Source organism: Halanaerobium saccharolyticum, from assembly GCF_003259895.1.
Classification (GTDB): domain Bacteria; phylum Bacillota; class Halanaerobiia; order Halanaerobiales; family Halanaerobiaceae; genus Halanaerobium; species Halanaerobium saccharolyticum_A.
In genome coordinates, this window is sequence record NZ_QLME01000007.1 from 57672 (window position 1) to 115342 (window position 57671).

At 35.8% G+C, this 57671-nt stretch carries 53 protein-coding genes and 1 other annotated feature (1 of these 54 only partly in view); of the genes, 1 reads left to right on the top strand and 52 read right to left on the bottom strand.

All coding sequences use genetic code 11. The features are described from left to right. Positions 1–132: 132 nt before the first annotated feature. The 30 genes from C7958_RS06495 to C7958_RS06640 all read right to left on the bottom strand — a co-directional run bounded on the left by C7958_RS06495 (position 133) and on the right by C7958_RS06640 (position 28869). Positions 133–2031 (bottom strand): HD domain-containing phosphohydrolase, encoded by a 1899-nt coding sequence (locus tag C7958_RS06495; RefSeq protein ID WP_111571864.1) that lies wholly within the window; start codon positions 2029–2031, stop codon positions 133–135. Positions 2032–2081: 50 nt separating this feature from the next. Then, positions 2082–4019 carry a ribosomal protection-like ABC-F family protein gene (abc-f, locus tag C7958_RS06500; protein ID WP_111571935.1) on the bottom strand — a complete coding sequence of 646 codons (1938 nt, stop codon included), beginning with the start codon at positions 4017–4019 and terminating at the stop codon, positions 2082–2084. A gap of 72 nt (positions 4020–4091) precedes the next feature. Further along, the gene (locus C7958_RS06505; RefSeq protein ID WP_111571865.1) at positions 4092–4964 is read right to left on the bottom strand and encodes a DegV family protein; all 873 of its coding nucleotides are present in this window, start codon (positions 4962–4964) and stop codon (positions 4092–4094) included. A 44-nt stretch (positions 4965–5008) separates the two neighbouring features. Beyond that, positions 5009–5296: a ribosome assembly RNA-binding protein YhbY gene (gene yhbY / locus C7958_RS06510; protein WP_111571866.1), complete on the bottom strand. Its 288-nt coding sequence runs from the start codon at positions 5294–5296 to the stop codon at positions 5009–5011. Between the two features lie 71 nt (positions 5297–5367). After that, on the bottom strand, positions 5368–6639 hold the full coding sequence (gene obgE / locus C7958_RS06515) for a GTPase ObgE (protein ID WP_111571867.1): 1272 nt from the start codon (positions 6637–6639) through the stop codon (positions 5368–5370). Between the two features lie 148 nt (positions 6640–6787). Continuing rightward, a complete protein-coding gene (gene rpmA / locus C7958_RS06520) occupies positions 6788–7066 on the bottom strand; it encodes a 50S ribosomal protein L27 (RefSeq protein ID WP_111571868.1) in 279 nt (92 codons plus the stop codon). 98 nt (positions 7067–7164) lie between these two features. Beyond that, positions 7165–7476 (bottom strand): 50S ribosomal protein L21, encoded by a 312-nt coding sequence (gene rplU, locus C7958_RS06525; RefSeq protein ID WP_111571869.1) that lies wholly within the window; start codon positions 7474–7476, stop codon positions 7165–7167. Between the two features lie 252 nt (positions 7477–7728). After that, positions 7729–9411, bottom strand: coding sequence for an Rne/Rng family ribonuclease (locus tag C7958_RS06530; protein ID WP_111571870.1), 1683 nt, complete (start codon positions 9409–9411; stop codon positions 7729–7731). Between the two features lie 5 nt (positions 9412–9416). Next, positions 9417–10118, bottom strand: coding sequence for a TIGR03936 family radical SAM-associated protein (locus C7958_RS06535; RefSeq protein ID WP_111571871.1), 702 nt, complete (start codon positions 10116–10118; stop codon positions 9417–9419). Next, entirely contained in the window at positions 10108–11979 is a 1872-nt protein-coding gene (locus C7958_RS06540) for a TIGR03960 family B12-binding radical SAM protein (RefSeq protein WP_111571872.1), read from the bottom strand. Before C7958_RS06540 ends, C7958_RS06535 begins: the two co-directional genes overlap by 11 nt. Before the next feature lie 16 nt (positions 11980–11995). After that, positions 11996–13135 carry a rod shape-determining protein RodA gene (rodA, locus tag C7958_RS06545; RefSeq protein ID WP_111571873.1) on the bottom strand — a complete coding sequence of 380 codons (1140 nt, stop codon included), beginning with the start codon at positions 13133–13135 and terminating at the stop codon, positions 11996–11998. A 15-nt stretch (positions 13136–13150) separates the two neighbouring features. Further along, entirely contained in the window at positions 13151–13384 is a 234-nt protein-coding gene (gene minE / locus C7958_RS06550; RefSeq protein WP_243727787.1) for a cell division topological specificity factor MinE, read from the bottom strand. Between the two features lie 42 nt (positions 13385–13426). Beyond that, complete coding sequence (gene minD / locus C7958_RS06555; protein ID WP_111571875.1) at positions 13427–14221, bottom strand: septum site-determining protein MinD; 795 nt, start codon at positions 14219–14221, stop codon at positions 13427–13429. Positions 14222–14244: 23 nt separating this feature from the next. Then, positions 14245–14850, bottom strand: coding sequence for a septum site-determining protein MinC (gene minC, locus C7958_RS06560; RefSeq protein ID WP_111571876.1), 606 nt, complete (start codon positions 14848–14850; stop codon positions 14245–14247). A gap of 121 nt (positions 14851–14971) precedes the next feature. Beyond that, complete coding sequence (mrdA, locus tag C7958_RS06565; RefSeq protein ID WP_111571877.1) at positions 14972–16864, bottom strand: penicillin-binding protein 2; 1893 nt, start codon at positions 16862–16864, stop codon at positions 14972–14974. Further along, positions 16851–17348: a rod shape-determining protein MreD gene (gene mreD / locus C7958_RS06570; RefSeq protein ID WP_111571878.1), complete on the bottom strand. Its 498-nt coding sequence runs from the start codon at positions 17346–17348 to the stop codon at positions 16851–16853. The genes mrdA and mreD overlap by 14 nt, the downstream gene beginning before the upstream one ends. A gap of 30 nt (positions 17349–17378) precedes the next feature. Continuing rightward, positions 17379–18311: a rod shape-determining protein MreC gene (gene mreC, locus C7958_RS06575; protein ID WP_111571879.1), complete on the bottom strand. Its 933-nt coding sequence runs from the start codon at positions 18309–18311 to the stop codon at positions 17379–17381. 12 nt (positions 18312–18323) lie between these two features. Further along, a complete protein-coding gene (locus tag C7958_RS06580; RefSeq protein ID WP_111571880.1) occupies positions 18324–19364 on the bottom strand; it encodes a rod shape-determining protein in 1041 nt (346 codons plus the stop codon). A 44-nt stretch (positions 19365–19408) separates the two neighbouring features. Continuing rightward, positions 19409–20104, bottom strand: a complete 696-nt coding sequence (radC, locus tag C7958_RS06585) for a RadC family protein (RefSeq protein WP_111571881.1) — start codon at positions 20102–20104, stop codon at positions 19409–19411. Between the two features lie 20 nt (positions 20105–20124). After that, entirely contained in the window at positions 20125–20730 is a 606-nt protein-coding gene (locus C7958_RS06590; protein ID WP_111571882.1) for a Maf family protein, read from the bottom strand. Beyond that, entirely contained in the window at positions 20711–21250 is a 540-nt protein-coding gene (locus C7958_RS06595; protein WP_111571883.1) for a Gx transporter family protein, read from the bottom strand. Before C7958_RS06595 ends, C7958_RS06590 begins: the two co-directional genes overlap by 20 nt. Position 21251: 1 nt before the next feature. After that, on the bottom strand, positions 21252–21662 hold the full coding sequence (locus C7958_RS06600; protein WP_111571884.1) for a NusG domain II-containing protein: 411 nt from the start codon (positions 21660–21662) through the stop codon (positions 21252–21254). A 129-nt stretch (positions 21663–21791) separates the two neighbouring features. Continuing rightward, positions 21792–22787 carry an RnfABCDGE type electron transport complex subunit B gene (locus C7958_RS06605; RefSeq protein ID WP_111571885.1) on the bottom strand — a complete coding sequence of 332 codons (996 nt, stop codon included), beginning with the start codon at positions 22785–22787 and terminating at the stop codon, positions 21792–21794. A gap of 20 nt (positions 22788–22807) precedes the next feature. Then, on the bottom strand, positions 22808–23398 hold the full coding sequence (rsxA, locus tag C7958_RS06610) for an electron transport complex subunit RsxA (protein WP_111571886.1): 591 nt from the start codon (positions 23396–23398) through the stop codon (positions 22808–22810). Continuing rightward, positions 23398–24006, bottom strand: coding sequence for an electron transport complex subunit RsxE (gene rsxE, locus C7958_RS06615; RefSeq protein WP_111571887.1), 609 nt, complete (start codon positions 24004–24006; stop codon positions 23398–23400). The genes rsxA and rsxE overlap by 1 nt, the downstream gene beginning before the upstream one ends. Then, positions 24006–24566, bottom strand: coding sequence for an RnfABCDGE type electron transport complex subunit G (locus tag C7958_RS06620; RefSeq protein ID WP_111571888.1), 561 nt, complete (start codon positions 24564–24566; stop codon positions 24006–24008). The genes rsxE and C7958_RS06620 overlap by 1 nt, the downstream gene beginning before the upstream one ends. Next, positions 24567–25475, bottom strand: a complete 909-nt coding sequence (locus C7958_RS06625) for an RnfABCDGE type electron transport complex subunit D (RefSeq protein ID WP_111571889.1) — start codon at positions 25473–25475, stop codon at positions 24567–24569. 15 nt (positions 25476–25490) lie between these two features. Further along, entirely contained in the window at positions 25491–26816 is a 1326-nt protein-coding gene (rsxC, locus tag C7958_RS06630; protein WP_111571890.1) for an electron transport complex subunit RsxC, read from the bottom strand. A 138-nt stretch (positions 26817–26954) separates the two neighbouring features. Beyond that, positions 26955–27548, bottom strand: coding sequence for an SPOR domain-containing protein (locus C7958_RS06635; RefSeq protein ID WP_111571891.1), 594 nt, complete (start codon positions 27546–27548; stop codon positions 26955–26957). Beyond that, positions 27541–28869, bottom strand: a complete 1329-nt coding sequence (locus C7958_RS06640; RefSeq protein WP_111571892.1) for a bifunctional folylpolyglutamate synthase/dihydrofolate synthase — start codon at positions 28867–28869, stop codon at positions 27541–27543. Before C7958_RS06640 ends, C7958_RS06635 begins: the two co-directional genes overlap by 8 nt. A 128-nt stretch (positions 28870–28997) precedes the next feature. On the opposite strand from C7958_RS06640, the gene C7958_RS06645 reads away from it, so the two are divergent. After that, a complete protein-coding gene (locus tag C7958_RS06645; protein WP_111571893.1) occupies positions 28998–29426 on the top strand; it encodes a divergent PAP2 family protein in 429 nt (142 codons plus the stop codon). 174 nt (positions 29427–29600) lie between these two features. Here the strand turns inward: C7958_RS06645 and tkt are convergent, their stop codons facing one another. The 22 genes from tkt to C7958_RS15765 form a co-directional block, all read right to left on the bottom strand. Beyond that, positions 29601–31565 carry a transketolase gene (gene tkt / locus C7958_RS06650; RefSeq protein ID WP_111571894.1) on the bottom strand — a complete coding sequence of 655 codons (1965 nt, stop codon included), beginning with the start codon at positions 31563–31565 and terminating at the stop codon, positions 29601–29603. Positions 31566–31711: 146 nt separating this feature from the next. Continuing rightward, positions 31712–32611, bottom strand: a complete 900-nt coding sequence (locus C7958_RS06655) for a DMT family transporter (protein ID WP_111571895.1) — start codon at positions 32609–32611, stop codon at positions 31712–31714. A 16-nt stretch (positions 32612–32627) separates the two neighbouring features. After that, positions 32628–34961 (bottom strand): glycoside hydrolase family 65 protein, encoded by a 2334-nt coding sequence (locus C7958_RS06660; RefSeq protein WP_111571896.1) that lies wholly within the window; start codon positions 34959–34961, stop codon positions 32628–32630. A 21-nt stretch (positions 34962–34982) separates the two neighbouring features. After that, complete coding sequence (locus C7958_RS06665) at positions 34983–35795, bottom strand: Asp23/Gls24 family envelope stress response protein (RefSeq protein ID WP_111571897.1); 813 nt, start codon at positions 35793–35795, stop codon at positions 34983–34985. Positions 35796–35930: 135 nt separating this feature from the next. Continuing rightward, positions 35931–36869 (bottom strand): carbamate kinase, encoded by a 939-nt coding sequence (arcC, locus tag C7958_RS06670; RefSeq protein ID WP_111571898.1) that lies wholly within the window; start codon positions 36867–36869, stop codon positions 35931–35933. A gap of 237 nt (positions 36870–37106) precedes the next feature. Continuing rightward, entirely contained in the window at positions 37107–38345 is a 1239-nt protein-coding gene (gene fabF / locus C7958_RS06675; protein WP_111571899.1) for a beta-ketoacyl-ACP synthase II, read from the bottom strand. A gap of 52 nt (positions 38346–38397) precedes the next feature. Then, positions 38398–39327 carry an ACP S-malonyltransferase gene (gene fabD / locus C7958_RS06680; protein ID WP_111571900.1) on the bottom strand — a complete coding sequence of 310 codons (930 nt, stop codon included), beginning with the start codon at positions 39325–39327 and terminating at the stop codon, positions 38398–38400. A 53-nt stretch (positions 39328–39380) separates the two neighbouring features. Next, positions 39381–40370 (bottom strand): beta-ketoacyl-ACP synthase III, encoded by a 990-nt coding sequence (locus C7958_RS06685; protein ID WP_111571901.1) that lies wholly within the window; start codon positions 40368–40370, stop codon positions 39381–39383. Positions 40371–40531: 161 nt separating this feature from the next. Next, complete coding sequence (locus C7958_RS06690) at positions 40532–41137, bottom strand: hypothetical protein (protein WP_111571902.1); 606 nt, start codon at positions 41135–41137, stop codon at positions 40532–40534. A gap of 164 nt (positions 41138–41301) precedes the next feature. Further along, complete coding sequence (locus C7958_RS06695) at positions 41302–41745, bottom strand: MOSC domain-containing protein (RefSeq protein ID WP_111571903.1); 444 nt, start codon at positions 41743–41745, stop codon at positions 41302–41304. 17 nt (positions 41746–41762) lie between these two features. Next, on the bottom strand, positions 41763–42287 hold the full coding sequence (locus C7958_RS06700) for a MogA/MoaB family molybdenum cofactor biosynthesis protein (RefSeq protein WP_111571904.1): 525 nt from the start codon (positions 42285–42287) through the stop codon (positions 41763–41765). Then, positions 42271–42750 carry a cyclic pyranopterin monophosphate synthase MoaC gene (gene moaC / locus C7958_RS06705; protein ID WP_111571905.1) on the bottom strand — a complete coding sequence of 160 codons (480 nt, stop codon included), beginning with the start codon at positions 42748–42750 and terminating at the stop codon, positions 42271–42273. Before moaC ends, C7958_RS06700 begins: the two co-directional genes overlap by 17 nt. Positions 42751–42756: 6 nt before the next feature. Continuing rightward, entirely contained in the window at positions 42757–43716 is a 960-nt protein-coding gene (moaA, locus tag C7958_RS06710; RefSeq protein ID WP_111571906.1) for a GTP 3',8-cyclase MoaA, read from the bottom strand. Between the two features lie 14 nt (positions 43717–43730). Continuing rightward, the gene (locus tag C7958_RS06715; RefSeq protein WP_111571907.1) at positions 43731–45644 is read right to left on the bottom strand and encodes a molybdopterin biosynthesis protein; all 1914 of its coding nucleotides are present in this window, start codon (positions 45642–45644) and stop codon (positions 43731–43733) included. A gap of 53 nt (positions 45645–45697) precedes the next feature. Further along, a complete protein-coding gene (locus C7958_RS06720) occupies positions 45698–46993 on the bottom strand; it encodes a molybdopterin-binding protein (protein WP_243834279.1) in 1296 nt (431 codons plus the stop codon). Positions 46994–47152: 159 nt separating this feature from the next. Continuing rightward, positions 47153–49807: a valine--tRNA ligase gene (locus tag C7958_RS06725; protein WP_111571908.1), complete on the bottom strand. Its 2655-nt coding sequence runs from the start codon at positions 49805–49807 to the stop codon at positions 47153–47155. A 209-nt stretch (positions 49808–50016) separates the two neighbouring features. Further along, positions 50017–50255: a binding site (T-box leader), on the bottom strand. Between the two features lie 109 nt (positions 50256–50364). Then, a complete protein-coding gene (locus tag C7958_RS06730; RefSeq protein ID WP_111571909.1) occupies positions 50365–51825 on the bottom strand; it encodes a M16 family metallopeptidase in 1461 nt (486 codons plus the stop codon). Next, positions 51822–53204, bottom strand: a complete 1383-nt coding sequence (locus tag C7958_RS06735) for a M16 family metallopeptidase (protein WP_243834280.1) — start codon at positions 53202–53204, stop codon at positions 51822–51824. Before C7958_RS06735 ends, C7958_RS06730 begins: the two co-directional genes overlap by 4 nt. 88 nt (positions 53205–53292) lie before the next feature. Continuing rightward, complete coding sequence (locus C7958_RS06740) at positions 53293–53673, bottom strand: ArsR/SmtB family transcription factor (protein ID WP_111571910.1); 381 nt, start codon at positions 53671–53673, stop codon at positions 53293–53295. 64 nt (positions 53674–53737) lie between these two features. Further along, on the bottom strand, positions 53738–55891 hold the full coding sequence (locus C7958_RS06745; RefSeq protein WP_111571911.1) for a heavy metal translocating P-type ATPase: 2154 nt from the start codon (positions 55889–55891) through the stop codon (positions 53738–53740). A gap of 214 nt (positions 55892–56105) precedes the next feature. Further along, positions 56106–57233 (bottom strand): M23 family metallopeptidase, encoded by a 1128-nt coding sequence (locus tag C7958_RS06750; RefSeq protein WP_111571912.1) that lies wholly within the window; start codon positions 57231–57233, stop codon positions 56106–56108. 133 nt (positions 57234–57366) lie between these two features. Continuing rightward, positions 57367–57671, bottom strand: the 3' portion of a protein-coding gene (locus C7958_RS15765) for an HD-GYP domain-containing protein (RefSeq protein ID WP_208320738.1). It continues 781 nt past the right edge of the window; the window shows 305 of its 1086 coding nt (coding positions 782–1086); its start codon lies beyond the right edge, outside the window; it ends in the stop codon at positions 57367–57369.

Consider the following 57671-nt stretch of genomic DNA (forward strand, 5'->3'; position numbering starts at 1 on the left):
TTTCCTTCTCTCGGCAGGGTTTTTTCTTTTTCTAATTTATTCTCAGTTCTTTATTTAGTTTGATTAATTGATATGATCTAAAATTAAATTAATTTTTTAAAGTTAGTACCTGCTAAATATTCAGCTAGATAATTAATCTGACATTAAATCTACAAATATATCTGCCAGTTCTGGATCAAACTGACTTCCTGCATTTTTTTTAATTTCTTTTAAGGCTTCTTTGCTGGATATTGCTTCCTTGTATATTTGATCTGTTGTCATTACATCATAGGCGTCAACTATTGCAATTATTCTTGAGAGCAGAGGTATCTCCTCTTCTTTTAATCCTCTCGGATAACCACCGCCATCCCATCTTTCATGATGGGATAAAACGTCTTCAGAAATATGAGAAAACTCCTCGGTAGCATTTAAAATTCTGTGACCAACCGCCGGATGAGTCTTAATTTCTTTCCATTCTGTCTCTGTTAAGCTTCCTTTTTTATTTAAGACCTTTTCGGGAATTACAGTTTTACCAATATCATGCAGCTTGGCAATCAATGTTAATTGATTAATTTCATTCTGACTTAGCCCAATCTTCTCTGCCAGCTTCACGGCCAGATCTGCCATTCGATTTGAATGACTTGAAGTTTCCTGACTTTTTTCACTGAGAGTTTTCAAAAGTGTGTTTAAGATATTACTTTTAATACTTCTACTTTCAGTTAGCTTATTTTTATACATCTGAGATTCTGCTTCATCCAGGATATCAAAAAAATCTTCAAAATAGTGGTTTTTGACCCCATATCCCAGGGCTGCAGAGAGCGGCAATTTACCACCATCTTCAAATTCTAAAAATGTATTGGAAATCTTTTTATTAATTCTTTTAACTACCTTTTTTACAGCTCCACTATCTGTTTCCGGCAATAAAATAACAAACTCATCACCACCCCAGCGTGCAATCAAATCATTATCCCGACAGCTCTCTTTTAAAATTCCGGCCATTTTCTGTAAAAGCTTATCTCCTTCATTATGGCCATAGGTATCATTTACCAGTTTGAGTCCATTTAGATCTGCCATGATCAATGCAACCGGGCGTTTAAGTTCCTGATTTAAGTTTTGAATTTTCTTTTCTAAATAAGAGCGATTATAAAGATCAGTTAAACTATCATGATAACTGGCATACTTAATTTTCTCTTCACTTTTAATTTTATCAGTTACATCACTCTGAATTGAAACAATTCCGGCTTCATTATTGGGAAGAGTTATTTTTCTTTCCTGAAGCCGGATAAATCTTTCCTCGCCACTGCTGTTTGAAGATGGCAGCTCATGAATCATCACTTCACCATTTAAAATTCTTTTAATATTCTCCCTTGCAGTTTCCTGATAATCTTCGGGAACTACTGTCTCAAAGACTGTATTTTTTAAAAGTTTTTCTCTGGAATAACCTGTGATTTCTTCCATAGCTTTATTGACTTTTAAAATCTTTCCCTGCCTGTCTTCTATCATTACTCCTACAGGTAAAATATCAATTAATTTCGAATAATACTTTCTTAAATTATTATTTAAATGATTCTGATAAAAAATTTCAAGATTATCTTCTATAATATCTTTAGTAAACTGCATCTGTTTTTTTACCGCTGATCCAAATTCTCGCTTTTGATTATCGTGAATACAGATTGACCCGAAAATTTCGCCAGTAGGCCAGAAAACTGGATAACCCAAATATGACTTAAGTCCCAATTTTAGTTCTGCAGCATCTTTCCATATTTGATTTTCAGCAGCATTATTTATTTCTAATTTTTTTTGATCTTCAACAACAGCCTGACAGTAGTGACCTGATAATATTAGCTTATCACACTCAGAAAAAGTCTTTTTTCCATTTTCACTAACTTTAATTATTTTCAAAAAAGGCTTATCATATTCTGTCACCAGGGCATCTTTGGCGCCCGCTTTTTCTACCAACAGTTCCAGAAGTTTCTGCCACTGTTTAGTAGTTTTTTCAGGAATTTTAATCTCTTTTGACTTCATTTCTAATCTTTCAATAATATCATCCATGGTTTTTACCTCACATATTTAAAGTCCGGGCCAATTCCTACACAATACTCTTAAACTATTTCTTCCCATTCCTGATATAAATCTTCCAATCTATTATTTTTAGATTCATATTCAGCCTTTAATTCCTGTAGAAGTTCAAACTTATCTATATTCTTTTCGGAAGTCATTGCTGCTTCTAAATCTGATAATTCACTTTCTAATTTTTCTATTTCAGCCTCAATTTCTTCCAGCCTTTTCTGTCTTCTCATTTCCCGACTCCGGGCCTCTTTTTGAGCCTCATAATCGAGTTTACCTTCACTTTTTTCTTCCTGCTTTTCTTTTTCTAACTGAGCTGAGATTTCTTTTTTCTTTTTTTCCTTATAATAACTGTAATCACCATAATATTTCTGCAGTTTTTGATCTTCTAATTCATAGATAATGTCCACAACTTTATCCAGAAAATAACGATCATGAGATACAATTAAGACTGTGCCCTGATATTCCTGCAGTGCTTCCTCCAGAACCTCACGTGATGGCAGATCCAGATGGTTTGTGGGTTCATCAAGAATTAAAAGATTATAATTACCACTCATCAGCTGCAGCAGCCTTAACCTGCTTTTTTCTCCCCCACTTAACTGTTTTACTTTTTTAAATACATCTTCTCCGGTAAATAAAAATGAGGCCAGCATATCTCTTGCCTTCGAATTAGTAACAGCAGTTTCTCGCTGGAGAGCAGTTATCAGATCATCTCCGGGATTAAAACCTTCAAATTCCTGACGGTAATATGCAGGATAAATATTAGTGCCAATTTTAACTCTACCCTGATCAGAACTTATTTCCCCCATAATAATTCTTAAAATTGTAGATTTACCAGTCCCGTTATCACCAATAATGGCCGCTTTGTCGCTCCGGTGCAGTTCAAAATTAACATCTTCAAAAAGCTTTAAGTCTTCAAAACTTTTACTTAAGCTCTCTACAAACAGAACATCATTTCCACCCCTGATATCAGTATCAAGTTCTAACTTCATCTTTCTGCCTTTAAGCTGAGGTTTTTCAATGCGGTCAATTCTTTCTAATCTTTTCTCCATTGCTTTTGCTCTTTTAAACATTTTTTCACTATCCCGGGAACGGCCCCAGATATACAGCTGTTCTATTGCATCTTCCAGTTCTTTAATTTTTTTCTGTTGATTTTTATATTCACGCAGCCGCTGCTGGTAACGCCTTTTACGTTCCTTCTGATAGTAGTTGTAATTACCGCTGTAATCTTCATTTTTTCCATTTTTGATTTCTACAATTCTTTCAATTGTATTATCCAGAAAATATCTATCATGGGAGATAATTAAAAGACTTCCCTGATATGAATTAAGATAATTTTCCAACCATTCTACAGATTTTAAATCAAGATGATTTGTAGGTTCATCTAAAAGAAGTAAATCCGGCTCCATTAAAAGCAGTTTAGAAAGACCAACTCTTGTTTTTTCGCCACCACTTAACTGGTCTAAAGTTTTTTCGTTTATTTCTGTCTCGTCAAAACCCATGCCGGCAGCTACCTGGCGAATCTTACTCTGATATTCATAACCTACCCCTTTTTCAAATTTTTGCTGGAGAGCACTATATTCGCGCATAGTCTTCTGCAGATCATCCGAATGAGCTTTAGAATCCTCAGCTCGTTCTCCATGATGGGCAATTTTTTGTTCCAGACGCTGCATCTCTTTAATCTGCTTTTTAACATTTTCAAATACTTTTTCTAATTCCTGGTAGATTGTTAGCTCAGATTTGAAATCAGGTAACTGATCTAAATACCCTACCTCAATATCGTTTCTAACTGAAACTGTACCTTCAGAGAAATGTTCCTGACCGGTGATAATCCTGAAGATTGTTGTTTTACCTGAGCCATTCGGTCCGATTAAAGCAACTGCTTCTCCCTGATTTACATTTAAAGAAAAATCTTTGAGAATGGTCTCAATTCCATATTCTTTTTTGAGATTATTAATATTTAAAATAGCCATTTTTAAATCACACATTTCTTTATCTTTATAATTTAATAATTTAAGCTAATCTGATTAAACTAAAGAATTAGATTAATATAATTCCGGTTTAGCAATTTTTTTGCTATTTTTAAAAACTACAGCCAGAGTTCCTGGCCCTGCATGAGAACCAACTGCAGCTCCAATTTCACTGATAAAAACTTCCTGAGGCCTAAACTTCGATTCAATTTCAGCTTTCAATTTCAGGGCGAATTTTTCGTTCTGAGAATGAGTTAGAGCTATTATCTGTTTTTTTGGCTGATCTGCCTTTTTTTCTATCTCATTTAAGAGATAGGAAATCATTCTTTTTTTACCCCTTACTCTATCATGGGGCAGAATTTCTCCATCCTGAATATGAAGAATAGGTTTGATGTTTAAGACATTAGCCATCACTGCTTTAGTTTTAGAAATACGGCCTCCACGTTTTAGCATCTCTAGATCACCAACTGCAAAAATATGTTCCAGTCTGGAAGCATCCTCCATCACCTTTACCACAACATCCTCAATTGGATTTCCAGCCTGCAGCATCTTTGCCGCCTGATAGACCAATAATCCCTGACCAACAGATGCAGCTTTGGAATCAATTATTTTTATTTGATCACTATCCAGTTCTCTTTTTGCAATTACTGCTGAATCCAGGATTCCGCTCAATTTTGAAGAAAAGGCAATTACCAGAATCTGATCATATTCTGCCAGAGATTTTTGATATACTTCTTTAAATTTCGATGGAGTAATTCTTGATGTTCTCGGAACTTCCTGCTCCTGACTAATTAGATGATAAAAGTCTGCAGGCTGCAGATCAGCTCGATCATAATAAACTCTACCATTGATATTTACTTCAATATTTAAAAATTCAATATCATAATTGTCCACAATCTCGGCCGGTAAATCAGAACAGCTATCTGTTATTATTTTTACTTTTGACATAAAAATTCCTCCCTGTGAAACTCTCCCCCGGGTTTAATTGTTATTTAAAGTTTAAAATCTGAATCCTCATCCCGCTGACGAAACAAAACTGCAATTCCACCGATAACCTGGACAACATCTGCACCAGTTGCTGTAGCAAGTTCCTCAGCTGCTGAACGAGTTTCTCTACCTGTACTTTCTAAAATTCTCACTTTTAAAAGCTCGTGATCTTCCAGAGCTGCATCTAACTGCTCAATTACAGATTCAGTGATTCCATCTTTTCCAACGTGAACAACCGGATTCAGAGAATTTGCTTCTCCTCTGAGATAGCTTCTATTTTTTCCTGTTAACATTATATCACCTTCTTTCCTCAAAAAAATAATTTATTATAAATTTCAATATATTATTCTCTCTAAATTATAATTTATTCAACATAATCAAATTCTAAAGGACCAATAACTACCGTGTCACCTTCTTTAACTCCTTCTTTTTCCATCATTTTATTTAAGCCGTAGTGTTTTAAAACCCGCATCAATCTCTGGACAGCTGCATCATTATTAAAGTCAGTTTTCTCCAGATAAGAATCCAGCAGAGTACCCTTTATTTCGTATTTGTTTTTATTCAGCTTATCGATATATAATTCATCTACAAAATCAGGTGTGATTACTACCTCTTCTTCTTTTTCTATTTCTCTATCCGGCAGTTCTTCCAGCCGTTCTCCTAGATGATAAATCAATGGCTTACAGCCCTCACCAGTTACTGCTGAAATCGGAAACACACTGTAACCTCGATCATTTAATTCAGACTTCACTGTTTCTATATTCTGTCTTCCTTCTTCCAGATCAATTTTATTTAAAGCAACAACCTGTTCTAAAGAAGCCAGATAATCATTATATTTATTTAATTCATTATTGATAGTTTCGAAATCTTCTAGCGGGTCTCTACCCTCAATTCCCGAAACATCAATTACATGAACTAACAGTCTTGTTCGCTCCAGATGTTTTAAAAATTCATCACCCAGGCCTGTACCCTGGTGTGCCCCTTCTATTATACCAGGAATATCAGCCATAACAAAGGATTGATATTCTCCAAATTGTACTACACCTAAATTAGGATGCAAAGTCGTAAAATGATAAGAATCAATTTTAGGTTTGGCATGTGAAACCTGAGAAATCAGGGTTGATTTCCCTACATTTGGATAACCAACCAGGCCGACATCTGCCAGAACTTTTAATTCCAGTCTAACTTTTCTCAGCTCACCTTTAGCTCCATTTTCCGAAAAACGTGGAGCCTTACGAGTTGATTTTTTAAATCTAGCATTTCCTTTCCCACCTTTACCACCTTCGGCAATTACATACTCATCTCCTGCCTCTTTTAAATCGGCAAGAAACTGATCTGTATCTGAATCATAAACCATTGTTCCCGGTGGAACCTCAAGATAAAGATCTTCACCATTTTTACCATGCATCTTTTTTCCCTGGCCGTTCTCTCCCCGCTCAGCTTTATATATATTGTTATAGCGGTAATCAGCCAGAGTATTCATTCCTTCATCTACCCTGAGGATAATGCTGCCACCATCTCCACCATCTCCACCATCAGGTCCTCCCTGATCAATATATTTTTCGCGGCGGAAGCTGACAACTCCATTACCACCATCTCCGGCTTTAACTTTAAATTCGACTTCATCTATAAACATATTTTTCACCCCCGCTTCAAAATTTTTCATTACAAATTCAATTTAAATAATGATATATATTCTTAATTAAAGAAAAATATTATAAAATAATTTCTGATATTAAAAAACCCTCAGCACCTAAAGCACTGAGGGATATTATACAATAATATTAGTTAGCAATAGCTGCTACCTGATCTTCTGTATACACACTGATTTGACGATTCTTTTTACCTTTTCTTTCAAATTTAACAAAACCGTCAACCTTGGAGAATAAAGTATCATCACTACCACGGCCGACATTTAAACCTGGCTTAAATTTAGTACCTCTCTGACGCACTAAAATACTACCAGCTGATACAAATTCGCCGTCAAATTCCTTAACACCAAGTCGTTTCGATTCACTATCACGACCATTCCGGGAACTACCAACACCCTTCTTCTGGGACATTTAACTCCACCCCCTTAGAAAATAAATTTTTAAATATTTATAAGTTAAATATTAGCCTTAATCAACTAATATCCTGCTAATTTCTATAATTTATAAAATTAAGCATTAATGTCTTCGATTAAAACTCTAGTGTAAGGCTGTCTATGACCGGTTTTCTTGCGATATCTGATCTTTGGCTTATATTTGAAAACGACAATCTTTTTATTCTTACCTTGATCGATTACCTTTCCCTTTACAGAAGCTCCCTCAATCATTGGAGAACCTGCTTTTAAACCATTGTCATCAGAAAAAGCTAGAACCTGATCAAATTCTACATTTTCGCCTTCCTCAGCAGAAAGCTTTTCAATTTTTATTATTTGACCTTCTTCAACGCGGTATTGTTTACCGCCAGTTTTAATAATAGCGTACATTATATGTTACACCCCCCTTACCTCAGGCTCGCCGGATAAGGCACCCTTTATTGCAAGAGATTTGTCAGCCTGTACCGTGCGGTTTTGGCACCTTCAAAATGAAGGCTGGATAAATAACTCCAGATATAAATTCTAGCATAAATGAGCCCTATAGTCAAGGGAATGAACAAAATGAATCAGTAATTAATCAAAGCATTTATCCGTAAATTGTATTTTCACTAATTTAAAAAAGATTTTAAATTTTTATGATCATTATGCCAGATGAGCTCTAGCGTAAGTTCGGTGCATATCATCAATTATAATCTCGACTTCATTATCAACCATATTCCCGGCACCGTTAACTATAATTATATAGCCATCTATCCGGGCTATACCCGCATTTTGATTGCTGGCATGCTGATCTTCAATTTTAACAGTAATTCGATCACCTGCATCTAAATCTAGAACCTCTGGCTGCAGATCTTCTTTACTCCCTTTTTCGATAATCATATCCTCATACTTCAGTTCTGCATTACCGCTGATAAAAATATCAATCTCGAATTTATCTTCCAGTTCCTGCAGTTTTTCGCCACCAGCTCCAATTAAAACTGCTGCTACTTCTGGATGTAGTTCTAAAGAAACAGCAGGATATTTCTTTCTGCTGGTAATCTCATCAATTTTTCGAATTACCTTCATGGCTACTGTAGACTCTGATAAAACCTTGCCGGTTCCTCCACAAACCGGACAATCTTTCTGCATTAGAGAACCAAAACCCTCTCTTACTTTTTTACGGGTCATCTCCAGCAGTCCCAGCTGAGTAAAACCTAAAATAGAAGTCTTAGTTCTGTCTTTATCGAGTTCATTTGCCAGCAGATCAGTCACTGACTGCTGATCAGAATGATTGTTCATATCAATAAAGTCAATTATAATAATCCCACCAATATCTCTTAATTTAATCTGGCGGGCAATCTCAGCCACAGCCTCCTTATTGGTTTTAACAATGGTATCCTGCAGGTTCTTTTTACCCGTAAATTTACCTGTGTTGACATCAATAGATACCAGAGCTTCTGTCTGATCAATGACCAGATATCCTCCTGATTTAAGCCAGACTTTACGCTGCAGCAAACTTTCTATCTCTTTTTCTATATTATATGCAGCAAGAATAGGAATATTGCGCTGATAAAGTGCAATTCTATTCTTTAGATCCGGTGCAAAAACTGAGGTCAAATCAATTAAACGCTGATAATCTTTTTTATCATCTACAACTACTCGATCAATATTTTCATCTAAATAATCTCTAATTAAATTTTTGAGTAAATCTTCTTCCTGATACAAAATATCTATATCATTTTTTTGAAAAAAGTCATTCCTGATTCTTTTCCAGGTTCCTGATAAAAAATTGTAATCATTCTGCAGCTTGGTATAGCTTTCATCACGGGCATTAGTTCTAATAATTAGACCTTCTTTGCCATCCTTTAAATCCTGTGCTATTGACTTTAAGCGTCCTCGCTCTCCATCATCATTGATTCTGCGTGAAATCCCAATTTTATTATCAGAAGGGATATACACAAAAAATCTACCTGGAATCGAAATTTTACAGGTAACCTTAGCTCCTTTAGTCCCCATTGGTTCTTTAACAACCTGAACCATCAACCACTGTCCCGGCTGTAATACATGTTTAACATTCAATTCTTTTTTGCTTAACTTCTTTTTCTGCTCATTACTTAAAATTGGATATAAATCATTTAAGTGAATAAAAGCATTGCGGGCAATTCCAATATCAACAAAAGCTGCCTGCATTCCAGGCAGTACATCCTGCACTCTTCCTCGATAAACATTACCTGCAATCTTATGATAGGTATCTCTTTCAAAAAACAAGTCTTCCAGAGAATTATTATTTAATAATGCTGCTCTTCTTTCTCTATATTCCGAATTAATAATTATTTGTCTGCTCATCTATCTCAACTCCCGATGAATTTTTCTGTATAGGGAGGCTTAAAATTTTCTTCATCTTTAACAAAAACTCCCTCTCTTACAACCTGTAGAGGTGAAAACTCTTTTATTTCTGGATGTTTTTCTCTTAGAGCTCTGTTGAGCTCCTCCGGTCTTACATTTCCTCTACTACCGGTAACAACTGCAAACTCCCATTTATTTTCTGCTTTAATATTTGCAGAAAATATTCTTTCTTTTAAATCTATTTTACGATCTGATTTCTTCCTGCGGTGTCTAATAATCATAATTTCTTCCTGATTCATAAATTCCTCTAACATTTGTTTTTCCTCTTCTAGTGTTTTAGGTTCTGTATAATCAAAATTAATAGTATAAATAGCAGTATCAACTAAAGATGAAAGTGATCTAACATCAGCTGGAATTCTTACTGCCTTTAAAAATTTTAAGTCTTCAGGTGAGGCAGAATTTAAGTCGGAGAGCAGTTGTTCTGGCTCCAGATCAACCTCTAATTCCAGATCGAAATACTCCCCCTGACTGATTAAACCAACAGCAAGTGGTGGTCCAATCGCAAGATTGATTCTCGGATTATATCCCTGAGAAAAAGCCGCCGGCAGCTCTGCCCTTCTGATTATTCTCCTTAAAGTTTTAATAACTTCCAGATGTGAAATATACATCAAATCTTCTAATTTGGCAAACTTAATTCTATAATTCATCTGTTCTACCACCTACTAACTCTAAATCAACTTCAAAATTACCACAAACTGCACAACCATGACAGTCAGCAGTTCTGCAGTCATCAATTAAGACTTCCTGCTGTGCATTTTTATATTCCTTCAATAAAAACGATTTAGGAATACCAATATCAAGCTTTTCCCAGGAGAATATTTCTTCTGCTGCTCTTTCTCTTAAATATTCTTCCGGTTGAATATTATTTTCTCTAAAAGCTTCTCCCCAGATCCTGGGCTCAAAACATTCATGCCAGCCTTCAAAGCGGCTGCCCTTTTCCCAGGCAGATACAATAACATCTGCTAAACGCCTGTCTCCTCTGGCAAGCACACCTTCCAATCGAGAAAGTTCTGGATCATTCCAGCTAAAAGAAAAGCTTCTCCCTTTAATATTATCTCTTAAATAATCATGTTTTTTAATTATTGTCTCAATATCATCCATCTGATGCCACTGAAATGGGGTAAAAACTTTGGGAACAAAGGTTGACACACTGACCGAAACTTCAATTCGGCGCATCCTCTGCTTGGTGTTCCGGCGAACTTCCTGACCAAGATCTCTGATTTTTTGAGCCAGTTCTGCAATTCCTCTAACATCCTCCATTGTCTCAGTTGGCAGTCCAATCATAAAATATAGTTTAATTTTAGACCAGCCGTTTTCAAAGGCAGAACGAGCGGCACTGTAAATATCTTCTTCTGTGATATTTTTATTAATTACATCTCTTAACCTCTGTGTTCCTGCTTCTGGAGCAAAAGTTAAACCGGTTTTTCGAACTTTGTTAACTTCTTCTGCCAGTTCTACCGAAAATTTATCAACCCGCAGTGAAGATAAAGAAATACTAATCATCCGATCACTGAATCTCTCAGTCATCTTCTGAACAAGATTTTTGGAATCAGTATAATCGACTGTGCTCAGAGAAGTCAGAGAAATCTCATCATAACCTGTTGACTTCAATGCTTTTTCAGCCAGGTCCAGCAGGCGCTCAACACTTCTTTCTCTAACGGGTCGATAGGCCATTCCAGCTGCACAAAATCTACAGCTTCTGGTACAGCCTCGAGAAATCTCTAAGACAACTCGCTCGTGAACTGTATCCCGGTAGGGAACAATAAAATCAGTTGGATAAAAAGCCAGATCTAAATTTTTAACAACCTGTTTTTTTACTTTTTCTTTTTCTCCCTCAGCCGAATTTAATGCTAAAATCTCACCATTATCTCCATACTCCTCGCTGTATAATGAAGGAACATAAATTCCAGGCATTTTATTTAATTTCTTTAAAATCTCACTTTTAGTCAAAGCTTGAGCTTTTAAGCTTTTATATTTATTTAAGAGCTCTATAATTAAAGATTCTGCTTCTCCAACAAAAAATAAATCAATAAAATCTGCAATTGGCTCAGAATTAAACACTGTTGATCCCCCGGCAATAATCAGCGGATCCTCTTCCTTTCTTTCGGAAGCATAAAGGGCAAGACCGCTTAAATCAAGCATATTTAAAATATTAGTATAACTCATTTCGTACTGTAAGGTAAAACCTAAAATATCAAAATCTTTAATTTCATGGTAAGATTCCAGTGTATATAGAGGAATCTCTTCTTCTTTCATTAAATCTTCCATATCCTGCCAGGGAGCATAAACTCTTTCTGCCAGCATGTTTTCTTCTCTGTTAATTAAATGATATAAAATTTTAAGACCCAGATGAGACATTCCAATCTCATAAACATCTGGAAAAGCCAGGGCTACTTTCAACCTTTCTGGATTCCATTCTTTATCAATAGAATTCCATTCATTGCCAGTATATCTTTCTGGACTGGATATTTTATATAAATTTTCTATAATTTTTTTCTTAAATTGCAAAAAACCACCTCAAAGTTTAAAACATCAATTTATTTTTCCGTAAGTTTACATTAATTACTATTGCAACTGCAGTCAGTGAGGTCAGCATAAATGTACCTCCATAACTGATAAAGGGAAGTGGAATACCGGTAATCGGCATAATTCCCATTGTCATCCCGATATTTTCCAGGACATGAAACAAAAACATCGCCATTACACCTATCACAATTAGATAACCATAACGGTCTCTGGCATTTTCTGCAATATTTAAAAACTGCCAGAGCAAATATAAAAATAACAAAATTACTAACGCCGAACCAACAAAGCCAAATTCTTCTCCAATTACCGAAAATATAAAATCAGTATGTTTTTCCGGTAAAAAGTTGAGCTGATTTTGAGTGCCGGCAAAAAGACCTTTACCAAATGTTCTACCTGAACCAAGTGCAATTATTGATTGAATAATGTTATAACCACTGCCGTGAGGATCAATATTTGGATTAATAAATACAATTAATCTATTTAGCTGATATTCCTTTAAAAAAGGAAGTGGGGTCTCCAGGGTAACATGGGCGGTTATAACTGAAACAATTAATAAAAACCCGCCTCCAAACACTGCTGCCATATATTTGAAATTTCCACCACCTGCAAAAAGCATTACCAGATAGATAAAGAATAAAACCAGAGCGGTTCCTAAATCATTCTGTAAAATTACCAGAACAAAAGGAATAAAGGCTATAATCGAAGGTAGAAACATTCCCTTCAAATAACCCATATCATCAGAGTTATTATCAATCACCGCTGCTAAGACTAAAATCAACATAATTTTTGATAATTCTGAAGTCTGAAGATTAAAAGCACCAATACTAATCCAGTGAGCTCCTCCGGAAACACCTCGACCAAAAAATATTGTTGCAGTTAACATAATCAGCATTACAGCATAAATGACAGCTGCATATTCTTTAAAAATTTTGTAATCAAAAGCCTGCAGAATAAAAACTACTAGCAGTCCCAGCACAACCGAGACTGCCTGTTTTTGTAGGAATCGCAAAGCACCACTGTCAACCTGATTAATTTCTACAGCAGAACTAATGCTGATAAAACCAATAATGATTAGCAGTATTACAGCAAGTGGTACATTAAAATTTAAATAACGCAGGAATTTTTTATTCCAGTTCATAATGATGCAACCCCTCTATTTTGAACCCTTGAGGGGAAAATTTGCAACTAAGGCCGTCATATCATCTTCTCGCCTGACGTCCATTTCAATTTTTTGAGAATCGACATCTATATATTTACTTAATACCTCTATTAATTCATCCCTCATGGCATCCATCTCATCCGGAGTTAATTTTACTCTATCCTGAACAAGTACAAATTGCAATCTTTCTTTTGCCACACTCTTACTTTTTTTATCATCACTTTTCAAACCGAGCCATTTTAATATATCGATTTTACTCCCCCCTTTATATTAAGATAAACCAACTAATTTTTTGAATCTGCTTATAAAACTATCTTTTTCCAATTTCATCATTGGAAGGTCTTCACCCATAATTCTGCGGGCAATATTACGATATGCCTGTCCTGCCTTAGCATTATCGTTTAAGGCAATAGGTTCACCTCTGTTAGTAGAAACTACAATACCCTCATCTTCTGGTACAATACCAATTAGATCAATGGCAAGAATTTCTATCATATCTTCAATACCCATCATATCTCCACGTTCAACCATATCTGCTCTAATCCTGTTAATAATTACCTCTGGATCACGCAGTCCTTCCGCTTCTAATAAACCAATAATTCTATCGGCATCTCGAACAGCGGATATTTCTGGAGTAGTAACAATGATCGCTCTATCTGCTCCAGCAATTGCATTTTTAAAACCCTGCTCAATTCCAGCTGGTGAATCAACAACAATATAATCCATATCTTCTTTTAACTTCTCAATCAGCTCTTTCATCTGAAAAGGAGTGACAGAAGTTTTATCTCGAGTTTGAGCTGCTGGTAAGAGATATAAGCCATCATAACGCTTATCTCTAATCATTGCCTGCTCTAAGCGACAATTATTCTCTACAACATCAACAATATCATAAACTATTCTATTTTCTAATCCCATCACAACATCCAAATTTCTCAGGCCTATATCAGCATCAATTAAACATACTTTATTACCCTGCATTGCCAGTGCAGTACCAATATTTGCTGAAGAAGTAGTTTTACCCACTCCACCTTTACCTGAAGTAATAACAATCGTTTTGCCTGCCAAATTTCATCCCCCCTGGATTTATACTAAATTTTCTCTACCACAATCTGATCATCTTCTATATATGCTCTTTCTGCCTGTAATTTCGAACTATCACTGTCATCAGGTGATCTCGCAATTAAAGATGCGATTCGCAGCTGAGTCGGATCTAACTTTAAAGCTGCCACCTGAGAATCTTTACTCCCACCTGCACCTGCATGGACAACACCTCTTAATCTACCAAAAACAATAATATCTCCACCAGCTATAACTTCAGCCCCTGGATTTACATCTCCAACAATTACAATATTGGCCTGATGTTTAACCCTCTGACCTGATCTCAAAGTTCTATTGATAATCACTGCATCTGAGTAAGTTTCTTCGCTTTTTTCTTCTTTTTTTATTTTCCGGGCTGTAAAATATACTTTATTTACCTGATTATAATTTTTTACTATCTCCATCAATTCTTCCAGCTGTTCGTAGGCCAGTTCCAGCCCACTTAAATTTAAATACAGATTAACACCTGTAAAAAAATCAGAAGCTTCAGCAGCATGGAGACTGACAGCTTTTTTAATACTGCCAAAAGTGCTGCCATCACGGAAATTCATTACTATCCCATCTGAAACTGCCTGGAATGAAAATACAGAAGCCATAAGATCTCTCCTCATTTACTACACTTTTTAATATATTCTTTAATAAAATTGAAAATCCTGCTTATCTTCATTAAAACACTAGAGTTATCATTAAAATTTAAGTCTCTAGTGCTGAAATAATTTAATTATTTTCTTGATAACTTTCTCTATTATAATAATATACTTTATCATGATAATTTTTTCGATTTTTAAAGCCAAAATAATATTCCATAATTTCTCTTGCTATTGGTACTGAATAAGCGCTGGAGCCTCCATTTTCTATAAAAACTACCACCGCAATTTGGGGATTGTCATAAGGAGCAAAACCTCCAAACCAGGCATGGTTGGCACCTCCAGTCTGGGCAGTCCCAGTTTTACCGGCTGCTGCCAGAGGAAAATCATTAAAGTGTCTGGAAGCAGTACCATAACTTTTATTTACAACATCATACATCCCCTGTTTTAACGCTTCAAAAACTCTAGCCCCAATCTCATCCCGGAGATCAATATTAATCTCAGGTTCAAAACTTTTAACAATTTCTCCCTCAGAATTTTTTATTTCTTTTACAATCTGAGGTTTATAGGCTACACCTTCAGCAGCTACAGCAGAAATTAAGGATACAATCTGAACTGGCGTAGTCAATAAACTTCCCTGTCCTATTGATAGATTGACTGAATCACCGGGATACCAGCCCTGATTTAATTGACTTCTTTTCCAACTATCATCAGGAACCAGCCCTTCTTTTTCTGATGGTAAATCAATACCTGTTCTGCTTCCTAAGCCAAATTTACGGGCATATCCTGCCAACTTTTCACCATTATAATCTTTGTATAATTCATAACCAAGTTCATAAAAAACAATATTATTAGATCTCGCAATTGCCTTAACAAAATCAAGTTCTCCTTCTCCAACTGGATTCCAGTTGCGAAAAGGTCTTGACCAGTTAGGTATATAGAAGGTACCATTTGAGTCATAAAAACTGGTATTTGCTCTTACTCCAAGTTCTTCCATAGCCGCAGCACCGGTAACCAGCTTAAAAATTGAACCAGGTGGTACAGCAGTCATAGTATTGCGATCAATCATCGGTCTTAAGGGATCATTGATTAATTCCTGATAATCACTATTGCTGATACCTCTGGCAAATAGATTTAAATTATAATCAGGCAGGCTAGTACTGCTGATAATAGCTCCACTATCTATATCCATAACTACAGCAGAAATGCCTGTGGGCACTGATCTATCTTCATCTTCAGCTGCCAGATTTCGCAGCTCTTGATAATTTTCTTGCAGTAACTTTTCTACAGCTGACTGCATTGAGAAGTCAATATTTAAGATCAAATCATTACCAGCTTCAGGATTTTTAATCCCAATTGTTTTGATTTTTTCTCCTCTGCTATTTACTTCAACCTGTTCAGCTCCCCGTTTTCCATTTAAATAAAACTCATATTCTTTTTCCAGTCCACTTTTACCAACAAAATCACCACCGCGATAATTATAACCCTCTTCATTAAAAGAAATTAATTCTTCTTCATTAATTTCACCAATATAACCGGTAGTATGAACCAGTTGATCTGGATAAATATAGTCTCTCAAAGAAGATTCTTTAACCACCAGACCCGGTAGGAGATCTCTGTTTTCAGCAATTATAACCATATCTTCTTTACTCAAATGTCTGGCTAAAAGAATTGGATCTACAGCAGTATCAACTTCTGCAGTATGATAATTAGAAAGGAGTCTAGATTCTGATAAATTACTTAAATTTGAAAGTTCAGTTAAAATTTCTTCAGTTGTGGTCTCAGGTGGAATCTCATTCTGCATCAAATATAAATTATAAGTAAGTCGATTTGAGACAATAATTTCTCCCCGTCTATCATAAATTCTACCTCTGGGAGCATTAATTGGTCTTACAGAAATCCTATTTCCTTCTGAAAGTTCATAATAATAATCTCCCTCAATAACCTGTAAATAAGCGGCTCTAGACAGTAAAATAATGAAGATTAAAAGAATAACTATTCTCAAGATTTTATGTCTGTCCACTTAGATCCCACCTTCCCCAGAGAAAATAAACTAAATAAACAAAAAAGGTGATGAGAGCATTAAGTGCTGCCAGTGGAAGAATTATTTCCTTGATCAAAACAAAATAGTTTGCTGTAAAAAGATAATTTTCTTTTAACAATAAATATAATAATTCATGAACCACTGTTGCCATAAAAACACCGAGAGGCGGGATTAATAAATTTTCCGGAAAAAAACGCCCTGATAATAAAGCTGCTAAAAAAGCAACTGCTGTTTTGACAGGGGTAAAAAGTCCGATAAAAGGAGCTAAAAAAACATCCTGAAGCAGACCACCAATAGCTCCATAAATCATCGCATCTTTAGCACCAAAAATTATAGCTCTGATAACTATATAAATCAGGATAAAATCAGGAATTAATTTTAGAGATGGAAAAACAATTGCTATTGAGAGCTGACAGATTAAAAGTAAGATTAATATTGAGATATTTAATAGATGTTTTTTCAATTTAAACTCTCCGTTATTAATATTATACTCTTAATTATCTTCACTTTCTGGATTACTATCATCCTCTTCACTTTCCTCATTTGTATTAATTTCAGTCATATTTTCTTCATTCAATTCCTCATCAACTTCAGGCTCGAAATTTTTAATAACCATAACTTCTTCTAGAGTAATATTATTTATAAATAAGTTAACTGCTGCTTTTTGAGAAAGCCCATAATTATCAGTTTCAACTTCTACCACTTCTCCAATTTTTAAACCAGCGGGGAAATTATTTGATAAACCAGATGTTAAAACAACATCACCAGTCTTAATATCAGCATCCCAGGCAATATTATCCATTATATTAGCCTGATCATCTCTACCACTACCTCGAACCAGACCAATTTCTCTGGACTCTGTTCTGGCAATAATTCCACCAACTACAAAATCCTGGTCGATAATTAATCTTACCTGAGCTGAATTCCGACCTAGACTCTCAATTCTACCAACTAAATATCCCTGGTAAGTAATCACAGGCATTCGTTCTGCTAATCCATTCTGGCTGCCGCGATTAATTGTAATTACTTTTTCCCAGATGGAAGGAGAATTGGCAATTACTTCAGCCCCAAGCATCTGATAATCAACCTTTTCTTTGAAATTAAGCAGTTCTCTCAGCCGCTTATTTTCCCGGTTAATATTTTCTAAAAAAAGTATCTGTCTTTCCAGAACACTATTTTCCTGACGCAAATCTTCAATTTCCTGATTAATGTCGTCAATCGAAAAAAGTGTAGTAAAGAAATTCTTGATATTTTCAACCAGATGCTGGATAATATTTAAAATTGGCGTAATAGTATTATAAATAAGATCACTCAACCAATTGACAAAAGGTATATTAATATCAATAAAATAAATAAAACCAATAATCAGGACTAATAAGAGAACTATGGCTGCTGCGATTAGTGTATTCCTGTTAAATTCAAACAACAGGTACACCCCCTATGATAGTTTTTTGGGTGTAATTAAGATCTTTTTTAAGGAGTCAATTTCTTCTAGAGCAATACCGGTACCTTTAGCAACACAATCTAGTGGTTCATCGGCAATATGAACCGGCATCTGGGTCTCGTCAATCAGTAATTTATCAAGTCCCTGTAGTAAAGCTCCTCCACCTGTTAAAATTATTCCTCTATCCATTACATCTGAGGCTAATTCGGGTGGTGTTTTCTCCAGGGTCATCTTGACGGCATCAATAATATTAACCACAGGCTCTTCTAAAGCTTTTTGAATTTCTGCTCCATTGATTTCTATAGTTTTAGGAAGTCCACTAACTAAATCACGTCCTCTAATTTCTTTAATACCGTCTGGATCATCACTAAAAGCAGCACCGATATCTATTTTAATTTCTTCAGCAGTTCTTTCTCCAATCATCAAATTATACTTTCTTTTGACATACTGAACAATGGCGGCATCCATATCATCACCACCAATTCTAATTGAGCGACTGGTTACAATACCTCCAAGTGAGATGACTGCTACTTCAGTGGTACCTCCACCAATATCAACTATCATATTTCCAGTCGGTTCATGTACAGGCAGACCGGCACCAATTGCTGCTGCCATCGGCTCTTCAATTAAATAAGCCTCTCTGGCACCTGCATGAACTGCTGCATCAATAACAGCTCTTTTTTCAACTTCTGTTACTCCCGAAGGAACACAGATAATTATTCTTGGTCTAACCATCCTACTTCTTTTATGAGCTTTAGTTATAAAATAACGAAGCATAGATTCTGTAACATCAAAGTCAGCAATCACCCCGTCTTTCATGGGCCTTACCGCAATAATGTTGCCTGGTGTTCTACCAATCATCCTCTTTGCTTCATCTCCGACAGCAAGAACTTCCTGCTTATCTTTTTTTAAGGCAACAACTGAAGGTTCTCTAATCAGAATGCCCTTACCTTTAATATAAACTAATGTATTTGCTGTCCCAAGGTCAACACCCATATCCCTTGAGAATGGCGCACTTAAAAATTTAAAAACCATTTACTTAAAACCCCTTTCAAGTTAGATAAAACTTTTATAAAAATTTAAAACAAATCTTTTTCTTTAAAACTTAAATATTTATCACCGGCAATAATAATATGATCCATTACTTCTATACCAATTATTTTGCCAGTTTTAACAAGCTTTTTGGTAATACTTAAATCGTCAGTACTGGGAGTCGGATCACCACTGGGGTGATTATGGACTAAAATCATTGCTGCACTGCTGCGCCTGATTGCTTCCTTAAAAACTTCTCTCGGGTGTACAATTGAACTTGATAAGCCTCCGCGCGAAATCTCGGGAACAGCAATCACCTTATTTTTCACATCAAGTAAGATGATACGCAAAACTTCCTGTTTTAAAAATCTCATTTCTCCGGCTAAAAGCTCTGCTGCCTGAATAGGATTGCTTACCAGATCTCTTTTTTTGTTTTTAAGAGCAGAAATCCTGCGGCTTAATTCGGTAACCGCCTTAATCTGAGCTGCCTTAGCAGTTCCAATCCCATTAATTTTTTGCAGTTCCTCACAGCTGAGATCCTGCAGTCCTGACAGACCTCCATGAAAACTTAGTACATCCTGAGCCAGTTCAACAGCAGTCCTCTCCATATTTCCAGTCCTGATAATTAAAGCCAGCAGTTCAGCTGTCGATAAATATTTGCTTCCTTTGCTTAATAATTTTTCCCTCGGTCTTTCCTCTGCTGGTAGTTCTTTGATGGTAAAATTGGTCTGCAGACCCTCCATCAAAAATTAGCTCCTTCCTCTTATAAGATTCCATAATTAAATTTATGCAATAATTTAGCAAGCTGGTGGATGGGTAGTCCCATCACAGAATAATAAGAGCCTTTAATTTCTTCTATAAAAAGGCCACCAAAACCCTGAATTGCATAAGAACCAGCTTTATCTAAAGGTTCACCAGTGTCAACATAATTATTTATCTCCTCTTGACTAAGAGCAGTCATTTTAACTTCAGTAATATTATAATCAACATAACTCTCGCCTGAACTTGAATTTAAAACTGCAATCCCGGTAATTACCTGATGCTGATCAGAACTTAATTTTTTAAGTATTTTTTTAGCTTCCAATTTACCAGCCGGTTTACCAAGAATCTGATCATTATGAACTACTACTGTATCTGCAGCAATAATAATTGCATCTTCTACAAGATTAGAGACTGATTTTGCTTTTTCCTCTGCAAGAATTTTAACCAGCTCGACTGGATCACTACTGGTAAAATCATCTTCGTTAACTTTAGAAGGCACAATAGTAAATTTTAAATTTAGCTGTGCTAAAATTTCCTCTCTCCGGGGAGAAGCAGAAGCTAATACTAATTTTAAATCACTTTTTACATTATTTGCTTTTTTTATCATTAAAATTACCTCCGATAAGTGAATATGGCAAATGCTTAAGTGTAAAGTAACTAACCAGACCAACTCCAAATCCTGTTGGCAGAGCTAGTAAGATTAAAAAAGGAAGATAATAAAATATACCAATATTAGCTATAATAAAGTAAGCGGCTGTAATTTGAGCAGTGTTATGAGCAACTGCACCAATAATACTGATTCCAATTAAAGATAAATAGTCTTTGAAAAAACAATAGGCTAAATACATCAGTATAAAACTTAAAATTCCACCGCTAAAACTTAAATAAAAATTTATAGTCATAAAAGTTCCCGCTAATAATGAGCCCAAAATAACTCTAAATATTACTACCTGAAAAGCAGCTGGAAATCCAAATAAAGCAATTGCGATTAAAGAAACAATATTTGCCAGACCAAGTTTTGCCCCGGGAACTACTGCTGAGAGTGGAAAAAAACTTTCTACAAGGTGTAAAACAAGCCCCAGAGAAATTAATAATGAAATCATTACAATTTTTTTAGTTTTTTTCATCTTACCAGCTCATCCCATCTATGTCTGAATTTGTACTTTCCAGCCAGAGGCTTAATGAATTTGGCACACAGACAATAATTGGTCCTTCTCGATCAATCCAGCCGGTTTTTTCGCAAATTTTTAGTGGATCATCAGCCGGAGCCTCCTGAACTCGAACTCTCCCCTGATTAACTTCTATTACGTGAACTCCAATTGGACCTTCTACCTCAAAAATGATTGGCTCCTGATAACTATCAGCAACTGCCACTGTTCTGATTAACTCATTTCCCTGCTGCACTCTTAAAATTAATTCCTCATCTTCAGCAGGAGCACCAAAATAATAAAAAGGTATTAGCAATAAGATAAGGCTTATCAAAATCACAAAAACAATTAAAACTTTATCATAAAAAGTTAAAATATCTCTTATTTTCAATTGAATTCACCACTAATTTCTTTTTTACTTCCATTACTATATATTTTAACATCTTTCCGGGCTGATGTCCACACTATAAGCACTATCAAAAACCCGCCCTTTTAAAAGGACGGGTCTAAAACTTCTTAACTATTGATTTTCATCTTCATAAAACAAATCTACTGCATCAACATTACAGGCCTCGTAACAGAGTCCGCACTGGATGCATATTTCCTGATCAATTTCATGTAGTTTTCTTACTTCTCCCTCTATTGCATCAACCGGACAGGCTTTAGCACAGAGTGTACAACCTACACAATTATCATTGATTTCAACTTTTTCAATCATTTCACCCTGAAACTCAATTGTTCCTGTTGGGCAGACTTCTGCACATTTACCACAGTTAACACACTTTTCGTAATCCATAACGGCCAGGTTGTCTACCATCTCAATAGCATCAACCGGACAGGTTTTTGCACAGAGAGAACAACCAATACAGCCTACTTCACAAGTTTTACGAACAATTTTCCCTATATTGTGTGAGGAACATCTAATATGTGTTTTTGCTGTTAGCGGTGCCAACAGAAGTACATTACGTGGACATTCTTCCACACACTTTCCACAGCCAGTACATTTATCATAATTAATTTGAGGTAATCCATTTTCGCTCATTTCTATAGCATCAAAAGGACAGACAACCTCACAATCACCAAAACCAAGACAGCTGTACTGACATTCTTTTTCGCCGCCATTTACAGCATGTGCAGCTTTACAGGTTTCAATACCCTGATACTTACCGGATTTAGTAGTTTCTTTAATCCCTCCACCACAAATCAGTTCAGCAACAACCTTATCAGAGCTATCAGATTCAGCCCCCATTATATCTGCTATATCAGATGCAACTTTATCTCCACCAACCGGGCAACCACCAACAGGAGCTTCTCCGTTAACAACGGCTTCTGCAAAGGCCTCGCAACCTGCATAACCACAGGCTCCACAGTTAGCACCCGGCAGAGCATCTTCGACTTTACCAACTCTTGGATCCTGCTCTACTTTAAAACGTTCTGAGGCAAAACCCAGGACTGCAGCTAATAAAGCGGCAATCCCCCCCATACTAATTAAAGAATATAAATATGTTGGATTCATTTAATTTACTGCCACCTCCACTACATTGAGATGAGACCGGAAAAACCCATAAAAGCCATTGCCATAATACCTGCAATAATCAAAGTAACTGGCACTCCTTTTAATACTCCCGGTACATCGCCAAATTCTAATTTTTCTCTTAATCCTGCCATTAATACAATTGCCAGAGTAAAACCAACTCCAGCACCAAAACCAAAAACTACACTGGCTATAAAACTGTAACCATTAAGTGGAATCAATAAAGCAAGTCCCATAATAGCACAGTTAGTTGTAATTAGAGGAAGAAATATCCCCAGCGCTTTATATAAAACCGGACTTGTTTTTTTAATAAACATTTCTACAAACTGGACCAGAGATGCAATTACAATAATAAAAGATACATACTGTAAAAATGGTAAGTTTAAAGCTTCCAAAATAAAAGTATTGATCAACCAGGTTGCTGCTGCAGTCAGGGTCATAACAAAGGTTGTAGCAAGCCCCATACTAAAAGCAGTTTCTACCTGTTTTGATACTCCTAAAAATGGACAAATCCCTAAAAACCGAACCAAAATAAAGTTATTAATTAAGACAGTACTGATAAATAATAATAATATCTGTGTAAATTCTTCCATTATTTACCCTCCCTGCTGATATAATTCATAATTCCTACCAATATTCCAAGAGTAATAAATGCTCCAGCAGGCAGTACCATAATTACCATCGGACGATACCATTCTCCTAAAAGCGTAAATCCAAAAATAGAACCCATACCAAAAAATTCTCTAATTGCTCCCAGTACTACTAAAACCCAGGTAAAACCAAGACCCATCCCAACTCCATCAGCAATGGCACGGCGGGTAGGGTTTTTAGAAGCAAAAGCTTCCTGACGACCGAGAATAAGACAGTTTACAACAATCAAAGGCACAAAAATACTCAGTGATTCTGCAATTCCAGGGAAAAACGCTTTCAAAAAATAATCAACAAAAGTTACAAAAGTCGCAATAATAAGTATGTAACTCGGTATTCTCACATTTGCTGGAATTAATTTTTTTATTAAAGAAATTACAATTTCCGAAGCAATAAGGACAAAAGATGTGGCTAAACCCATAGCTAAACCATTTTCTGTTGTATTAGTTACAGCCAGGGTAGGACACATTCCAATCACAAGTCTAATTATTGGATTTTCTTGCCAGAGCCCATTTTTTAAATCAGAAATTAATTGTTTTGCTTTAACGGCCATTAACTTCCACCTCCATAGGCATTATTAATGATGCTGACGGCTTCTTCGACAATTCTGGTGGTTTTACTTGAAGAAATTGTTGCTCCTGCAATCGCCTGGACTTCCATCGTCTCCGAAGGAGGGGTTTTAACAACTGTATAATCACCAAATGGTTTGCCAGAAAAATTACTTTTATATTCTTCGTCTGTAATTCGGGCTCCCAGACCAGGAGTCTCCTGATGATTTACAATACTGATGCGAATAATTTCTTCTGAATCAAGATCGACTCCTACCATTAATTCTATCGATCCATTGTAGCCACCACCACTGTTCTGATAAGCTACTCCAACTCGATTACCCTGAACATCAAAACCTTCATAAAATACTTCACCCTCAATTTCAACTTCTTCTACCTCTTCTGATCCGGGCAGTACTTCGCTGATTGCCTGCCTTAATGTTTCGGCCTGATTTGCCTGAATATATGGTGTTGTCCACTGATAAACAAAAGTTAAAAGCAGAGCGGACACAATTCCAATAATCGAAAGAGTTAAAATTAAATTTTTAGTACTATTCTTTTCCATTTATTTCACCTCTCCTAAACTACGAGGTCTTGTATACCTGTTAATTAATGGTACAGCTGTGTTCATTAATAAAATACTGTACATCACACCTTCTGGATATCCACCCCAGAGTCTAATGACAACAACCAAAACACCTGCTCCAATCCCAAAAATCCAGCGTCCTAATTTTGTAGTAGGACTGGAAACCATATCAGTAGCCATAAATAAAGCACCCAACATTAATCCCCCAGCGAAAATATGAAATATTGGGTCTGTACCAAAGGCAAAAGCACCTAAAAATACTGTTCCAACCATTGCCAGTGGAATTCTCCAGTTGACATAACCTTTGTATAAAAGATAAGCAAATCCCAATAAAAGAGCTAAAGCTGATGTTTCTCCCAGAGAACCACCGATCTGACCTACAAAAAGATTCCAGGTATCAGTTGCAATCCCTTCCATTTTCATCTGGCTTAAAGGTGTTGCAGAAGAAACCCCATCTACAGTCCAGGTAGTCATTAAAACTGGATACGAGGCTGTTAAAAACGCTCTCCCAACTAAAGCTGGATTAAATGGATTTTGTCCAATTCCACCAAAAACCTGTTTTCCCAGACCAATAGCAACTACTGAACCAAAAAAAGCAGTCCAGAGTGGAATCGAAGGTGGAAGAGTTAATGCCAGAAGCAAGCCTGTAACTACCGCACTTCCATCCTTAATCGTAATTTTTTTCTTTCTAATTCTCTGAAATATGTATTCTGTTAAAACCGCACCAGCAACAGCTGTCAGAATCACCGAGATTGCCCTTGCCTGAAAGAAATATACTGCAGCAAAAACCGCTGGCAGTAGAGCAATGACAACTGACCACATAATTTTTTTTACTGAATCCTGTGATCTGACATGTGGTGAGGATGTTACAATTAATTCATTATTCATTATTGATTATCCTCCTTAATTCTCTTCTCTCTTTTTTGCCATAACCTGTGCCTTACCAAGACGCAGATGATGAACCAGAGGTATTTTAGCCGGACAGACAAAGGAACAGGAACCACATTCAACACAGCTTAAGACCTGCCATTCTTCCAGTTCATCTACCATATTATTTTTCGCATAATTTGCCAGTTGAGTCGGCATTAAAAACATCGGACAGGCATCAACACATCTAGCACAGTTAATACAGGGAGAAGGTTCATAATCTTCAACCTCATCCCTAACTAAAACCAGAATTCCGGATGTTCCCTTAACACCGGGAATATTGAGAGACTTCTGGGCCTTACCCATCATTGGTCCACCTGTAATTACCTTGGCCGCATTATCTTTTAAACCGCCAGCTTCTTCAACCAGGTCACCAATATTTGTACCAATCCGATAAATTAAATTTTGAGGAGAATTTATACCATGACCGGTAATGGAGATAGACCTTTCGTAGAAAGGCTTTCCATCTCTAATTGCATCTGCAACAGCAGCAGCTGTTGAAGTATTATTAACCACTACTCCTACATCAAGTGGTAAACCACCAGCAGGAACTTCTCGTCCCAGAATAGCCTCAATCAACATTTTTTCTCCACCCTGTGGATATTTTGTTTCTAGAACCTTAACTTCAATATTTTTATCATCCTCAACTGCATCCTGCATGCTCTCAATTGCTTCGGGCTTATTTTCTTCAATCCCAATAAAACCACCCGGTGCACCTGCAGCTTTCATTAAAGCTTTTAAACCAAAAACAATACTCTTTGGTCTTTCCACCATTACCCGATGGTCAACAGTTAAATAAGGCTCACACTCGGCTCCATTCAAAATTACATAATCAACACTTTTGTCCTCAGGAATAGAAACCTTAACATGAGTGGGAAACATTGCTCCCCCCATACCAACAATACCAGCCTCTCTGATAATATTTCTGATCTCAGCTGGATCAAGTTCATCCAGACTGTCATGTTTTTCTAAACCAGAATTAAGTTTATCTTCTTCTGCTGCCTCAATAACTACAGCATCGACAATATTTCCACCAGGATCTGTTACTTTTCTAATTTCCTTAACAGTTCCAGAGACTGATGCATGAATAGGTGCACAGACAAAACTATCTCCATCTGCAATCTTCTGACCCAGATCAACCTGATCACCTTTTTTTACCAGAACTTTTAAAGGTGCTCCAATATGTTGTTTTAAAGGAATAATTACTTCCTCAGGACGTTTCGCATTTTTTAAGGGTTTATCCTTTGTTAATTCTTTATTATACTCAGGATGGATACCCTGTTTAAAAGTCAAAGCTTTCACTATACAATTTCACCCCTTATACATATTTTCTAAAAATTTATAATTGAAATATTTACTGTAAATTAAATTTAGAACCCAAACCATAAATTATTATATACTAATTGTTAAACAAGAACAACAATATTTGAGATAAAGATTTTATTCACGAATGACTATGAATCCTGGATAACCCTCTGCTTCCAGATTTTGAGCGGCTGCTTCCGCTTCATCTCTACTTTCATAACCTGTAACCTGAACCTGATGGGGACTGGAATCAGTAACTACAACTTCATAACCTAAATCCTCCACATCTTCTTCAACAGAAAGTGCATTGTTATAATTAGAAAAAGCTCCAATCTGAACTCCAAAGCCACCGACTATTTCGTTTTCCTGAGAAGAAGTTTCATTTTCTCCTGCCGGCTGACCACTTTGATCCTGGTTAGAATTGGCTGTTCCTTCTGTCAGCTCCTGGGTATTCTGCTCTGGAGCAATATTTAACTCTTCTTCTGTTGGTGCAGTTAAATTATTTTCTGTATTATTAACTTCTTCGGATTCTGGAGTTTGCTCCCTGTTTTGCTGCAGTTCCTGACTTGCATTTGGGGTATTCTGTTCCTGCTCAGCAATTTCTGTAGAATTATCTTCTACCAGAAAAGAAATCAACCAGCTCCCCATTAAATAACCAATGAATAATGCTGCTATAGACATAAAAATAACTACTACAACCAAAGAAAAACCATTTTCATTTTTATTCATTTTCTCCACCTCTAATCATTTTTGACATAAATTCAATTCCTGCTTCAAAAACTGTATTGAAGGAACCAGCTGCAATTATTAAATCATCAAGCTCAGCGTTTGCTAAGGCTTTACTGCTGGCATCTGCTACACTACTAAAACTACGGTGTTCAAATTTCCCTACCTTTACTGCTTTAACAAGGTTATTAAGCGAAATTGTTCTGAAAGAATTATTTTCAGCCAGATAAAATTTAACTCGTGTTTTAAAAACAGTTAGTTCTTCTAAAATAGCATTTAAGTCTTTATCTTTTAAAACTGAAAAAACTAAGTGTAAATTTTTAAACTCATCAGATGAGTTATTAATATTTTTAGCAAGTTCTTTAAAAGCTGCTGGATTATGAGCACCATCAAGAAATATCAATGGTTTTTCTGCTATTTTCTCCATTCTACCCGGCCAGTAAATATCTGCCAGAGCAGCTCTAATATCTTTTTGTTTTAAAGGAAATTCTGCTGTCAGTTCTTCTACTGCTCTAAGGGCAAGAGCTGCATTTACAGCCTGATGTTCACCTAAAAGTGATAGTTTATATTTATTTTCTTTTTTTCCAAACTTTTTTAGACTGAGATTATTCTTCTGCAGATTCCCTTCTGCTTTAATTAACTGGTATTCCTCTTTTAAATCCATAAATTTAGAATTTTGAGCTGCAGCTTTAGCCCGGATTACTTTAAGTGCTTCTTTTTGTTCGACAGCTGTAAGCACCTTAGAATTTTGTTTGATAATTCCTGCTTTTTCGGCAGCTATTTCAGCAGCAGTGTTACCCAAAAATTTTCTATGTTCCAGACTGATATTAGTTATTATTGATAAAAGAGACTTTTTGATAACATTTGTGGCATCTAATCTGCCGCCAAGTCCGGTTTCTAAAATTACGATATCCGGTTCATGCTGTTTAAAATATTTAAATGCAATAGCTGTTACAACTTCGAAAAAACTGGGCTCTGCATAGTTTTCAGACTTTAATTTTTCAGCTGCCGCTTCCACTTCTTGAACTATTTCAGCCAGTTCGTAAGTCGAACAGGCCCGACCATTAATTTTAATTCTTTCATTAAAATGAAAATAATGAGGTGAACTGTAAAGAGCAGTTTTATAGCCGGCCTCTCTATAGATACGCTCCAGGATAGCAGCAGTCGATCCTTTGCCATTTGTACCTGCTAGATGAATTATCTTTAAATTATGATGTGGGTTGCCCAAATAATGAAGCAGTCTTTTTATTCTGGCAAGTCCCGGCTTATAACCGGCATCAGTTCCAAATAAGGATAACGAATTTATATATTTAAATGGATCCATTTTTGCCTCCAGTTCTAAATTTGCATTAGTGAGTATAAATAAGTTAAAATATATTAAGGCGCTAATATTATTATACACAAAAACTAAGAAAAGAACAAAATAATATATTTATTTATGGGGGAGATTATATGTCATTACTGGAAGTTTCAATATTCTCATTGTTTGCAGCCCAATTCTTAAAGATATTTTTTATTAGACCGATGAATTTTTATACATTTTTCACTTCCGGAGGAATGCCCAGCTCTCATTCTTCTTTTGTTTCCGCTTTAGCCATTACAGTTGGGTTGAAGTATGGATTCGGTTCTGATTTATTTGCAATTGTAACTGTTTTTTCTTTAATTGTTACTTATGATGCAAGTGGAGTTCGTCGAGCTGTAGGTCAGCAGGCCAATGTTTTAAACAATCTTATTAAACATCTGGAAGGCAAAAATTTTGCTAATGATAAGCAGTTAATTAAAGATGATTTAAAAGAATTAATTGGTCATACCCCCTTTGAAGTATTTGCCGGTGTTCTACTGGGAGCCTTAATTGCTTTAATTAACTGGTATTTTATTTAAATTATTGATACCAGACTGCAAATATCCTAATATCTCTTTAACCATAAATATTTCTATAAAAACTCAAATAAATAAAAATCCGTCCAATAGATCAACAATCTGATCTACGCTGGACGGATTTTATTATTTACTCAATCCTTAATTTATATTTATTTTAGATTGAACACATCGGTTTTATTTTAAAGCAGCTTCAATTTTTTCTACAACTTTTTCTGCTTTAAATCCTAGCTCTTCTCCAACTTCCTGACCCTTACCACTTAAACCAAAGCGGTCAAGTCCAATTACTAATCCATCTCTACCAACAATTCTATACCAGCCATCTGTTACTCCAGCTTCGATAGCAACTCTTAACTTAACCTCAGGTAGATCATGTTCAGCTGCATATTTTTCCAGTTTTCTTCTTTCTGGTACTGACATCACAGCAGCTTTGATCCCCTTTTCTGCTAATAACTTTGCACTCTCTTCAGCCAGGTTTACTTCACTTCCACTGGCAAAAATAATTGTATCAGCATTTTCAGGATCGGAAACGAAATAACCACCATTATTAAATTTATCCAGTCCCTGATATTTTTCTATATGCTCTAAGTTCTGTCTGGTTAAAATTAAAGCTGTAGGCTGATCAGTTGTTTCTAATGCCTCAACCCACGCAGCTTTTGCTTCTTCCTCATCTCCGGGTCTTAAAACCTTAAGCCCTGGAATAATTCTTAAAGCTTCAACATGTTCTACAGGCTGATGGGTAGGTCCATCTTCCCCAACAAAAATAGAATCATGAGTAAAGACATAAATAACAGGTTCTCTCATTATAGCAGCCAATCTAATTGAAGGACGCATGTAATCAGAGAATACCAGGAAGGTTGCTACAAAAGGTCTTAAACCCTGATGTAAGGATAAACCATTTGTAATAGCTCCCATTGCGTGTTCTCTGACTCCAAAACGGAAGTTGCGGCCAGAGTAATCTCCTTTTTGAACTTCTCCATATTCTCCATTATAAGTTTTAGTTGATGGAGCAAGGTCTGCTGAACCACCAACTAGATATGGTACAAGTTCAAACGCCTTAGATAAAGCAGCTCCAGCTGATTTTCTACTTGCTATCGGAGCCTCAATTTCCAGGTCCATAATTTCTTCTTTTAAATCTACCGGAAGTTTTAATTCCATTGCCTGATCCCATTCTTTTTTCAGTCCAGGATTTGCTTTAGCCCAGGCTTCAAATTCTTTTTCCCATTCCAGTCGCTGATCCTGCATCTCAGCAGCACGAGAACGGAAAAATTCTTTTACTTCATCGGAAACATAGAACTTCTCATCTACTGGTAAATTAAATTTTTCTTTTAAGCCTCTAATTTCATCTTCTCCTAGAGGTGCACCGTGAGCATCAGCTGTATCCTGCTTGTTTGGTGCTCCTAAAGCAATATGAGTTTTTGCCATAATTACTGTCGGTCTATCTTTATCAGATTTTGCCTGGTTTATAGCTTCTCTAACTTTTTCGATATTATGTCCATCTACATTTTCTATTACCTGCCAGCCAAACGCCCTAAAGCGATCAGCTACAGACTCTGTAAAAGCTAAGTTAGTATTTCCTGCAATAGAAATATTGTTATCATCATAAATTGCAATTAACTTATCGAGACCTAAATGTCCTGCCAGTGATGCGGCTTCTGATGTTACACCTTCCATCATACAGCCATCACCCATGATTGTATAAGTATAATGATCTACAATCTTGTGTTCTTCAGTATTATATTTTTCTGCTAACATTTTTTCTGCCAGTGCCATACCAATAGCATTTCCAAAGCCCTGTCCCAAAGGTCCTGTTGTGGTTTCTACTCCATCGGTATCTCCCTTTTCTGGATGGCCTGGTGTATTAGAATGAAGCTGTCTAAACTCCTTAAGATCATCCATAGAAATGTCATATCCTTTTAAATGCAAAAATGAGTATAAAAATGCTGAACCATGTCCTGCTGACAGTACAAAGCGATCTCTATTAGGCCAGTCTGATTTTGATGCATCTAAATTCATTACCTCTCCAAATAATAATGCTCCAATATCAGCACAGCCAATTGGCATTCCTGGATGTCCAGAATTTGCCTTTTCTACAATGTCTGCAGCTAAACCTCTTACTGTATTCGCAACTTCTTTTAGCAAAATTTATCCCTCCCAGAATTAAATAAAGTTTTCTCAATTATTATTTTATATGTTAAATGGACAAATGTCCAGTCAGACAACTAAATAATTTTTATTAAACTTCTATAATTTACTGACAGCTAAAGAGAGTTAATTTAAAGCTTAAATTAACTCTCAGAGCTGTTTAGCCTGCTCTGCTTTCGTTTTTGATGGTTATTGTAAACTGAAGCCAGATAAATACCTCCCAGAATAAAAGTCCCTCCCAAGATTGTTGTCAGTCGAACAGCCTCATTTAACAGCAGCCAGGCCAAAAATGTAGTTATAATTGGTTCTCCCAGAATTGAAAGTGACACAATTGAAGTTGATAAATAGCGTACTGCAAAATTAAGGATTGAATGTCCAATTAAGGTTGGCCCAATTGCAAGACCTAAAAAGATTAGATAGTTATTAAGACCATAACCGCTAAAGGATAGATCAAAGAAATAGACTCCTATTCCTAAAAATAAGGCTGCATAACTGTATAATATATAAAGATAAGGAAAATAATCTAACTTTTTACGGACTCCTCTACCTATAAAAAGATAGGAAGAGGCAAATAAAGCCGCCGAAAGGGCCAGAAAATTGCCGAAAAGTTTATCTCCCAACTGGTAAAAATCTCCAATGCTGATAATTGAGCTTCCAATTAAAGCCATGATGATTCCGATAACTGCCCCTTCTTTTAAATCTTCTCTGGCAAATAAATATTCTAAAATAATTGTAAATAGCGGCTGCATTGCTACAAAAATAACTGAATTAGAAATATCGGTATACTGAATTGAACTAATCCATAATATAAAATGAACTGCCAAGAGAAAACCGACCACTATTGGTCGGTAATCTAAGAAATAACGAAGCTTGCTTCCATGTTTAAAAAAGAAATAGGGGCTTAGAAGCAGCACTGTGAAAAACATTCTATAAAAGGCAGTTATCAGCGGTGGTGCAGTAGCTATTTTAATCAGTATTCCAGAAAGCGATAAAAAGAAAATTCCTACCGCAAGCAGTATATATATTTTTTTCTTATAATCCATTTATCACACCTGCTTTTTAAATTTCAAGTTCTTGACTTAAGTTACTTTCTTCTAAAACAACTAGTTGATCATAATGTTTGAATTCTACCTTATCACCTGAGATCAACATATATTTTACCTTATTTTCCTTTACAGTTACCTCAATCTGACTTGCTTTAAAACGCAATCTAAATTGATATTCATCCCAGCCATCAGGTAAATCAGGATGAAAATACAACTTATTGTTAAACATTCTCATTCCAGCAAATCCCTGGACTAATGCCAGCCAGGTACCACCCATACAGGCAGTATGAACACCCTGATAAACATTTTCATTAAAGTCATCTAAATCAAGTCTTGCTGTCTGCATAAAATAGTTATATGCCTGATTTTTATAACCGATCTCTGAAGCAAGAATACTGTAAATAGCAGGAGACAAGGATGAATCATGAGTAGTTTTAGGTTCATAATAGTCATAATTCCTAATTTTTAGATCTCTATCAAACTGATATCCTAACTGCAGCATTAATAATAAAACATCTGCCTGTTTTATGACCTGATAACGCCAGATTATAAGTGGATGCCAGTTTTTAACTAGCGGTAGATCTGAATCAGGAATATTATCTACTTCTATCGGATTTTTATAAAGGAATGAATCATCCTGAGGAGTGATTTCTAATCTCTCATCATATGGCAAATAAATATCTTCTGAAATCTCACGCATTCTATTAATTTCATTATCGGTTAACCCTATTCTTTCAGCCACTCTCTTATATTTTTCTGGGGATTTATCTTTAATAATCTCTGCCATCTTAATAGCAATATCTAAATTAAATTTCGCCATATAATTTGTATAAGCATTATTATTTACTCCAGGTTTGTATTCATCAGGACCACAAACCTCATTAAAACAGAATTTATTATCATGCATCGGAATATAACTTCCCAAACTGAGCCACATTCTGGCAGTCTCAATTAATATCTCCAGACCATAATTTTCCATAAATTCCTGATCTCTGCTAACCTGGTAATACAAATTAACGGCATAGGCAATGTCAGCATTAATATGATACTGCACAGTCGAACCCATAAAAAAGCCAGAAGCTTCTGCTCCATTTATTGTCCGCCAGGGATATAATGCTCCTTCAAGTCTCATCCGGGCAGCATTTTTCTTTGCCTTATCCAGCGTATTATAACGATACAGCAGTAAATTTCTCGCTACTTCAGGTCGTTGAAAAGCAAAAAACGGAAGAATATAACTCTCTGTATCCCAGAAATAGTGACCTTCATAATGTTCTCCACTAATTCCTTTAGCTGCAACACTTGTCTGCCCGTCTTTTCCAGCTGCCTGCAGAATATGAAAAGCATTAAACCTAAATGCCTGCTGTAGAGCCTCAGCTCCTTCAATCTTTACATCAACATCCTGCCAGTAACCAGACATGAACTCTGCCTGTTCTTCTACTAAATTTTCAAAACCAGTAATCGAAGCTCTGGCTACTGAAGCACGGGCAGCACTCAGAGGATTTTCTGCTTCTTCCTTGCAGTGGTTTATACCAACAATTTTATCAATTGTATATTCTTCACCTTCTACAGCACTAATCTCAAAAATCCAGTCAATTCGATTATCGGAAGATCTTTTTTTGATTTCACAATTTTGTTTTGCATAATCATCCAATAGATGTTCGACTACATAAGCAACTTTAAATCCTGTTGTCTTCACCTTATGTAAAAGATAACCAGTGTTGGTATTTATTTCGCTTTCAATAACCTCTAAAGCCTTTTTGTTTCTCAAATGATGGTGATTACTTACATCACCATTAACAGCCGAATTCACACTAATTTTACCGGAAAAATTAATTGCCTTAAACTGATACCTTATTGCCCCAATATGTTCGCGACTTAATGAAATCAATCGATTAATTTTAATTTCGATTTTTCTTCCCTGACGATCTTCCCAGATCATTTCTCTGCGCAGTATGCCCTGCTCCATATCAAGCTCTCTTTTATAATCAAGAATCTGTCCTTTTAATAAATTCAATTTTTCTTCGTTGATATATAAATTTATTTCACTCCAGTCAGCAAGATTAACAATTGTCTGACCTTTTTTGGGAGAATTAGGAGCTTCTTCACCATATATTATTTCCTCTGAAGCATAAACTCCATTAATATAAAAACCAGGAGTAGTGGTCTCTTCACTACCCGGATAATCTTCTTCAAAAGTACCTCTCAATCCCATATACCCATTTCCCAGAGTAAAAATTGCTTCATTATGATGGTTAGTTTCAATTAAAAATTCCTGTTCTGTAATCTTCCATGGCTGATAAGGATATAATGCTTCCTTATCAAGCTTTTTTGCATGATATTTTCTCACAAAAATACCTCCTTAATTTCATCACTCTTTAACATTTAAAGAATAAATTTCAATATTAATTTCTTTAACATTGATACCTGTATTATTTTCTAAATGTTCTTTTAATATTTTTTTGAATTTATTAATATATTTCGGTATTTCCAGTCCATAATTTACTTCCAGGGCAAGATTTAAAAATAATTGATTGCTAATTTCATCTACTTTTACCTTTTTGTAACCGGTAATCTCATCAAATTGAGCAATTAAATATCTAATTAAATCAACCAGAACTTTATTACTGATGCTCAAATTTCCAAAAAAACTAAATCTGGGTCTGACAATACTTTTTTCATGTCTAACAGTTTTATTGTCCTTTTTAAAAAAAAGATCTAGAGAATGCAGCAAATAGCCGGAAAAATCTTTTTCAACTTCAATAGTAGGTACTGGAATTACATGTTTACCTTCATTATTTCTTACCGAGAGCGCTTTTTCTATTTCTTCGGAAGATGAAATATCTTTAATATTAATATATTCATCAATTCCTCCCAGTTCCAACCTGTCATCAATTCTTTCTACCATTCCCAGTGAAGTACCTAAAATCAATATTTTATCTTCATCAATTTTTTTTAAAGATTCTCTAACTTCTGTAGTCTGTTTTTCATCGAAAAATAGGGCTCTTCTGATGGCCCCCATCTTACTTTCTTCCCTTTTAGCAGAACTTCCCGCCATAATTTTACCAGCATATATTAAAAGTCCATCATCAACTATTAATGGAATCTGATACTTATTTGCCAGTAAAACCGCTCGATGACTTTTTCCTGTTCCACTGGGTCCAACAAGAGCATATACTTTCATAATTAAAAAAATACCTTCTTTCCTTAAAAAATATAATCGACTTCAGGTTGATTATATATTTTTTTAGAGATAATTTCAATTTATTATAAAAATAATTAGTTTAAAAAATACTCAAATTAGATCCCCACTAATAATTTAACTATTATTTCCCCTGATTATTGTTCCTGCTTCCCCTCTGACAGCAGCTCTTACCTTATCCAGTGAGGTAATAACAGCTTTTCTGCCTCCTTCTCTGACAAATTTAACTGCAGATTCTACCTTTGGAGCCATACTTCCTTTTCCAAATTGTCCTTCTGCCAGATGTTTTTCTATTTCAGAAATGCTGACTTCTTTTAAAGCTTTTTCTTCAGCTGTTCCATAATTAATCATTACATTATCCACATCTGTTAATATCAAAAAGAAATCTGAATTAGTATTTTGTGCTAAAATACAGCCGGCCCTATCTTTATCAATTACCGCTTCTATCCCTTTAAATCCAGCTTCTGTTTCAACAACAGGAATTCCGCCTCCTCCTGCTGCAATGACCAGTCTTTTTTTCTCTATTAAATCATTAATTAATTCTTTTTCCATAATTTTAAGCGGCTCTGGTGAGGGAACCACTCTTCTCCAACCCCGGCCGCTATCTTCAACCCATTTTTCTCCTTTTTCGCTTTCCTGTTTTAAGGCATGTTCCTGATCAAAAAAAGGCCCAACCGGTTTTGAAGGCTGCTTAAAAGCAGAATCATCTTCGTCAACCAGCACCTGAGTTACTACTGAAGTACTATGAATATTTATATTTTTATCTCTAAAAACATTTAAAAGACTGTTTTGAATCATATAGCCAATAAAGCCCTGAGTCTGGGCTCCACAAAAATCCAGTGGTAGAGCCGGAATTTCCTGAGAAGAAGCCTGCTGTAATAATATATTGCCAACCTGAGGACCATTACCGTGAGTAATAACAATCTCATGTCCTGCAGCTGCTAACTCCCCGATCTGCTGACAGCTTTGATATACATTAGCTAATTGTTCGCTTGCTCTCCCTTTCTGTCCCGGTTTTAAAATTGCATTTCCGCCTAAAGCGATTGTAAGTCTCATCCTATAACCTCCAGATAAATATTAATTTACACTTAATAAATTAAATAATATTTAATTATATACCAATAATATAATATCTTTCTGAAAATTACAATATGTTTTTAGAGATTTATGCATGCATACATAAATAAGACCTGCTTATTAAAATAACAAGCAGGTTTAATAATTAATATATTGTGAATTAATTTACGTATACCTGGTACAAAAAAGCTGTTTTGTACCAGGTACCTATATATATTACTGAAATTTTTTAACAATAATACAGGCATTCTGTCCACCAAAACCAAAGGAGTTACTTAAAGCAGCATTTAATTTAGTCTCTCCTGCCTTATTTGGCTGATAATCAAGGTCACAGCCTTCTCCACCTTCTTCGAAGTTAATAGTTGGAGGTACAATATCTTCTTTAACTGCCATCGCAGAAATAATAGTCTCAATCCCACCAGCAGCTCCTAATAAATGTCCGGTCATGGATTTTGAAGAAGATACTTTAAGATTATAAGCATGATCCCCAAATAGCTTTTTAATTGCTGTTGACTCATACTTGTCATTTAGAGGTGTAGATGTACCATGAGCATTAATATAATTTATCTCTTCTGGCTTCATCCCTGCTCTATCAATAGCAGCTTTCATTGCTCTAACTGCACCTTCTCCTTCTGGTGCTGGAGAAGTAATATGATAGGCATCACCGGAGGCACCATAACCAACGATTTCTGCAATAATATTAGCTCCACGTTTTTTAGCACTTTCTAGAGTTTCTAAAATTACGATTCCCGCACCTTCTCCAATTACAAAACCATCACGGTCCTTGTCAAAAGGACGACTTGCCTTTTGTGGTTCATCGTTTCTGGTGGATAATGCTTTCATATTACCAAAACCTGCAACAGCAGATGGAGTAATCGAAGCTTCTGTACCACCAGCAATCATAATATCAGCAGCACCTCTTGTAATAGTTTCAAAAGCCTCACCAATAGCTGTTGTAGCAGATGCACAGGCGGTTACTGTATTCATATTTGGTCCCTTTGCACCAGAATAAATTGCAACATTACCTGCTGCCATATTCGAAATCATCATCGGGATAAAGAAAGGACTTACTCTTCTTGGCCCTCTGCTGTTAAGTTTTTCTACCTGTTCTTCAAAAACTTCAATTCCTCCAATACCGGAACCAACAATAACACCAGTCCGATCAGCAATCTCATCAGTTATTTCCAGATCTGCGTTTTCTATGGCTTTCATTGCAGAAACAATAGCATACTGACTGTAAAGAGCTAAACGCTTTGCCTCTTTACGGTCTATGTATTCTCCTGGATCAAAATCCTTAAGCTCCGCCCCAATCTGACTTGGAAAATCGGAAGCATCAAAATTTTCTATTTTTGAAACACCTGATTTACCAGATTTAATATTTTCCCAGAATTCATTTAACTCTGCCCCTAAAGAATGTACAACACCAGCACCTGTGATTACAACTCTTTTACTCATTTAATTAATCTCCTCCTAAAACAGTCTAATTAATCCAAGTCTTAATTTATTTCTAGTTCAATTTTTTTAAAGTCTTTTTTAAACTTTTTTCATCTTCAACATTATAGGCATTAAGTGAGCGATCGATTCTTCTCATTAAGCCTTTTAACACTCTTCCTGGACCCACTTCAACATAATCTTCGTAATCATCCTCTTTAAAACGCTCAATTGTTTCTACCCAGCGCACACTATTATCCAGCTGTTTTATTAAAGCAGATTTTATTTCACTACTGCTATTTACGTAATCAGCCGTGGCATTTGCAATTAAAGGAATCTGAGCATCTTTAAAGTCTACTGCTTCAATTGTATTTTTTAATTCCTCTTTAGCTGGCTCCATTAAAGGAGAATGGAAAGCTCCACTAACTGAAAGAGGAATAACTCTTTTAGCACCTTTTTCTGCCAGTTCTTTTTCGGCTGCTCCTACAGCTTCAACCTCTCCAGAGATAACTACCTGACCGGGAGAATTATAATTTGCAACTGTTACAATACCATCAACTTCTTCTAAAACTGCTTCTACTTCTTCGTCAGCAAGTCCAATAACTGCTGCCATGGTGCCTTTACCTTCCGGGTCCGCCTGATCCATCAGCTCACCACGGCGGCGAACTAATTTTAAACCATCCGCAAAAGAAAGCACACCAGCTGCATACAGGGCAGAATATTCTCCCAGACTGTGGCCGGCTGCGGCTGCAGGCTGAATATCATTTTCAGCAAGAACAGCTTTAACCATTGCACTCACTGTATAGATTGCAGGCTGTGTATTTTTAGTATTATTTAAATCTGCTTCCGGACCATTAAAAATCAGATCTTTTAAATCAAAGTCCAGTATTTGATTAGCTTCATCTAAAACATTTTTAGCTGCTTCATAATTTTCGTACAGCTCTTTTCCCATACCAACATACTGTGAACCCTGTCCTGAGAACATAAAAACTAAATTATCACTCATTGTAAAGCCTCCAGTTTAATATTTTTTCATTTATTTTTCCAATATATTTTAATTTATTTTAGGTCATTCCACTCTAAGACTGCAGATGCCCAGGTTAGTCCGGCACCAAAAGCCACTAAAACAACCTTATCACCATTTTTGACCAGACCTTTTTCTTTAGCCTCTGTCAGTGCAATTGGCACCGAAGCCGCTGATGTATTTCCATATTCAGGTAGATTAACATATACCTGATCATCAGAGAGTTTTAATCTTTTAGCTGCTGCCCCAATAATCCGGGTATTTGCCTGATGTGGAACCAGTAAGTCAACTTCTTCTTTTTTTACTCCAGCTTTTTTGAGCACTTTTAGTGATGCCTTACCCATTGTTTTGACGGCAAACTTAAAAACCGGAGTTCCTTCCATATATAAAAAATGACCGGCTTGATCAATTGTCTCATGAGAAGCTGGCTGTTTTGAACCTCCAGCTGGCTGATATAAAGCATTTGCCCCTGAACCATCAGAGCCTAAATCAGTAGCAAGAAATCCACCTTTGTCTGCAGCAGATAAAATTGCTGCTCCTGCACCATCTCCAAATAAGACACAGGTTCCTCTGTCTTCCCAGTTTAAAATTTTGGAAAGAACTTCAGTACCAATGACCATTACATTATCATACATTCCTGATTCAATAAAATTGGCAGCTACACTAACTCCGTATACAAAACCGGAACAACCTGCTTCTAAATCAAAAGCACCAGCATTGTTAGCTCCAATTTTATCCTGAATAAGACAGGCAGTAGCTGGAAACATCATATCTGGAGTAATTGTAGCTACAATAATTAAATCTAAATCATCAGCCTCTAGTTCGGCATCTTTTAGAGCTTCTTTTGCAGCTTCAACTCCTAAATCAGATGCTGCCTGATCATCAGCAGCAATTCTCCTTTTTTCTATTCCTGTTCTAGTTTTTATCCATTCATCAGAAGTATCTACTATTTTTTCTAAATCATGATTTGTCATTACTTTATCCGGGAGATATTTACCCAGACCTGTTATAGTTGCTCTACGCAAAATATTCACCTTCCTTAGTTGGTCTATATAAATTTATATCACTTTTTCGACTCTTAGTCAAGTTTAGCAAAAAAAAGGTACCGGGTACTTGGTAAATTTTAGTATTTTTTATTTTTGAACATTCCAGAATTTACCAAGTACCCGGTACTAAAAACTAAAAGTTAAAATAAACCAAGCTGACATTTAACTATTTTTACATCCTGTTCTTTTACAATCTTACCAATCTGACCCACCGACATTTTAAGTAGATCTGCTAAAAGAAAAGCCTGGTTACAGGTCATTTTTTCTGGTTGAATTATAAATGGTAAATCGTTTAGTTTACCAGCTGAAAGAAGAGTGTTGGTATTTATTTTTATATTAGCTCTATTTTTTACCATTTTTGCGGAATCTTTCTCCGGTTCGTCATTATTTTCTAAATAAAAAAGTAGGTCTGGATTTAAAAAATTAATAATTGTATTTCCTTCAATAAAAAGTCTTTCTATATCATCATCCAATAAATTCCGGGCCAACTGATAAGCACTTGGCAGTTCTGCAGCAGGACTTTCTAAAAGTATTACTTTATCTGCACCATGCTCAACAACCCTTGCTGTGTCAGTGCCTGCCTGATTAATCACCTTAGGATCGTTAATCACCTTATATTGATCAAGCTCATTATCGATCGATGTTTTAATGACTGCAGTTCTGGGACCGCTGTCTTCCAACATTAAGGAAATTAAAGTCGTCTTACCTGCTTTACTGGCAGAAGCACTGACTCCTATCATTTCCATTATTATTCCTCCTTAAAACGCGATTTATTACTAAAATAAATATTGTGCTATTTTTCACCAATTAATGCTGCATATTTAAATAGTAAAGGAAATCTTGAAAAAAATCAAATTACAGGCCTTAAAAAAGTAAAATCATTTGTATTTCTAAATCTAAGTTTTAAAATTTATCCTTTTAAAATTTCTATTTTATCTCCTGCCTTAATCATGCCACCTTTAATTACTCTTGCAAAAACTCCTTCTCGGGGCATTACACAATCCCCTATAGTCTGTCTGATTTCACAACCATGATGACATTCCTTACCAATTTGAGTAATCTCCAGCAGAATTTCTCCATTAATTCTTAATTTTTGACCTACGGGCAGCTTAAATAAATTTTCTATTCCTACTGTCGTTATATTTTCTGCAAAATCGCCAAAATTTAATTGATAACCCTGCCCCTGCATTTTATTAATACTGCTCTCATCCAGGAGGCTGAGCTGTCTGTGCCATTTTCCGGCATGAGCATCACCTTTAAGCCCAAAATCTTCAATCAACTCACCTTTTTCTATCACCTTTTTAGTTGTTCCTTTTTCTTCACTTAGACAAACTGCTTTAACTTTTGCTTCCATTTGCCCCACCTCTTAAATTAATTTTTATGTTTATTTTGATGTTCGGTAATTTCTCCCTTTAAAATTTTAACTCCATGAGGTATAATATCGATCACTGCCTGTAAACATTCTCTGACCGCTTTTGGACTGCCTGGGAAATTAATGATTAAAGACTTGCCTCTAATCCCGGCTCTGGCACGCGATAAAGCTGCCTGAGGAGTAATAGAAATTGTATCAGCTCTAATTTTTTCTGGAATTCCAGGCACCTCTTTTTCTAAAATCTCTAATGTAGCCTCAGGAGTAATATCTCTTTCAGCAAAACCTGTACCACCTGTGGTTAAAATTAAATCAGCCATTTTTTGGTCAGCTATTTTAATTAAAGCTTCTTTAATCTCTTCTTTTTCATCAGCAATTATTTCTTCATAAACTATTTCGGCACCTATATTTTCCATCATCTCTTTAAGTACAGGGCCACTTAAATCTTTTCTGGCTCCCCGGGAACCCTTATCACTGATTGTTAAAACCGCAGTTTTTATTTTAAAGTTTTTATTCTTCTCGCTCATAAATCCCACTCTTTCCTCCAGCTTTATAGATTAATTTTATTTTTCCGATCTCCATTGATTTATCAACTGCTTTTGCCATGTCATAAATTGTTAATGCCGCCAGGTTAACAGCTGTCAGTGCCTCCATTTCAACACCGGTTTGACCGCTGTTTTTAACCTCTGCTTCAATTTTTATTTTATCTTCAAAATCAAGTTTAAAATCAACCTTGATACTGCTTAAAAGCAAGGGATGGCACATTGGAATTAAATCTGAAGTTTTTTTAGCACCAGTTATCCCGGCAATTCTTGCTGTTTCGATTACAGCCCCTTTTTTAATATTTCCCTCTTTAATCATCATTAATGTTTCCGGCTCCATTTTAATCTCACCCACTGCCCGGGCAGTACGCTGAGTAACTTCTTTTTCCGAAACATCTACCATCTTTACTTTACCATCCTGATCTAGATGAGAAAATTCTTTTTCCATATCTATTTAGCCTCCAATCTGAGACATATTTCTGCTGTAATTTTGATTTTCAAAATTAAGATTATGACAGACAGGTTTGAGTTTAAGCGCTTTTTTATAAGCAGTTTTAATATCTTTTTTGCTCATCCCTGTAATTTTTATTTCCTGATTAGCTGCCAGACAGGGTTTAAATTTACCATCTGCAGTCAGGCGCAGACGATTACAGCTGCTGCAAAAATGTTCGCTCATAGCTGAAATAAAACCAATAGTTCCCTCTGCTCCCTGCAGTTTAAAATAATTAGCAGGACCGTTCCCAATACTGACAGCTGGCAGCAGATCAAATCTTGCCCGAATTAAATGTTTAATTTCACTGCTGCTGATAAATTTTTCCGCCTCAGCTTCTCCACCAAGAGGCATATATTCTATAAATCTGACGCTTAGCTTTTTACGCCTGCTTAATTCAACAAAATCAAATAATTCATCATCATTGATTCCCTTCATAATCACAACATTCAGTTTAACAGGATCCAGCCCGACATTTAGTGCAGCACTGATTCCTTTTAGAACTTCAGTCAAGTTGTCCCTGCGGCTAATTTCCTTGAATTTTTCAGGATCAAGAGTATCCAGACTAATATTAATACGCTGCAGTCCGGCTTCTTTTAATTTTTTAGCCTTTCCGGCAAGCAAAACGGCATTTGAAGTCATCGAGATATCCTCTAATTCAAGCTTTTTTAGATGTGAAATAAAATCTTCTACCCCCAGTCTGACTAAAGGCTCACCACCTGTGATTCTGACCTTTTTAATACCCATTTCCATACCAGTTTCAACTATTTTCAAAATTTCTTCATAACTTAAAATCTCCTGATGATTTTTGCTTTCTACCCCTTCTGCCGGCATACAGTAGCGGCAGCGGAGGTTGCAGCGGTCAGTTATTGAAATTCTAAGATAATCTATTTCTCTGCCCAGCTGATCATTTAAGTTCTGCATTTTGTGGCCTCCATTTATAAATCAAGGATTCTAATTTTACCAGTATCTCGGCACTTATAACCACCCAATTTTTCAATTTTATTTTTTATATCTTCTTTATTTATTAGCTCAATTAAATTTTGAATCCGGGAATCTTCTAAGATATCTTCTTTAAAAATCAGATCATATTTTTCTTCTGCCAGCGGTAAAAAATCAACATCCATTACCTCTGTAGCAGCTCTAATTCCTAAAGCAGCATCTGCTGAACCCCTGCCAACAGCAGCAGCGGCAGCTATATGGGTAAATTCTTCTTTTTCATAGCCTGTTATCTGTTCTGACTCTATATTATTTTGAGACAGTAAATAGTCAAATAAAACACGAGTCCCAGCTCCGCGCTGTCTGTTAATATAATTGATTTCTTTTTTGGCCAAATCATTTATTTTTTTTATGTTTTTAGGATTCCCTTTTTTGAGATATAAACCCTGTTCTCGATGGACTAAATTGAGCACTACTAATTTCTGCCCCTTAAAAAATCTTTTTAAATATGAAATATTGTATTCACCGGTTTCTGGATCAAGCAGATGTGCTCCTGCCAGATGAGATTCTCCCCGCCTGAGAGATGTTAAACCTGCCATCGAACCAACTGTCTGTAGTTTTAAATCAAAATCATAATTTCTTTTAGAAATTTCATTTCTAATCAAATCCAGACTCAGATCATGACTGCCAATTAAAAGTAAATTATTTTGCAGCTTATTTTTATCATTTAAAAGAATTACCGGCGCTTTATCTCCAGGATGAAGTCCTTCTTTATTATCTGGGATTCGCATAATTCCATCAGCCTTAACCATTGATTCCATTGCCGAAGAACCTCTTTTTAATGGTACCGCAGTATATTGATTGTCAGCATCGGCAATTAAATTAACCCGCAAAAATTCTTCTAAACCAATATCCGAAGGTACTTTTCTTTTTACCACTGCCTCAATCTGATTAAATTCTGGGGCTGACACTCCCTGCAGTTGATAAATTAATTCTCGAATAAATAATTGGTTATCAAGCCAGGCAGAAAGCGGATAACCCGGTAATCCAAAGACAGGTTTTTTCTCTACTTCAGCTGCAATAAGAGGCTTGCCGGGCATAATGTTTACCCCATGAAATAAAATCTTTCCCCTGTTTTTGATTATTTCTATTGTATAATCTCCTCTTCCAGCTGAGGAACCCGAAAGAACAATAACCATCTCACTTTCTTTTACTGCTTCTGTAAATGCTTTTGTTATTAACTCTTTTTTGTCAGGAATAATCCCTGTTATTTTAACTTCTGCCCCCCATTTTTTGAGAGCGGAACTTACCATCTGAGAATTAAATTCTACTAACTCTCCTTTTTGAGGAGTGCTTTCTGCCGTAATTAATTCATCCCCTGTGGGAATAATAGTAACCAGTGGTTTCTTATAAACCTCAACTTCTGTTACTCCTGCCTCCAGCAGTGCTCCCAGATCATAATCTTTCAGCCTATGAGTTGCAGTAGCCAGAAGATTTCCTTTAACTGCACTTTCTCCAATAGAACGAATATGATTCCAGGGAGGGACCCCTTTTTCTATAGAATATGTATTTTTATCAATCTGATTTACCGCTTCAATTTTAATGACAGCATTAAACTGCTCGGGAATCGGATCACCTGTATCTACAGGTACTGCCTCCCTACCAATTTTTAATTGAACTGGTTTTCTCTCACTGGCTCCTGCAGTCAGCTGAGACTTTACTGCAATTCCATCCATTGCTGAAGCATAATAATCTGGAGCTGAGCGTTGGGCTTTAATTCCACTAACAGTAATTCTCCCCTCTGCTTCAGAAGTTTTAATCTTTTCAGTTTCAGTTCTTAAGTTTTTAAAGCTTTCTTTTAATTTATTTAAAGCAGCAGTCAGTGATATTTTATCTAAGTATTTTTTAACCATAGTTTGATTCCTTTCCTTAAACATTTACTGTATTCTGATACTTTGTTAAAAATCTACTCTATTAGGGTCAATTCAACTATTTCGCCTTTTTCTTTACCTTCCTGATTTCTGGGAATTCTAAGTACTGCATCTCCATAGGCTAAATTTGTAATTAAACTTGACTTACCCAGAAGCGGCTCAGCCATTAATTTATCATTTTTTTTACAAATTTTAACTGGAATATATTCTTCTCTACCTTTATCCGAGATTAGGCTTCTTGTTAACTCGGCTTTGATTAAATATTTATTATTTGAAGTTCCAATTGCAGCTGCTTTTTTTTCTCCATTTAAGACTCTTACAATCTCAGCAACTAAAACATTATTAACTGTCCAGGCAGATGCGGGATGGCCGGGAAGACCCATAACTATTGTTCCCTCTATTATTGCTAAAATTGTCGGCTTACCCGGCTTAATTGCCAGTCCATGTAACAGTACTCCTGGTTCACCTAAGGAATTAAGCAGATCAATTGTCATATCTTTAATTCCAACTGAACTTCCCCCTGAAATTAATATCAGATCCTGATCGAGTTCATTTTTTACAGCTGCTTTTAAACTTTCAAATTTATCTTCTATAATCCCCACTTTTTTTGCCTGAGCTCCTATTTTATTTAAATAAGAAGTTATAGAATAACTGTTAATATCTCTGATTTCTCCTGGTTTAGCTTCTGCCCCGGCCGGAATTAGTTCATCACCAGTGGAAATAACTGAAACCTTGGCCCTCACAGCCCCTTTAAACTCTGTGATACCAAGGCCAGCTAAAGCTCCAATATCTCGGGCCATAATTTTATGTCCTTTTTTAAATAATAGTTCTCCTGCAGCTATATCCTCTGCTTTCTGGACCAGATTTTCTCCTGCCGCCAGTGATTTAAAGCTCTCAATTGTATTATCCTCAATTTTCTCCGTATCTTCAATCATTAAAACAGAATCAGCTCCTGCTGGAAGCATTCCTCCGGTCGGAATCGCTGCTGCCTGACCGCTTTTAAGTTCAAGCTCAGTACTCTCTCCCATTTCCACACTCCCTATTATCTCAAAATATGTGGGCATAGAAGCAGAAGCTCCTGCTGTATCTGATGCTTTAACTGCATAGCCGTCAACTGTAGAACGGCTAAATGGCGGTAAATCAACTGGAGAATAAAGATCTTCTGCTAAAATTCGACCTAAAGCATTATCCAGATTTAATTTTTCTGTAGTTAATATTTTATCATCTAAAAAAAATTTAATTTCCTGCCAGAATTTTTCTGGTGGATTTAATTCTAAAAACTCTCTCATATTATATTCTTCATCCCTTCCAACTAATATAAAAATATTCAAAAAATTTATCTTCTCTATATAAAATTAATTCTAGTTAAAAGCTACAAATCCTTTTTTAAAAAGGTAAATAAGTACCGGGTACTTAGAAATAATTACCATTAAGAAGAAGCTGATTTTATCATTTGGTAAATATATCCAAGTACCCGGTACCATTAAACATTATTCAGCTAATTCTTTTTTTCTTTCAATTAACTTTTCTTTCTTTTCTTTGTATTCCTTGAGCTTTTGTCTTTCTCCTTCCACTAAATCCTGAGGTGCATTGTTAATAAAACCCTCATTCTTTAATTTACCTTCTGCTCTTTTGATTTCAAATTCCATTTCTTCAATTTCTTTTTCCATTCTTTCAATCTCTTTATCAAGATCAATCATTCCCTCAAGCGGCAAAATAACTTCTACTTCTTTAACAATTGAAGTTGAAACTTTATCAGGACGCTCAAGCTCATCTCCACCAATTTTTAATTCTTTAATCCGGGCCAGGTTTTCTATATATTCTCTACCCTCTTCCAGTATCTCTTTCTTAACCTCTGGTGCAGAAAGAAGTGCTTTTATTCTGCGTCCAGGATTCACCTTCATTTCATTTCTAATATTTCTAACTACTTTAATAACATTCATCACCAGATCCATTTTTGCCTCAGCCTCAGGATTCAAGCCGCTTTCTTCTTTCTCTGGATACTGAGCTCTCATAATTGTTCCTTCAGTTCCAGGAAGTTTTTGCCAGATTTCCTCTGTAATAAAAGGCATTACAGGATGTAATAATCTGAGCAAACTTTCCAGAGTATTAAGAGCATAATATTGAGCTGTCAGTTTTGCCTGTGGATCTTCATCCTGATATAGTCGGGCTTTTAATAGTTCAATATACCAGTCACAGAATTCATTCCAGATAAAATCATATAAAGAACTGGACATTTCTCCAAAATTATATCTCTCCAGAGCATCATCAATTTCACCAGCTACAGTATTTAAACGACTCTGCATCCAGTTATCAGCCAGAGTTGGCTTTAAATTAGCTTCGTCAACCGAATCCAGCTCAAAATCTTCTAAGTTCATCAGTACAAAACGGGAAGCATTCCAGATCTTATTGGCAAAGTTACGGCTGGCTTCAAGCCTTTCTTCTCTAAAACGCATATCATTACCGGGAGTATTACCTGTAATTAAAGTAAAGCGCAGTGCATCTGCACCAAATTGATCTATAATATCTAGAGGATCAATTCCATTACCCAGAGATTTACTCATCTTTCTCCCCTGAGCATCACGGATCAAACCGTGAATATAGATATCTGAGAAAGGTTTTTCATCCTGGAATTTAAGCCCCATAAAGATCATCCGGGCCACCCAGAAGAAAATTATATCTCTACCAGTTACTAAAACATCAGTCGGATAAAAACTCTCTAAATCAGCAGTGTCTTCCGGCCAGCCTAAGGTTGAAAAGGGCCAGAGAGCAGAAGAAAACCAGGTATCTAATACATCTTCATCCTGATGCAAATTATTACTCTCACAATTGGGACAGCTTTCTGGTTCCTCTTTACTTACTATTACCTCATCACAGTCATCACAGTAATAGACCGGAATCCGGTGTCCCCACCAGAGCTGGCGGGAAATACACCAGTCACGAATATTATTCATCCAGTTCATATATACTTTTGAAAAACGGTCTGGTACAAAATTGATATCACTCTCTTCTACTGCCTCAATCGCCGGTTCTGCCAGCGGCTGCATTTTAACAAACCACTGTTTGGAGATTAAAGGTTCAATTACTGTATCACAGCGATAACACTCTCCCACATTGTGCATATGATCTTCAATTTTAAGCAGCAAACCTTCTTCTTTAAGATCCTCAATCACCTTTTTACGGGCCTGATAACGATCCATTCCTGCATACTTTTCTCCAGCCGCTTCTGTCATCTCAGCATTTTCGTCAATTACAGTTACAATTTCTAAGTCATTGCGGCGTCCAATCTCAAAGTCATTTGGGTCATGAGCAGGTGTAACCTTAACCATTCCGGTTCCAAATTCACTATCTACATATTCATCAGCTATTATTTCAATTTCACGATTAACTAAAGGTACGATAACCTTTTCTCCAACCAGATCTTTGTAGCGCTCATCAGAAGGATGAACAGCAATCGCAGTATCTCCAAGCATTGTCTCCGGTCGAGTAGTAGCTATAGTGATATGTCCTTCTCTGTCTTTAAATGGATATTTATAGTGATAAAACTTACCCTCAGTTTCCTGATGTTCAACTTCAATGTCGCTTAAGGTTGTGTGACAGCTCGGACACCAGTTAACAATATAATCTCCCTGGTAAATTAAACCTTCTTCGTATAATTTAATAAATACTTCTTCTACTGCATCTGAACAACCTTCATCAAGAGTAAATCTCTCCCGGGACCAGTCACAGGAAGATCCCATCTTTTTAAGCTGGTTAGTGATCCTGGTTCCATATTCTTCTTTCCATTCCCAGGCTTTTTCTAAGAACTCTTCTCTTGTTATGTCCTCTTTTTCAAGACCCTCACTCCGCAGTTTATCTACAACTTTAACCTCAGTTGCAATACTGGCATGATCAGTTCCGGGAAGCCATAAAGAACGATAACCCTGCATTCTCTTCCAGCGGGTTAAAATATCCTGTAAGGTATTATCCAGAGCATGTCCCATATGTAGCTGACCTGTAATATTTGGGGGAGGCATTACTATACTAAAAGTCCCCTTCTCATCTTCTCTTTTCTCTCTCGGTGCAAAATAATCGTTTTCCAGCCAGTAATCATACCACTTATCTTCGGTTTTGGCCGGATCATAAGTTTTTTCTAAATTTTCCATATTAATTCCCTCCGTTTCACTAACTTTTCATTATAAGGCGCATGGTCAAGTTAGTATTAAGGCATCGAGCCTGTCACTCTAACTTTTCATTATAAGGCGCATGGTCAAGTTAGTATTAAGGCATCGAGCCTGTCACTCTAACTTTTCATTATAAGACGCATGATCAAGTTAGTATTAATTTTTTAAAAACAAAAAAGCTCTCTCATCCGGTTAAGGACGAAAGAGCATTAAATTCGCGGTACCACCTTAGTTCTTCCTGTTTTGATCCAGAAAGCTCTCATTTATTAACGACTGCTGTGCCGTTACTAATTACTCTCAGAAATAAATCTGTTTCATCAGTAAAACTCTGAGGCGACTTCATTTTCCATCACTGTCGGAATCTTACAGCCGCTGGATTCCGTTCTCTTTCAGCTTCAGGTAAATTACTACTTCTCATCTTAGTTTTTAATTATTCAGCTATCGTTATTATAATATCTTATTTGACAGTCCGCTGTCAAGAGCTAAATTATTATTGAAATCAAATCAGAATTAATTAAAATCCTGTCCTAATCTAAAATCTAATTGTCAATTACCTCAACTTCTACTCCGGCTTCTTTAAACTGGGGCAGAATTTTTTCTTTGGGCCCAACTATAACTGTAAATAAGATTTCTGGATATAAATCCTCTGCAAAAATTCTCTGAACTTCTTCAACCTCAAGTCCATTATATTGTTTAACGAAATTGTTTAAATAATTATCTGAATGGTTATAAAATTCCTTCTGATAAACAATTTCATCTAAAACATCTATCTGATGCTGATAGGCTTTTGGAAAAACTGCATTATAATAATTAATATTTTCAAAAAGTTCTTCCTCCTTAAAAGGTTTTTCTCTATTTTGGATTTTCAGCATCTCATCTTTAACAGCTTCCATTCCAGCCAGTGCTTTTTCTGGTTCCAGACTCAGATTAATAAAGTAGGCTCCACCATAATCATGATAGCGGGTCTGGGCATTAATTCCATAAACATAACCTTTATCACTGCGCAGACTTTCCATTAAGCGGCTGTTAAAAGAGCCACTACCAAATATTCTATTTCCCATCATAAAAGGAATTCTTTTTGGATATTTGCTGGTATAAAAATTATATCCCATTCTCATATTTGCCTGGGTAGCATCAGCCTTATTGACAACTATAATTTTCTGATGGATCTCGGGGTCAATATTTACATAATTTTTACTTAAATTATCTTTGCTATTTTTCCAGTTAGAAAAATTATTTCTCAGCTTCTTTTCTATACTTTCAACTTCAAAATCTCCACTGATGGCAATTACAATGTCTTCTGGATTAATAACATTTTGATAAAAATTATTCACTTGTTCTGAATCAACCTGATCCAAGAAATCAAGAATTAAATTGTAATTATAATTATAGCCATAGGGATGAGCTCCATAAATATTTTTGAAAAAATGCATATTTAAAAGAGCAGAATCATCATAAAACTGCTGTCTGTAAAGCTGCTGGTATTCTTTGACGGTTCTCTCAAAATGATTCCCTTCAAATTTAGGCCGTCTCAATACTTCTGCCAGCAGTGAGATGAGCTCACTGCTTTCGGTGTTCAATGAATTTCCACTAATAGAAATTCGATCTGAGGCAGTTCCCAGATTTAAGGACAAGGCATTAACCTCCTTAAAAACAGACAGCTCACTTTCCCCATAATTTTCTGTTGCTAAAAGCATAATTTCTGTCATCAAAGAAGTTATCCCGGCATTATTTTTACTTTCATTTATTTTACCACCATCTATATAACCTCTAATTTCAAAAATTGGCAGGCTTTTATCCTGAGCTAAATAAAATCTCATTCCATTATCCAATTCTAAAATTTCATAATCAGGTACTTCAATCTCTGGTTTTTCGTTTACTACATCTGCCAGTTCTCTAAAAAATTCTGGGCTGAAATTCTGCGGCCTGGCAGAAACACTTAAACTTAGTGCAAGTACTATAATTAAGGTATAAATTATAATTTTGTTAATATTTTTCACTGCTGAGCACCACCTTTATTTTTAGGTAAAATATAACCTTTTGTCCTCTGATTTTGATTAAAGTATTTTTGAGCGATTTGAACGACCTCTTCTTTGCTTAAACTGTTAATATAATCAATTTTTTCTGCAATTAAATCGGTCTTATTAAAACGCAGAGTGCTTAAAGCATAATTAGAAGCTGCCGAATAAATATTCCTCTGGGAAAATATTAGAGACTTCTGGTACTGCTTTTTGACCATTTCAAATTCCTGAGTGGTTATTCCCTCCGCAAAAACTTTCTGCAGCTCTCTGTCAAAAGCCTGCTGTGCCTGTTCTACCACATTCTGATTTGAAGGTATAAAATAGACTAAGGCAAAAGATTCGGTTCGAAGTGGATACATAAAAGCACCACTGTCTAAAATTATCCCCTCCTCTTTTTGCAGTTTTTCTTTTAGACGCGAACTCTGATTATTTGCCAGAATATCAATAAAAATCTCCAGGGCAGCTACTTCAAGGTTGTCAGCTGGAGGTATCTTATACAGCTGCAGAGCATAAGGTACATTTGTCTGTAAATGAACTTTATGTGTTTTTTCTTCATTTTGTTCCGGCAGTTCAAAATACTTTCGTACTATATTCTCTGATTGATAATCAGCATAATATTTTTGAGCAAGATTTTTTACAGCTTCAGCTTCAACATCACCACTGACAACAATTAAAGCATTATTGGGTGAATAATAGCGCTGATAATAATTTTTTAATTCCGCTTTAGAAATATTATTTATATCTTCCAGCCAGCCAATAACATTATGTTCCAAATAGCTGTCCGGAAAAGCCTCTGCTTTGATTTCTTCAAAACCTCTGGAAAAAATATTGTTTTCTGTTCGCATTCGCCTTTCCTGTTTTATAACTTCTCGTTCCCGGTTGATTTCTTCTTTATTAAATCTTAAATTTTGCATTCTATCAGATTCCAGGGCCATTACCAGCTCCAGCATCGAAGATGGTACTTCATGGTAATAATAAGTATAATCAAAACTTGTAGCAGCATTGAGCTGGCCCCCAACTGAAGAAATCAAATCATCAATCTCACCTTCTGGTAAGTTTTCAGTTCCTAAAAACATCAGATGTTCTAAAAAATGAGAAATACCAGTCTGTCCTTCTTTCTCATCAATTGAACCTACATTATAATAAATTGAATATCTAAGCAGTGGAATTGAATGATCAGGAAAAACCATAACCTGAAGTCCATTGCCTAATTTAAAGCTCTGATATTCTGGCTGCTCAAGCTCAATTTCTGCTGCTGCAGCTGTTAAAGTAATAAATATAGTTAGTGATAAAATACACATAAATAGTAAAAATAATTTTTCTTTTTTAATAAAAAATTTCTGTTTCAGTTTTTTCACGTCTATCTGCCTCCCTTATTTTAGTAAATCATTTTTTTGAGCGGCCGGATTATTAAGGTTAAAAATAATTTTCCAGCCTTAAATTTCTTTATTTGTCTTCGAGTACATGTTCCAGACCCTGACCGAAAAGACACATTACATGGTCATCATCAAGAGAATAATAGACTGAACGACCTTCTTTACGATACTTAACCAGTTTATTATTTCTTAAAACTCTGAGCTGATGAGAGATTGCAGAAGAACTCATATCCAGTAATTCCGAAAGATCACAGACACACAATTCCCTTTCTTTGAGAGCATAAAGAATTTTAATTCTGGTTGGATCTCCCATGGTTTTAAATAATTCTGCCAGATCATAAACTACATCATCAGCCAGTGTTTTTTCTTTCATTATCTTTACTACCTGGTTATCTGGATTAAAAACCTCACATATATCACACATTGCCATTTCTTTTAATTGTGCTGTCATTTTAATTCACTCCATTTCATTAATAATAAAATCTATAGTTAATAATTCCAACCAAATAGTCAGTTTAGATATTATCTGTTTTTAAAATCCTCATGACATTAAATACAGCCATTAGAGCAACTCCAACATCGGCAAATACAGCTGCCCACATTGAGGCCATTCCAAAAATACTTAATATCATAACAACTGCTTTAATTGAAAGAGCCATAATAATATTCTGCCAGACCAGTCTTTTAGTTTTAGCAGCAATATTTAAGGCTGTAACTATTTTGGAAGGTTCATCAGTCATCAAAACTACATCTGCAGCTTCAACTGCAGCATCTGAACCAAGTCCTCCCATAGCAATTCCTAGATCGGAGCGTGCAAGTACAGGAGCATCATTAATTCCATCACCCACAAAAGCCAATTTTTTTGACTTACTTAACAGTTCTTCCACTTTTTCTACTTTCTGATCAGGCAGTAATCCTGCATAATAATTATCAAGTCCCAGTTTTGAAGCAACTTCAGCTGCTGTTAACTCATTATCTCCAGTCAGCATTGCTAAATTTTTTATTCCCATATTTTTAAGGCTGGAAATTGCATCTACAGCATCTTTTTTTAGCTGATCAGAAATTATAATTGAAGCTAAAAATTGACCATTCTGAGCCAGATAAACAGCAGTGCCGGTGCTATCTGATTTTTGGATGTTAATATTATTTTTCTGCATAAGTCTTTCATTTCCTGCTAAAATTTTATTATTACCCAGTACAGCTTTAATTCCAGCTCCAGAAATTTCCTGATAATCACTATCTGCAGAGTGTTTTTTATAATCTCCTGCTGCCTCAACAATTGACTGAGCAATAGGATGATTGGAAAATTGTTCTGCCTCTGCAGCAATATTCAAAATTTCTTCTCGACTGTGATCACTGTAAATATTTACTTCAGTTACTTTAAAATCGCCTTCAGTTAGAGTTCCAGTTTTATCAAAGATAATACTGTCCAGTTCATTTAGAGCTTCCAGATAATTTCCACCTTTAACTAAGATACCATTTTTAGATGATAGACCTATACCTCCAAAAAAACCAAGTGGTATAGAAACAACAAGAGCACAGGGACAGGAAACTACCAAAAAGACTAAGGCTCTATAAAACCAGGGACTGAAAGCTGCTCCAGTAAATAGAGGTGGTAAAACTGCAACTAAGGCTGCTGTTAAAACCACAAAAGGCGTATAATAACGGGCAAATTTAGTAATAAACTGCTCGGTTGGTGCTTTTTTAGAACTTGCATTTTCCACCAATTCTAATATTTTTTTAACAGTAGAATTCTTATATTCTTTAGTTACTTTAACAGTGATTAATTTATTTAAATTGATCATACCACTTAAAACCTGATCACCTTCTGCTACATCTTTTGGCAGAGATTCTCCTGTTAAAGCTGAAGTTTCAAGTGCTGTCTCTCCACTTACTATTTTACCATCTACAGGGATTTTTTCTCCTGCCTTAACAGCTATTAAATCACCAACATTCAATTGTTCCGGTTCAACTTTAATGATTTCTTCATCTTTAACTAAATTAGCATATTCAGCCTGAATATCCATTAAATCCTTAATGGAACGCCTGGAATTATTAACTGCCCTTTCCTGAAATAATTCTCCTACCATATAAAAGAGCATTACTGCAACTGCTTCCGGATATTCGCGAATTCCAAAGGCACCTATTGTTGCAATGACCATTAAAAAGTTTTCATCAAAAATCTGGCCGCGGCCGATATTTAAAACAGCTGATTTAAGAACAGGATAACCAATCAAAAAATATGCTGTTATGTAAGCTGGTAGAGCCAGTGTATTAAAAATAGTATTGGCAAAAAGATTTAGATGAGAAAAACTGAGTGCAAAAACAAAAAACAGAGCTCCGATAAAAATGTTTTTCTTCCCCCAGAGATAATCTTTAAGAGAGAAGTTATCTTGATTATTATCTTTCTGATTTCCCCCTTTATCTTTAACTTTAACCCCGGGCTCAATCTGATCTGAAATCTTCTGTAATTCTTCTTTAATTTTATCCAGTCTGGACTCTTCTGCTGCAACTTTAAGAGTGGAAGTTGCAAAGTTAAGCTCTACATTTTCCATACCCTCAAGTTGTTTAACCTGATCCTCAATTTTTAAGGCACAGTTTGAGCAGCTTAATCCTTCCAGCTCAAATTCTTTTTCATTCTTTTCTTTTTTTTCTACGGTATTCTGCATTTTTCTCCACCTCAACTTTTTATTTATTATATATGAACAATTATTCAAGTATTTGTTAGATTAATTATAGAATATTTTTTTACTGCTGTCAAGATAGATTTTGAGCTTAACTAATATTATCCTCAATTTACAATCGGCTATCATTTTCTGGATAATAAAAAACTCCCCATTAAAAGTTTATAATGAGGAGCAATAATCTCTGGCTATTCATTTTTTACCTGTTAATATAATCTAGAGGATTCTCGGGCCGTCCATTGACCTGTACCTCAAAATGTAAATGAGGTCCCGTAGAATTACCGGTATTACCGGAACGAGAAATAACTTCTCCTTTACCTACTGATTCGCCTTCTCTAACCAAAAGTTTTGAGTTATGAGCATAAAGAGTTCTCAGACCTCTTTGATGTTCGAGAATTACCACATAGCCGTAACCTGTGGCCCAGCCGCTGTAAACAACCCGACCAGAACTAACTGCCCGAATGGGACTCCCCATCGGAGCTGCAAAATCAATTCCTTCGTGCATTCTACCCCAGCGTGGTCCATAATAGGAGGTGATGCGGGTATTAATTGGAGACATAAATTTCTGATCCAGGCGATCCTGATAACTAAATTCTGGTTTTGCCCCCCTTAAAATTAATTTCTGATCAATTTTAAGAGAAGAGGCATCTTCTATATTATTATCTTTCATTATAGTTTCTCTTTTAAGCTCAAACTTACGGGCAATACTGTCCACACTTTCTCCAGGAGAAACCCGATAGATAATTCCTCTAACAGGTAAAATCTTAAATTCCTGTCCTGGCTTAATACTGTTCATATTACTGATATTATTAGCACCAATCAGAGAATCAATATTCAGACCATGTTTATGTGCTATATCCCAGAGTGTTTCTCCACTTCTTACTTTATGTACTTTAACCTGATCGATTAATTGAGGCGCATGTCGTTTTTCAAATGCTGTTTCTTGATTATCTGGAACCTCATTCTTGTTATCATCTTTTCTAGGCTCAGTAAAAGTGGTGTCTTTATCTCTATTTAAATTAAAATTATTATCTATTGCCTGCAGTCTGCTTGCCTGCTCGGAGGCTGAATCCTCATCTTCTTTTAGAGCAAGCTGTTCTGACATTTGACCATTATCTTTATTAACCGAATTATTTATATTATTATCACTAATATTTGTTGTTATATTTCTGCTTTCCTGGACCCGACGACTGCTCTGTTTAATTTCTCTATGTTGATTATTGGTAATTCCAATTCGCCCACCTACATTCATCGAATTACTGTAGGCAGAAAAGGTAAGTAAAATAAATATTATAAAAAACCCGGTTAAACGTTCTCGTCTTCTCAATTTTTCCTCCACCTTTTTTGAAAATAATTAGTTTTAATGCATGTTAATGAAAATTGTTATCTACTTTACTATTATAACAGAATTCAGCAGCTATTTAAAGACTATGAGATTAAAAATAAATTAAATATTTGCTTTAACTAATATTGTCCAGAAATAGATCCACAACTAAGGGGGAGAACTGTTTTCCGCGATTATTAATAATTCTCTTAATTGCTTCTTCTTTTTTAAGTGATTTTCTATATGAGCGGTCAGAAGTCATAGCTTCCCAGGCATCAGCAACAGAAACAATCTGTGAAATAACTGGAATCTCTTCTCCTCTCAGACCATCAGGATAGCCGCTGCCATCCCAGTGTTCATGGTGATGGAGTATATATTTAGCAATCTTTTTTAATTCAGCTGAATCTTTTAAAGTTTTATAAGCTAATTCGGGATGTTTTT

Coding starts and splice junctions, on each gene's coding strand:
- C7958_RS06495 (WP_111571864.1), bottom strand. CDS start 2,031: ATGGATGATATTATTGAAAGATTAGAAATGAAGTCAAAAGAGATTAAA.
- abc-f (WP_111571935.1), bottom strand. CDS start 4,019: ATGGCTATTTTAAATATTAATAATCTCAAAAAAGAATATGGAATTGAG.
- C7958_RS06505 (WP_111571865.1), bottom strand. CDS start 4,964: ATGTCAAAAGTAAAAATAATAACAGATAGCTGTTCTGATTTACCGGCC.
- yhbY (WP_111571866.1), bottom strand. CDS start 5,296: ATGTTAACAGGAAAAAATAGAAGCTATCTCAGAGGAGAAGCAAATTCT.
- obgE (WP_111571867.1), bottom strand. CDS start 6,639: ATGTTTATAGATGAAGTCGAATTTAAAGTTAAAGCCGGAGATGGTGGT.
- rpmA (WP_111571868.1), bottom strand. CDS start 7,066: ATGTCCCAGAAGAAGGGTGTTGGTAGTTCCCGGAATGGTCGTGATAGT.
- rplU (WP_111571869.1), bottom strand. CDS start 7,476: ATGTACGCTATTATTAAAACTGGCGGTAAACAATACCGCGTTGAAGAA.
- C7958_RS06530 (WP_111571870.1), bottom strand. CDS start 9,411: ATGAGCAGACAAATAATTATTAATTCGGAATATAGAGAAAGAAGAGCA.
- C7958_RS06535 (WP_111571871.1), bottom strand. CDS start 10,118: ATGAATTATAGAATTAAGTTTGCCAAATTAGAAGATTTGATGTATATT.
- rodA (WP_111571873.1), bottom strand. CDS start 13,135: ATGAACTGGAATAAAAAATTCCTGCGTTATTTAAATTTTAATGTACCA.
- minC (WP_111571876.1), bottom strand. CDS start 14,850: ATGGCTTCTGTATTTTCATTCCAGGCAGTTTCAGATGGGATAGTAATG.
- C7958_RS06580 (WP_111571880.1), bottom strand. CDS start 19,364: ATGGTTTTTAAATTTTTAAGTGCGCCATTCTCAAGGGATATGGGTGTT.
- radC (WP_111571881.1), bottom strand. CDS start 20,104: ATGGAGGGTCTGCAGACCAATTTTACCATCAAAGAACTACCAGCAGAG.
- C7958_RS06590 (WP_111571882.1), bottom strand. CDS start 20,730: ATGATAAAAAAAGCAAATAATGTAAAAAGTGATTTAAAATTAGTATTA.
- C7958_RS06595 (WP_111571883.1), bottom strand. CDS start 21,250: ATGAAAAAAACTAAAAAAATTGTAATGATTTCATTATTAATTTCTCTG.
- C7958_RS06605 (WP_111571885.1), bottom strand. CDS start 22,787: ATGAATCCAACATATTTATATTCTTTAATTAGTATGGGGGGGATTGCC.
- rsxA (WP_111571886.1), bottom strand. CDS start 23,398: ATGGAAGAATTTACACAGATATTATTATTATTTATCAGTACTGTCTTA.
- rsxE (WP_111571887.1), bottom strand. CDS start 24,006: ATGGCCGTTAAAGCAAAACAATTAATTTCTGATTTAAAAAATGGGCTC.
- C7958_RS06620 (WP_111571888.1), bottom strand. CDS start 24,566: ATGGAAAAGAATAGTACTAAAAATTTAATTTTAACTCTTTCGATTATT.
- C7958_RS06625 (WP_111571889.1), bottom strand. CDS start 25,475: ATGAATAATGAATTAATTGTAACATCCTCACCACATGTCAGATCACAG.
- C7958_RS06635 (WP_111571891.1), bottom strand. CDS start 27,548: ATGAATAAAAATGAAAATGGTTTTTCTTTGGTTGTAGTAGTTATTTTT.
- C7958_RS06640 (WP_111571892.1), bottom strand. CDS start 28,869: ATGGATCCATTTAAATATATAAATTCGTTATCCTTATTTGGAACTGAT.
- C7958_RS06645 (WP_111571893.1), top strand. CDS start 28,998: ATGTCATTACTGGAAGTTTCAATATTCTCATTGTTTGCAGCCCAATTC.
- C7958_RS06655 (WP_111571895.1), bottom strand. CDS start 32,611: ATGGATTATAAGAAAAAAATATATATACTGCTTGCGGTAGGAATTTTC.
- C7958_RS06665 (WP_111571897.1), bottom strand. CDS start 35,795: ATGAAAGTATATGCTCTTGTTGGACCCAGTGGAACAGGAAAAAGTCAT.
- arcC (WP_111571898.1), bottom strand. CDS start 36,869: ATGAGACTTACAATCGCTTTAGGCGGAAATGCAATTTTAAAACCGGGA.
- fabF (WP_111571899.1), bottom strand. CDS start 38,345: ATGAGTAAAAGAGTTGTAATCACAGGTGCTGGTGTTGTACATTCTTTA.
- fabD (WP_111571900.1), bottom strand. CDS start 39,327: ATGAGTGATAATTTAGTTTTTATGTTCTCAGGACAGGGTTCACAGTAT.
- C7958_RS06690 (WP_111571902.1), bottom strand. CDS start 41,137: ATGGAAATGATAGGAGTCAGTGCTTCTGCCAGTAAAGCAGGTAAGACG.
- C7958_RS06695 (WP_111571903.1), bottom strand. CDS start 41,745: ATGGAAGCAAAAGTTAAAGCAGTTTGTCTAAGTGAAGAAAAAGGAACA.
- C7958_RS06700 (WP_111571904.1), bottom strand. CDS start 42,287: ATGAGCGAGAAGAATAAAAACTTTAAAATAAAAACTGCGGTTTTAACA.
- moaC (WP_111571905.1), bottom strand. CDS start 42,750: ATGGAAAAAGAATTTTCTCATCTAGATCAGGATGGTAAAGTAAAGATG.
- moaA (WP_111571906.1), bottom strand. CDS start 43,716: ATGCAGAACTTAAATGATCAGCTGGGCAGAGAAATAGATTATCTTAGA.
- C7958_RS06715 (WP_111571907.1), bottom strand. CDS start 45,644: ATGGTTAAAAAATACTTAGATAAAATATCACTGACTGCTGCTTTAAAT.
- C7958_RS06725 (WP_111571908.1), bottom strand. CDS start 49,807: ATGGAAAATTTAGAAAAAACTTATGATCCGGCCAAAACCGAAGATAAG.
- C7958_RS06740 (WP_111571910.1), bottom strand. CDS start 53,673: ATGACAGCACAATTAAAAGAAATGGCAATGTGTGATATATGTGAGGTT.
- C7958_RS06745 (WP_111571911.1), bottom strand. CDS start 55,891: ATGCAGAATACCGTAGAAAAAAAAGAAAAGAATGAAAAAGAATTTGAG.